Source organism: Streptomyces sp. MspMP-M5 (assembly GCF_000373585.1).
Classification (GTDB): Bacteria; Actinomycetota; Actinomycetes; order Streptomycetales; family Streptomycetaceae; genus Streptomyces.
The window spans coordinates 1-57,671 of the sequence record NZ_KB891912.1; the positions used below are offsets into that span (position 1 = coordinate 1).

Below are 57,671 nucleotides of genomic sequence, written 5' to 3' on the forward strand. Positions count from 1 at the left end.
GAAGCGCTGACGGCCCACGACCCGCACCGGACCACCCACACCAGCCCCCACCCACCAGCTCCCCACCCACCCACGGGAGGGGACGGGTCGGAGGGGCAGGGGGTGTGTCCGGACGTAAAGCGAAGCAGTCCGGACACACCCCCTGCCCCGCAGACCCGGCACCGCACCCAACAGCCCCGCGCAGCGGACAACGCCCGCCGCCAGGTGCCACGGCGGGGAACCCGGCAACGTGGGAAGCCAGCCAAGCGCAGCGGACTCGCGCCGCAGGCGCAAAAAGACGAACCCCCGCGGCGGGGAACCCAAAAACGTGGGAGGCAAGCCAAGCGCAGCGGAATCGCATTTCGCCGCGCCATCCCCCTACAGCTAACCTCCAGGGAGTCACCTTTCTTACGCAGGAGAAACTCCCATGGCCCACGCCGCACAGGTCCAGCGCATGTCCCGCTTGATGTTCAAGACGTTGCGCGACGACCCGGCCGACGCCGAGGTGCTCAGCCACAAGCTCCTGGTGCGGGCCGGCTTCGTGCGCCGCACCGCCGCCGGTGTCTGGTCCTGGCTGCCGCTCGGCAAGAAGGTCCTCGCCAACGTCGAGCGCATCGTGCGCGAGGAGATGGACGCCATCGGCGGCCAGGAGGTCCTGCTGCCGGCCCTGCTGCCGAAGGAGCCCTACGAGGCCACCGGCCGCTGGGAGGAGTACGGTGCCGAGCTCTTCCGCCTCAAGGACCGCAGGGGCGGCGACTACCTCCTCGGCCCCACCCACGAGGAGATCTTCACCCAGCTGGTGAAGGACCAGTGCACGTCCTACAAGGACCTGCCGGTGATCCTCTACCAGATCCAGACCAAGTACCGCGACGAGGCCCGCCCGCGCGCCGGCATCCTGCGCGGCCGCGAGTTCCAGATGAAGGACTCGTACTCCTTCGACACCGCCGACGAGGGCCTCGCCGCGTCCTACGCCCTGCACCGCGCCGCCTACCAGCGGATCTTCGAGCGGCTCGGCCTCGACTACCGCATCTGCGCCGCCATCGCCGGCGCCATGGGCGGCTCCAAGTCCGAGGAGTTCCTGGCCCCGGCCGCGGCCGGCGAGGACGTCTTCGCCGACTGCCCGCACTGCGACTTCGCCGCCAACACCGAGGCGATCACCTACGAGCTCAAGCCGGCCGACGCCGCCGGTGTGCCCGCGCTCGAGGAGATCCCGACCCCGGACACCCCCACCATCGAGACCCTCGCCGCGCACCTCGACGTCCCGGCGTCCGCCACCCTCAAGAACCTGCTGGTGAAGGTCGAGGGGGAGATCGTCGCGATCGGCGTCCCCGGCGACCGCGAGGTCGACATGGGCAAGGTCGAGGCGCACTTCGCGCCGGCCGCCGTCGAGCTGGTCACCGCCGAGGACTTCGTCGGCCGCGACGACCTCGTCCGCGGCTACGTCGGCCCGCAGGGCCTGCAGAAGGTGACGTACCTCGCCGACCCGCGGGTCGCCCCCGGCACCGCGTGGATCACCGGCGCCAACAAGGAGGGCGTGCACGCCAGGAACGTCGTCGCCGGCCGCGACTTCGAGGTCGACACCTACGTCGACGTCGTGGTCGTCCAGGAGGGCGACCCGTGCCCGCAGTGCGGCACCGGCCTCAAGCTGGACCGCGCCATCGAGATCGGCCACATCTTCCAGCTGGGCCGCAAGTACGCCGACGCCTTCCAGCTCGACGTGCTCGGCCAGAACGGCAAGCCGGTCCGCGTGACGATGGGCTCGTACGGCATCGGCGTCTCGCGCGCCGTGGCCGCGCTCGCCGAGCAGCACGCCGACGACAAGGGCCTGTGCTGGCCGCGCGAGGTGGCCCCGGCCGATGTGCACGTGGTCGCCGCCGGCAAGGCCAAGCAGACCGAACTCGCCCTGGAGATCGGCGAGCAGCTCGGCGCCGCCGGCCTGCGGGTGCTGGTCGACGACCGGCCCGGCGTCTCGCCCGGCGTGAAGTTCACCGACGCCGAGCTGATCGGTGTGCCGACCATCGTCGTCGCCGGCCGCCGCGCCGGTGAGGGCGTCGTGGAGGTCAAGGACCGCCGCACCGGCGAGCGCGAGGAGCTGACGGTCGCCGAGGCCGTCGCCCGGCTCGGCGCCTGACCGACGGCGACGGGCCGGCCGGGGCACCCGCCCCGCCGGCCCGCTCCGGCACGCCACCCGGCCCCGGCCGCCCGCGGCCCGCTACACGTACGCCGCGAACTCCAGCAGCGCCTCGCCCCGCCGCCGGTCGCCCGAGGCCGCCTCGCGCACCCCGGCGCGCACCGCCCGGTACAGCGTCCAGCCGCGCAGCCGCTCCCGGTCCACGTCCAGCGAGTCGGCCAGTTTCGCCACCCGCCGCCGGGCCGCCGGGGCCGCCCCCGAACCGGCCAGCAGATCCTCGAACCGGTCCAGCACCAGCCGCGCCAGGTCGTACGCCCGCTCGCCGACCAGCGGCGACGGTCCCACCGTCAGCCACGGCGCCCGCTCCCCGGCCAGCACTTTCCCCTGCCGGAACGCCCCGTGCAGCAGGTACTCCTCCGCCGCCCCGGCCGGCAGCGTCCGCCCCAGCTCCAGCGCCTCGTCCAGCAGCGGCCCGGCGCCCGCCGGCTCGCCGGCCGCCAAGAGCCGCTCCGCGTCCGCCGCGGTCCGCTCCGCCACCGTCGCGAACGGATGCCCCGCCGGCGGCGCCACCCACAGCCGCCGCACCGTGCCGGCCGCCTCCAGCAGCGCCCTGGCCTCCGGCAGCGACCGCAGCGACACCGACCCCTGCAGCCGCTCCAACAGCAGTGCGCCGCCCGCCTCGTCGGCCCGCAGCAGCCGCACCGCGCCCCAGCCGTCCCAGGTCCGCAGCGCCGCCGCCTCCTGCGCCGCGGCCCGCCCCGGCACCGGGAACTTCAGCACCGCCGGCGACCCGTCCGACTGCCGCACGAACGCCACCAGACTGCTGCGGCCGCCCGGGGCGTGCACCCGCTCCAGCGTCAACTCCCAGTCCGCCAGCCGCTGTTGGGCCAGTTCCGGCAGCGCCTCCAGCCAGGCCCGGACGGGACCCTCCGCAGCGCCGCCGAGTGCGGTCAGCAGCCGTTGCGGCGGTTCGATGGGTGCCGTTGCCATGCCTGAGCTGTCCTTGTCGTGGGGAGTTGCCGGGTGGGGGAGTGGCCGCCGGGCGGCCGGTCGTTCAGAGCGCGTCGGCGTCGGTGCCCGCGGTCCCCGACGCGGTGGGCGCCGCGGCCCGCTCCACGAGCCCAGGGAAGGCTACGCCGCTGCCCCGCCAGCGCACCGCCCGCACCGCGGCCTCGCGCAGCGCGGCCGCCGCCTCCGTGCGGTGCGCCCCGCCGGCGGCCCGTACGAGGTCCGCGTAGACGGCCGCCACCCGGTCCTCCAGCTCCGCGGCCAGCCGCACCGCGGCGTCCGCGTCCGGCACCGGGAACGGCAGCTCGTAGGCGGCGGCCGAAGCCTGTGGTGTGCCGCCGAGGTCCCGCACGGCGCGGCGCAGCGCGTCCCGCCGCGCCCGGTGCGCGTCGTAGGCGCCCTGCGCCTCGGTCCGGCGCCCGGCCCCGATCCGCCCGCCGACCACGCCGTACCCGTACACCGCGGCGTGCTCGGCCGCCAGCGCGGCCTGCGTCGCGGTCAACTCGTCCCCGCCGCGCGCTCCGTCGCGCCGCGCGTGTGTCGTCGTCATCGCCCGCTCCTGTTCTCTCGCACGGCGCCCGTTCATTCCGCCTGGGCCAGCAGGTACGCGTGGACCGCCCCGGCCGCCGCGACGGAGGCCAGCAGCCGGGCCAGTTCGGGCGGCGCGGACACCAGCGCCGCCGCGCGGGCGTCGGCCAGCGTCCGTTCCGCCTCGGCGAGCGCCGAACGGGCGCCGCGCTCGTCGGCCGGTACGCGGGGCGCGTCCGCCCCGTGCGCGGTACCGGCGGCGGGTGCGGACGCGGAGGCGGCAGTGGAAGGCCCGTCGGAGGCGAACGCCCCGGCGTGGCGGGCGACTTCGGCCCGCAGCGGCCGCAGCCGCGCGCCCAGTTCCGGATGGGCCGCGAGCGTCGCGTCGTACCGCGCGAGCAGCGCCGTGCTGTCCCGGGCCGCCTGCTTGCGCACCCGTTCGGCGGCCGCCGAACGCTCGGCCGCCCTCGGGTCGGGCCGGGCGCCGTCGGCGCATCCGGCGAGCAGTGCCGCGCCCCCCAGGGCGGTGCCGGCCAGCAGGGTCGTTCTGCGTGTGAGCGCCACTTTCGGCACGTTGCACTTCCCGGGGTCTTCCGTCGTGATCACCGCAGGCGAGCGTATCCGTGCCCACCCGCCGAATCGTCAGTACCCCGCCGGAACCGATAGGCTTTGACCCGACACGCGACCTAACCACAACAGCACACGCGGCCGAGGAGTCACCCGGATGAGCACCACCCAGAGCGAGAGGCTGCGCGGACTGCTTGAACCGCTCGTCGCCGCGCGAGACCTGGATCTGGAAGAGATCGAGGTGACACCGGCCGGCAGGAGCCGTGTGCTGAGGATCGTGGTCGACTCCGACGCGGGCGTCCAGCTCGACGAGTGCGCCGCGCTGAGCCGCGAGGCGTCCGAGGTTCTGGACGACACCGACGCGATGGGCGGCGCCCCGTACACCCTCGAGGTCACCTCGCCGGGCGCCGACCGGCCGCTGACCGAGCCGCGGCACTACCGCCGCGCCGTCGGCCGCCTGATCAAGGCCCGCCTCCACGAGGGCGGCGACCTGGTCGCCCGGATCGTCGCCACCGACGACACCGGCCTCGACCTGGAGGTACCGGGCGTCAAGGGCCGCAAGCCGACCGCCCGCCGGGTCGCGTTCGACGAGATCGCCAAGGCCCGCGTCGAGCTGGAGTTCAACCCCAGGCCCGCCCGCCCCGCCGGCGACGAGGCACCGCAGAGCAGCGACCACCTGCGGAACAGCGCAGACACCGAGAACGACGTAAACGACGAGAACAAGGAGGAGGCGTAGCCGTGGACATCGACATGAGTGCCCTGCGGGGTCTGGTGCGGGAGAAGGAGATCTCGTTCGACCTGCTGGTCGAGGCGATCGAGTCGGCCCTCCTCATCGCATACCACCGCACCGAGGGCAGCCGCCGCCGGGCGCGGGTGGAGCTGGACCGCAACACCGGCCATGTGACGGTGTGGGCGAAGGAGAACGCCGAGGATCTCGCCGACCTGGAGGAGGGTGCCGAGCCGCGCGAGTTCGACGACACCCCGTCCGGCTTCGGGCGCATCGCGGCGACCACCGCCAAGCAGGTCATCCTGCAGCGGCTGCGGGACGCCGAGGAGGAGATCACCTTCGGCGAGTACGCCGGACGGGAGGGCGATGTCGTCACCGGCGTCGTCCAGCAGGGCAAGGACCCCAAGAACGTCCTGGTCGACATCGGCCGGCTGGAGGCCATCCTGCCGGTGCAGGAGCAGGTCCCGGGCGAGGAGTACACCCACGGCACCCGGCTGCGCTCGTACGTCGTCCGGGTCGTCAAGGGCGTCCGCGGCCCCTCGGTCACCCTCTCGCGCACCCATCCCAATCTGGTGAAGAAGCTGTTCGCCATGGAGGTGCCGGAGATCGCCGACGGTTCGGTGGAGATCGCCGCCATCGCCCGCGAGGCCGGCCACCGCACGAAGATCGCGGTGCGGTCCGCGCGCTCGGGGCTGAACGCCAAGGGCGCCTGCATCGGCCCGATGGGCGGCCGGGTGCGGGCCGTGATGGCCGAGCTCAACGGCGAGAAGATCGACATCGTGGACTGGTCGGACGACCCGGCCGAGCTGGTGGCCAACGCGCTGTCCCCGGCCCGGGTCAGCAAGGTCGAGGTGGTGGACCTGTCGGCGCGCTCGGCGCGGGTGACGGTCCCCGACTACCAGCTGTCGCTGGCCATCGGCAAGGAAGGGCAGAACGCCCGGCTCGCGGCGCGGCTGACCGGCTGGCGGATCGACATCCGCCCGGACACCGAGCACGCGCCGGCGCAGGGCTGAGCCACCGGCGGACGGGGCCGCGGCGCACGAAAAGAAGTGGTGCCGCGGCGCCCCGCGGGGAATTCTTGAGGAGCGGACCGGGCTTTACCCCATCGGGGTGGAGTGGCCGCGGGGAGGTAGACTTAAGCAGTGTCTGGCCGGACGCATGCCCGCGCATGCCCTGAGCGCACATGTCTGGGTTGCCGGGAGCGAGCGGCCAAGGGCGATTTGCTGCGCATCGTGGTGATCGAGGGCGAGTGTGTCCCCGATCCTCGCGGTACGCTGCCCGGCCGGGGTGCTTATGTGCACCGGACACTGGTCTGCCTCGACCTGGCGGTTCGCCGCCGGGCGTTCCCCCGGGCCTACCGGGGCCGCGGCCCGTTCGAAACGGCGGAGTTGCGCCGGTTCGTCGAAGGGGGCGCGCGTTGAGCAGCCGTGATGGCAAGAACGCACAGCAAGAAACGCACAGCGCACGGAAAACCGTGCGGTCAGGTACCTCGCGAGTCGGAAGTAGGTCGAGATTGCGATGAGCACTCGATGAGTACGCGATGAGTACGCCCATGAAGTAGCGACGGTCCGGTGGACACCCGGACCTAGAAGGAGCGAAGTGGCTAAGGTCCGGGTTTACGAACTCGCCAAGGAGTTCGGTGTGGAGAGCAAGGTCGTCATGGCCAAGCTCCAAGAACTTGGTGAATTCGTCCGTTCGGCGTCCTCGACGATCGAGGCGCCGGTTGTTCGCAAGCTGACCGACGCTTTCCAGGCGGGCAGCGGCGGCGGCCGTTCCGCCGGCAAGCCCGCGGCGCCGCGCAAGTCGGCCCCCGCGAAGCCGTCGGCGCCCTCTCCGGCGCAGGCGGCGCGTCCGGCTGCCCCGAAGCCGGGCGCCCCCAAGCCGGGCCCCGCGGCCCCGGCCGCCCCGGAGGCACCCGCTGCCCCGGAGGCACCTGCTGCCCCGGAGGCCCCGGTCACCCCGGCGGCCCCCAAGCCTGCCGCCGGCCCCACCCCGGGTCCGCGGCCGACCCCGGCGCGCCCCGCGGCGCCCAAGCCCGCCCCGGCCGCGCCCGCGCAGCCGGAGTTCCAGGCCCCGCCGTCCGCGCCGGCACCCGCCGCGCAGTCGGGTCCCCGCCCCGGTGCCACGCCCGGTCCGCGCCCCGCCCGTCCGGCGCCCGGCCAGGGCCAGCGCGGCCAGGGCCAGCGTGCCGGCGGCCAGTCGCCGCGTCCCGGTGGTTCCCGTCCGGCCGGTCCCCGTCCGGGCAACAACCCCTTCACCTCCGGTGGCTCCACGGGCATGGCCCGTCCGCAGGCCCCGCGGCCCGGTGGCGCCCCGCGTCCCGGCCAGCCCGGTCCGCGCCCGCAGGGCGGCGGCCAGGGTGGTCCCCGTCCGCAGGGCCAGGGCGGCGCGCGTCCGACCCCCGGTTCCATGCCCCGTCCGCAGGGTGCGGCGCCCGGCGGTGCCGGTCCGCGTCCCGGCGGCGGTAACCGCCCGAACCCGGGCATGATGCCGCAGCGTCCGGCTGCCGGCCCGCGTCCGGGTCCCGGTGGCGGCGGCGGTCGTCCGGGCGGCGCCGGTCGTCCCGGTGGCGGCGGCGGTCGTCCCGGTGGTGGCGGCGGCTTCGCCGGCCGTCCCGGTGGCGGCGGTGGCGGTCGTCCGGGTGGCGGCGGCGGTTTCGCCGGTCGTCCCGGTGGCGGCGGTCCCGGTGGCGGTGGCGGCGGCTTCGGCGGTCGTCCCGGCTTCGGCGGTCGTCCGGGTGGTCCCGGTGGCCGTGGTGGCACGCAGGGTGCGTTCGGCCGTCCCGGCGGTCCGGCGCGTCGCGGCCGCAAGTCGAAGCGCCAGAGGCGTCAGGAGTACGAGGCCATGCAGGCCCCGTCGGTCGGCGGCATCATGCTGCCGCGCGGCAACGGCGCGACGGTTCGCCTGTCGCGCGGTGCCTCGCTGACCGACTTCGCGGAGAAGATCAACGCCAACCCGGCGTCGCTGGTCCAGGTCATGCTGAACCTCGGCGAGATGGTCACCGCGACCCAGTCGGTCTCCGACGAGACGCTGCAGCTGCTCGCCGACGAGATGAACTACGTCGTCGAGATCGTCAGCCCGGAGGAGGAGGACCGCGAGCTGCTCGAGTCCTTCGACATCGAGTTCGGCGAGAACGAGGGCGGCGAGGAGATGCTCGTCTCCCGTCCGCCGGTGGTGACCGTCATGGGTCACGTCGACCACGGTAAGACCCGACTGCTGGACGCGATCCGCAAGACCAACGTGGTCGCGGGCGAGGCCGGCGGTATCACGCAGCACATCGGTGCGTACCAGGTCACGACCCAGGTCAACGACGAAGACCGCGCGATCACCTTCATCGACACCCCCGGTCACGAGGCGTTCACCGCCATGCGTGCCCGCGGTGCCAAGTCGACCGACATCGCGATCCTCGTGGTGGCGGCCAACGACGGCGTCATGCCGCAGACGATCGAGGCGCTCAACCACGCCAAGGCGGCCGACGTGCCGATCGTGGTCGCGGTCAACAAGATCGACGTCGAGGGCGCCGACCCGACCAAGGTGCGCGGTCAGCTGACCGAGTACGGCCTGGTGGCCGAGGAGTACGGCGGCGACACCATGTTCGTCGACATCTCCGCCCGCCAGGGGACCAACATCGAGCAGCTGCTCGAGGCCGTCGTCCTCACCGCGGACGCCGCGCTCGACCTGCGCGCCAACGCGGAGCAGGACGCCCAGGGCATCGCGATCGAGGCCCACCTCGACCGCGGCCGCGGCGCCGTGGCGACCGTCCTGGTCCAGCGCGGTACCCTCCGCGTCGGCGAGACGATGGTCGTGGGCGACGCCTACGGCCGGGTCCGCGCGATGCTCGACGACAAGGGCAACAACGTCGAGGAAGCGGGTCCGTCGACCCCCGTCCTGGTCCTGGGTCTGACCAACGTCCCGGGCGCCGGCGACAACTTCCTCGTCGTCGACGAGGACCGTACGGCCCGCCAGATCGCCGAGAAGCGCGCGGCGCGCGAGCGCAACGCCGCGTTCGCCAAGCGCACCCGCCGGGTGTCCCTCGAGGACCTCGACAAGGTGCTCAAGGCGGGCGAGGTCCAGCAGCTCAACCTCATCATCAAGGGCGACGCGTCCGGTTCGGTCGAGGCCCTGGAGTCCTCGCTGCTCCAGCTCGACGTCGGCGAGGAGGTCGACATCCGGGTGCTGCACCGCGGCGTCGGTGCGGTCACGGAGTCCGACATCAACCTGGCGTCCGGCTCCGACGCGATCGTCATCGGCTTCAACGTGCGGGCCGAGGGCCGTGCCACGCAGATGGCCGAGCGCGAGGGCGTCGACGTCCGGTACTACTCGGTCATCTACCAGGCGATCGAGGAGATCGAGGCGGCCCTCAAGGGCATGCTCAAGCCGGAGTACGAGGAGGTCGAGCTCGGTACGGCGGAGATCCGCGAGGTCTTCAAGTCGTCCAAGCTGGGCAACATCGCGGGTGTCATCATCCGCTCCGGCGAGGTCCGGCGGAACACCAAGGCCCGCCTCATCCGCGACGGCAAGGTGGTCGCGGAGAACCTCAACATCGAGGGCCTGCGCCGCTTCAAGGACGACGTCACCGAGATCCGCGAAGGCTTCGAGGGCGGTATCAACCTCGGAAACTTCAACGACATCAAGGTCGACGACGTCATCGCGACGTACGAGATGCGGGAGAAGCCGCGCGGCTGATGTGTCGCAGCCCGCGCGTAGCGCGGTCCACCAGGGGTGGTGGCCGGGCGACGGGCGGGCGTTCCGGGGCCGGTCGGCGGAGAAATTTCCGTCGATCGGCCCCGGCCGTTGCGTGTACGGTTCGAATTGACACCCACGCCCCCGGCCGACGCCGGGCGGCGCCCCCAAGGCCCCACGGGTGGCTTGACCCGTCTTGCATGTACGTAGGGACACTGTCCTTCGACCTGCTTCTCGGCGACGTACGGTCGCTGAAGGAGAAGCGTTCCGTCGTCCGCCCGATCGTCGCCGAGCTGCACCGCAAGTACGCGGTGAGCGTCGCGGAGGTGGGGGACCAGGACCTGTACCGCAGGGCCCGTATCGGCCTGGCGGTGGTGTCCGGGAATGCCGGACACCTGACGGAGGTCATGGACCGCTGCGAGCGCCTGGTCGCCGCACGGCCCGAGGTGGAGCTGCTGTCCGTACGCCGGCGGCTGCACGGCGACGACGACTGACCCGGGCGACCGGGCAGGTCATCGCCGGTGGAAGCACAATTGTGGAAGATTCAGAAGGAGACGGACCAGTGGCCGACAATGCGCGGGCGAAGAAGCTGGCGGACCTCATCCGGGAAGTGGTCGCGCAGAAGCTGCAGCGCGGAATCAAGGACCCGCGGCTCGGCACGCATGTGACCATCACCGACACCCGGGTCACCGGCGACCTGCGGGAGGCGACGGTCTTCTACACGGTCTACGGAGACGACGAGGACCGTGCCAGCGCCGCCGCCGGGCTGGAGAGCGCCAAGGGCGTGCTCCGTTCCGCGGTCGGTGCGGCGGCCGGCACCAAGTTCACGCCGACGCTGAGCTTCGTCGCGGACGCCCTGCCGGAGAACGCCAAGACGATCGAGGACCTGCTCGACCGGGCCCGCGCCTCGGACGCCGAGGTACGCGCGGCCTCCTCGGGCGCCGCGTACGCCGGTGAAGCGGACCCGTACCGCAAGCCGGGCAGCGACGAGGACGACGAGGGCGCAGCGGCAGAATGAAGCGGCACCAGAGCAACAAGCCGGGCGGCCTGGTCATCGTCGACAAGCCGTCCGGCTTCACTTCGCACGACGTCGTGGCGAAGATGCGGGGGATGGCCCGGACCCGCCGGGTCGGGCACGCCGGGACCCTCGACCCCATGGCGACCGGGGTCCTGGTCCTCGGCCTGGAGCGGGCCACCAAGCTGCTGGGGCACCTCGCGCTGACGGAGAAGGAGTACGTCGGCACGATCCGGCTCGGCCAGACCACGGTCACCGACGACGCCGAGGGCGAGATCACCGCGTCCAAGGCGGCGCACGGCCTGGCCCGCGAGGACATCGACGCCGGGGTGGCCGGGCTGTCCGGCGCGATCATGCAGGTGCCGTCGAAGGTCAGCGCCATCAAGATCGACGGCAAGCGCTCCTACAAGCGGATCCGGGACGGCGAGGACGTGGAGATCCCGGCCCGGCCGGTGACCATCTCCTCGTTCGTGGTGCACTCCGTGCACGAGGCCGAGGCCGCGGACGGCACCCCGGTGACCGATGTGCTGGTCTCCGTCGTCTGCTCCTCCGGCACCTACATCCGCGCCCTCGCCCGCGACCTGGGCGCCGGGCTCGGCGTCGGCGGTCATCTGACGGCGCTCCGGCGCACCCGCGTCGGCCCGTACAAGCTCGACCGGGCGCGGACCCTGGAGCAGCTCCAGGCGGCGGTGGACGAGCCCGAGGGCGAGGGTCTGCCGGTCATGCCGCTCGGGGACGCCGCGGCCGCCGCGTTCACCCGCTGGGACGTCACCGAGGCGCAGTCCCGGCTGCTGCTCAACGGCGCGCGGATCCCGATGCCGCACTTCGAGGGCGACGGCCCGGTGGCGGCCTTCGGGCCGGACGGGACCTTCCTGGCGCTGGTGCAGAACGAGGGCGGGCGGGCCAAGAGCCTGGCGGTCTTCGCCTAGCACCCGGGACCTCTGAGGCGGTCGGGGGGAGGTGGTGGAACGCGTGCCGTGCGGACGGGCGCGGAGCGTTCGGCCCGCGCTCCACCATCCCCCTCGCTGAGACTCTGTCCAGCGCGTTCTCATGATTCACCCCACCGAGCAGGCGCTCGGAGTGAACCAGGGGCGCGGAAGGGGGCGCGTTCGTCGGGCACCCTGTCGCGAAGATCACTGTCTGTCTACCGTCGTCGCCGATGAGCACGCACGGTAACGGGCGGGGAGGTTCGCGGATGGTGGTGCTGGACGCCGACACGGAGGCGTACGGGCAGGTGCGCGGCACGGTGTGCGGGGAGGCGCACCGGGTGCTCGGCGAGGGCGGGGTGAATGATCAACTGTCCGCGGAGTGGCGGGAGTTGGTGGTGGCGGCGACCGCCGGGACGGAGCTGCGCGACGGGGCGGCCCGGCGGCTGAGCGGGGTGCTGCTGGGGGTGCCGGACGCCACGCCCTATCTGGGCGTGCTGCGGCTGCTGGCCGATCTGATCACCGTGCGGTCGGCCACGGCGGGTGGCTTCGCGGAGACCGGACCGGCGGCGTTCGGGCCGGTGTTCTGGCGGTGCCTGGCGCTGACCGCGGCGGACCGCCTGGAGCTGCTGCGCCGGCTGCTGCCGGCCGACGGGCCGCGCCCGGCCGCGCGGCGCACCCGGCCGCCGCGGGCCTTCGCCCCGCCGCCCCGGGTCCGGGTGCACACCGCCGACACCGGGCCGGGCGGTGACGCGGACGGCGGCGCGGACGAGGGATGGGTGGACGCCCGGCGGTGGGCCGACGACCCCGCGGGGCCGCCCGAAGGGGGCGCAGAAGCGTTCCGCCCCGGTGGTGCGGGCCTTCGTCCCGGGCGGTTCCTCGACCTCGTGGCGGAGCTGCTCAAGGCCGACCCCGAGCGGATCCAGCCGCTGCTGTGCGGCTGGTTCGACGACACCCGGCCGCTTCGCACGGCCCCCGCCGCGCCCCATGTGGTCACCGTCGCGGACGCCGCCCAGGCCCTGCTGCACACCCATCGCGCCCGCGCGCTGGACGCCCTCGTCGAGACGCTCACCGGGGTCGCCCACCCTCGGGCCGCGGAGCTGCTGGACGCGCTCGCCGAGGACGAGCCGGCGGCCCTGCGGCGGGCCGCGGCGCGCCGGGGGAGCGGTCCCCGGGCGGGTGGGCGGCAGCCGGCGCCGGAGCCCTCGGGCGCCGCGGCGGAAACCGGCCGGTGGCCGGCCGGACCCGCGGGGTGGCCGATGCAACAGCGGCCAGGCCCCCCTTCGCGCGTAGCCGCACTCCCGGCATGGCAGTCTTAGACCTGCGCCATGCCGACATGGCGCAGTGGACGGACAAGAGTTCGGGCGAGGAGCGGGCAGAGTGCAGCGCTGGCGTGGCTTGGAGGACATCCCCGAGGGCTGGGGACGCAGCGTCGTCACCATCGGCTCGTACGACGGAGTGCACCGCGGCCACCAACTGATCATCGGGCGGGCCGTGGCCCGCGCCCGCGAGCTGGGGGTGCCGGCCGTGGTCGTCACCTTCGACCCGCACCCCAGCGAGGTGGTCCGCCCCGGCACCCACCCGCCGCTGCTGGCGCCGCACCACCGGCGGGCCGAACTGATGGCCGGGCTGGGCGTGGACGCGGTGCTGGTGCTCCCGTTCACCAAGGAGTTCTCGCAGCTGGCGCCCGCCGACTTCGTGGTGAAGGTGCTGGTCGACAAGTTGCACGCGCAGGTCGTCGTCGAGGGCCCGAACTTCCGCTTCGGCCACAAGGCCAAGGGCACCGTCGAGACCCTCGCCGAGCTGGGCCGGACCTACGACTACACCGTCGAGGTCATCGACCTCTTCGAGCGCGGCACCGCGGGCGGCGGCGAGCCGTTCTCGTCCACGCTGGTCCGCCGGCTGGTCGCCGAGGGCGACGTGACGGGCGCCCGGGAGGTCCTGGGCCGGCCGCACCGGGTCGAGGGCGTGGTCGTCCGCGGCGCGCAGCGCGGCCGCGAACTGGGCTTCCCCACCGCCAACGTGGAGACCCTGCCGCACACCGCCATCCCGGCCGACGGGGTCTACGCCGGGCTGCTGCACGTCGAGGGCGAGGCGATGCCGGCGGCTATCTCGGTCGGCACCAACCCGCAGTTCGACGGCAAGGTGCGGACGGTCGAGGCGTACGCCATCGACCGGGTCGGGCTCGATCTGTACGGGCTGCACGTCGCCGTGGAGTTCCTCGCCTACATCCGGGGCCAGGAGAAGTTCGACACGCTCGACGCGCTGCTGGAGCGGATGGCGGTCGACGTGAAGCAGGCCCGCGGGCTGATCGCCGAGGCGGGGCAGGACTAGGGCGCACGCACCCGGCGTCACAACGAAGGGGCGGGGCCCGGCAGTCAACTGCCGGGCCCCGCCCCTTCGTTCATGTCCGCTCATGCCGGGCGCGTGCGGCGTCCGCTCACTGCGGTGGCGGCTGCTGCTGCGTCCAGCCGCCCTGCTCCGGCAACGGCGCGTCCGGAGCGGGCTGTTGCTGCCAGCCGGCCGGTGGCTGCCCGGTGGGCTGCTGGCCCCAGCCGCCCTGCTGCGGCGGGTAGCCGGCCGGCGGCTGGCCCTGCTGCGGCGCCTGCTGGGCGTACTGCTGCCCGTAGGGGTCCTGCTGGGCGTACGGATCCTGCTGGGCGTACGGGTCGCCGGCCATCTGCTGCTGGCCCATCTGCGCCTGTGCGTACATCCCCTGGGCCTGTTGCTGGCGCGCGAAGTCCTCGGCGACCAGCGCGGAGAGGTTGAAGTACGCCTCGCGGGTCTTCGGCCGCATCATGTCGAGGTCGACCTCGGCGCCGGCCGCGAGGTGCTCGTCGAAGGGGACGACCACGACGCCGCGGCAGCGGGTCTCGAAGTGCGACACGATGTCGTCGATCTTGATCATCTTGCCGGTCTCGCGGACCCCGGAGATGACCGTGATGCCGCGCTGGACCAGGTCGGCGTAGCCGTGCGCGGAGAGCCAGTCCAGGGTGGTGCTGGCGCTGCTGGCACCGTCCACGGACGGGGTCGAGATGATGATCAACTGGTCGGCGAGGTCGAGCACACCGCGCATCGCGCTGTAGAGCAGGCCCGTGCCCGAGTCGGTGAGGATGACCGGGTACTGCTTGCCGAGGATGTCGATCGCGCGCCGGTAGTCCTCATCGTTGAACGTCGTCGAGACGGCCGGGTCGACGTCGTTGGCGAGGATCTCCAGGCCCGAGGGGGCCTGCGAGGTGAACCGGCGGATGTCCATGTAGCTGTGCAGGTGCGGGATGGCCTGCACCAGGTCGCGGATGGTCGCCCCGGTCTCGCGGCGGACCCGGCGGCCGAGCGTGCCGGCGTCGGGGTTGGCGTCGATCGCCAGGATCTTGTCCTGCCGCTCGGAGGCGAGGGTGGCGCCCAGCGCGGTGGTCGTCGTGGTCTTGCCGACGCCGCCCTTGAGGCTGATCACCGCGATCCGGTAGCAGGACAGCACCGGCGTGCGGATCAGCTCCAGCTTGCGCTGGCGCTCCTCCAGCTCCTTCTTCGCGCCCAGCTTGAACTTGGACGGCTGGGCGTTGGCGCCCGGCTTGCGCTTCTTGGGCTGGTTGCGCAGCAGGCGGTCGGAGGTCAGCTCGACCGCGGCGCTGTAGCCGAGCGGCGCACCGGGGGTGGCCCGCTGCGGCTGCTGCTGGCCCGGCTGGGAGTACTGGGCGTAGTTGGCCGCCGCGTTGGGGTCGCCGAACTGCTGGGCCTGGGCGGGCGGTTGCTGCCCCTGCTGGGGGTGCTGCTGCTGCGGCTGCTGCTGCGGATACGCCTGGGGCTGGGCCTGCGGCTGCGCCTGCTGGGGCTGCGGCTGCGCCTGCTGCGGTGCCTGCTGGGGGTAGCCCTGCTGCGGGTAGCCGTAAGCGGGCTGTTGCGGCTGGGCGTTGGGCTGCGGCTGGGCCTGCTGCGGCGGCTGCTGACCGTGCTGCGGCTGCTGGGGGTAGCCGTACGCGGGCTGCGGATAGCCGTAGCCGCCCTGCTGCGGTGCCGGGGCGCCCTGCGGCGGGTAGCCGGCCTGCTGGGGCTGCTGCTGCCCCTGCTGCTGCGGCTGCTGGGGATACGCCTGTGGCTGCGGCTGTGCGTGCGGCTGTGCCGGGGGCTGAGCCTGCTGCGGGGCCTGCTGCGGCTGGGGCTGCGCCTGCTGGGGCTGCGGCTGCTGGCCGGGCTGCGGCTGTGCCATCCGCGGGTCGGCGGGCTGGAACTCCGGCGGCAGCGGCGGCAGTCCGCCCTGCGCCGGGGCACCCTGGCCGGGCACCCCCTGCTGCCGGCCGTCCGCACCGGCCCACGGCGCACCCTGCGCGGGAACGCCCTGCGGCGCCTGCTGCTGAGGTGCCTGTTGCTGCTGCTGCGGCATGCCCTGCGGGGCGACGCCCTGCTGCGGCACACCCTGGGCGGGCGGCTGGCCCTGGACGGGCGCGCCCTGCTGCTGCGGCTGGGGCTGCGCCTGCTGGCCCTGGCCCTGGGTGGGCTGCGCGACGGGCTGGGCGGCCGCTGCGGCGGCCGCCGCGGCCGCGGCGGCAGCGTCCGGCTCGGGAGCCGGCGCGGGCTGTGCCTCGGGCGCGGGGGCGCCGTCCGCGGGCGCGGCGGGCGCGGCCTCCGGCTGCGGAGCGGCGGACTGCGGCTCGGGCGCCGCGACGGGTGCCGCGTCGTCCTCGTCGTCGTCCCACAGGGAGGCCGAGGGGTCCGGCCCGGTGCCCGTACGGACGTTGCCGCCGTCGCCGGCGTCCGCGGCCGGGGCGGCGTCACCGGAGGCAGTGGGGGCCGTGGGAGCCGACGGGCCGTCAGTCGCGGCGGCCGGGGCGTCGTCGCCCGCGTCCTGCGGGCGCAGCGTCGGGAAACCGGGAGGCGCGGTCGGACCGGGCGCCCCCTGCTGCGGAACAACGGGGGCCGGGGCACCCTGGGCGGGCAGCGGCTGACCGGTCGGCGGCGGACCCGCGGCCGGGTCGCCGGCGGGCGGCGTCGCGGCGGGGGCCGCGGCACCGGCGCCGCCACTGGTGTCACTGCTGCTGTACCAGGCGGGAGCCGCAAAATCGATCTTGAACTCGCCGGTCAGGTCGAACTCGGCCTGGTCGTCGTCAGGTTCGTTCCCGTCCGGGCGGAAAGCCTCCTGGTCTCTCACTGTGCCTCCTGGTCTACTGCAACGCACCTGAACGGCAGGACCGGATACAGGCGGATCGATCGGATGTCACGGAAGTCGGAGCACACCTTTCGGGGTTGCGCCACCACTGCTTAAGTCTCCATCCCCGTATCGACTGCCGTCGTGCACCGCCGTGCGGCGTGCTCCTGCGGCTCTCCCCACAGCCTAATCAACAGTCGGCCCATAACGGCAGTCGATGTCATGTCGTCTTCGAGCCCGGTCGCACGGCTACGGGCGCACCCCGTGGATGCGCCCGTAGTCCGTGTCCCGGCAACTGACCGGTGAGAGCGGTCAGTCCATACGGCGCGGACCGCCCAGCAGGTTGGTCTCCGCCTCGGTCGGCTGGGTCATGACGAACTGGTGGCCGCCGTCACGGCGGCACCACAGCATGGCGTTGTCGCTCAGCGTCGGCAGCACCGCGCCGACGTTCTCCGGCAGCCGCATGATCCGCGTCACAACCTCCGCCTCCTCGGGCGAGAGCCGCTGCAGACCGACCAGGTCGGCCCGGCCGAGCATCTGCGGCGAGCGCGGGCCGAGGAACGGCAGCACCGTCAGCACAGTCTGCCAGGGGCTCGGCGCGAGCTGGTTGCGCGGGGGGCGCGCGCCCATGTCGCGGACGACCAGAACGGGGCTGGAAACCGACGGTCCCTGCGGCGCGATCTGGCGCACGTCGAAGACCGAGACGCACTGCTGACCGCCGCCGGCGGCCTGCGCCATCTGGCCCCAGGCCGGCGGCCGGGCGGTCTCCACCGCGACCCGGGCACCGGTGGCGACCGTGCGCAGCGCCAGGGTCTGCGCCATCCACATGCTGCCGACGAGCACGATCTCCATCGGCGCGGGACGCAGCAGGCTCAGCACGGCCGGCTGGTTCTGCGGGTCTATGCCGATGATGACGCCGTCGTCGCCGACCGGCAGGGTGAGCGCGGCGAGCGACTCGGCTGTCAGGACGTGTGGGTTGCGCCGCGGACCGCGCAGCCCGAAACCGGGGCGCGGCTTCGGCCCCGTCGGCCCGGAGTCCTCCTCGTCCGGGCGCGGCTGGTGCGAGAGCCGGCCGCCGGCGATGCCGTGGTTCGTCGGGGTGCGCCAGCCGTCGCTGCTGACGCTGACGCGGGACTGATATGCGGGAGTGCCCATCAGCGGGTACCTCCGAGGGGAAGCGTGGCCAGCAGGCCGGGCAGCTGCTCGCGGTCGAGCCGGACGAGTCCGACCTTCACGGAGCCGGAGCGGTGCTCCAACTCGTTCTGCGCGGCGGAGAGTTCGTTGTCGCTGCGGGTCGACAGCCGGATGTAGCCGGAGATGGCAGGCAGCCGGCCGCTGCCGTGCGTCGCGGTCAGCGCGAAGGTGCTGGCCATCGCCCGGGTGCTGCTCAGCAGCTGGGTGACGGCGGCCAACGGGGCGCCGCCACGGCCGAGTTGGGGCCACCGGCCGATCCAGTAGGTGGAGTGCCAGCGGTCGTCGCAGCGCATTGCGCGGGTGGTCTCCTGGGTGCGGCGGGCGGCCCGGCCGTCCCGGCCCAGCGCGCCGTTCGCGGCCCGCGGGCTGACGCACACCGCGGTGCCGACCGCGGCCACCACCTCGCGCTCGTCGAGCACCTTGGCGCGCACACCGAGCGAGGTGAGGCGGCTGACGAGCTGGTCGGCGGCGCGCAGCAGGGAGCGCTGGGCGCCGCCCATGCCGCCGCCGCGGGCCTCGATGGCCTCCGCGCACAGCTCCGGGTCCAGTTTCAGCGCGATCCAGGTCAGCTGGATCGCGGGGGTCTGCGACTGGGCCTGGAGCGGCGCGTAGGAGCGGGCCGCGACGGCCTGCTCGGGCAGGTGCGGCGCCGGGGCGGGCTGGGTGTACTGGACGAACTGCACCGACTCCAGGTGGATGTCCTCGACGTCCAGCGCGGTGTGCAGCATCTCCAGCGGGACCATGTGGCGGCCGCGCTCCGGCCGCAGCGGCTCGTCCCGGGCGTCCACCTGGACGATCGCGGTCAGGAACGTGCCGTCGCCGACGAAGCCGACGGTGCGCTGCTCGTTGTCGGTGTACTCGTAGGTGCGCAGCGCCGGGTCGCACTCGACCACGGGGGCGAAGGCCGGGTCCACGCCCTGGGTGGCGGAGAGGTTCTCGCCCGCGGTCTTGTTGCGGCGGTTCATCGCGCGCACGGTGATGATCCACTCGGGCAGCGGGATCCGGCGCCGCCGGCCGAGGGCGAAGACGACGAGGACGACCGCCACCACCGCGGCCACGCCCAGCGCCACCGGGTTCTGGGCCGCCAGGCCCACCAGCACCAGCGCCGCGGCGATTTCGACGAGGGCCAGTTGCTGGACGCGTACGCCGCCGATGGTGCCGGCCTGCTGGCGGAGCCGGGGCGACACCGGTCCGGCCGCGGCCCGACCGTCATTTCCCCCATTGCCGGGAGCTGTACCGTTTTGGCCCTCATTTCCCGCGTTCTGCGGTGCAGCGGAAGGCTGTTGCTGCTGTTGCCGCCCGTTGCGGCGTCGAGCCCTGGTGGCGCTGGACATCCCCCGGCCTGCTCCTCTACTGGTGGTGTGCCTTAGGCGTATCGGCTGCCGCTTCGCGGACTGGTGCGTTGGAAGGTGGCACCCGTACCGTACGGCTCGATCGATACACGGCATAGTAGAGGGCGCTACGGCGTGAGTGCCGGGGGCGGTCGATGTGGATCCGACAGGCGGGGAGAGAAAGCAACAATGGCATCACGTCGGGACGAGCTGAATGCGTATTCGTTCGCGCGAAAGCGTACGAATGCGGCATTTCTGAAGCCGCTGCCGAACGGCTCGATCGAAAGCGCCCCCAGGCCGCTGAAAGCGGTGGTGCCCAGTGTGGTGTTGGCGGTCCTGGTGACCGTGGGGTTCGGCGCCGTGGGCGTTTTCAAGCCGGTCGCGCCGGAGGGCTGGGACACCGTGGGGGCAAATGTCCTCGTCGGGGACGAAAGCACCACACGCTATGTCGTTCTGGAAAGCAAGGACGCAAACGGCCAGAAGCAGAAGCTGCTGCACCCCGTTCTGAATCTGGCCTCGGCCAAACTCCTCCTCGACCCGAAGAAGTTCAAGGTCGTCAAGGTCAAGGAATCGGAGCTGGACGGAAAGCTGGCGCACGGCCCGGCCGTCGGTATTCCGTATGCCCCGGACCGGCTGCCCGACGCGAAACAGGTCGACAAGCCCAAGACCTGGGCGGTGTGCGACCGCCCCGGCAGCGGCGAGAACAGCAAGAGCCAGCAGGCGGTCTTCGTCCTCGACGGCAAGGACAAGCTGGACATCCAGAACACCAAGAAGGGCAAGCTCGACCTCCACCAGGCCCTGTACGTCGAGGACCCCGACGGGGTGCCGTGGCTGGTGGACAGCAACGGCTACGCCTTCCAGATGATCGCCGACACGGCGCAGGCGCTGAAGGAGGCGCAGACCGGCCTGAAGCACGCCGACGTCGAGGCCGACCGGACCCTGCGGCGGATCATCTTCGGCTCCCAGGCGCAACCGCAGAAGGTCTCCGCCGAGTTCATGAACACGCTGGTCAAGAGCCCGTTCCCGATCACCATGCCGACCATGGCCAGTGCGGGTGCCCAGTACCCCTTCGACGACGTCCCGCCCGAGGCGCGCAAGGTCGGCTCGATCCTCCAGGACGGCAACGGCCAGAAGTACGTGGTCCAACCCCTTGGCGTCGCGCAGGTCAGCAACTTCGTGGCCAACCTCCTGGAGCAGGGCCCCAACGCGGCGGCCGTGAACGGCAACACCGGCAAGGCGCTGCAACCGATCAACGTCGCCACCGGAAGCATCCGCCACGTGGAGCTGGGTGCCGACAACCGTCCGTTGGTCTTCGCCGGCAAGATCCCGGAAACGGACCTGGACAACCCCTGGCCCAAGGAGCCCGTCACCGCGGCCAACGACTTCGCGCACGGCTCGCAGACCGGTGGCCTGGGCTCGCCCACGTCGAACGGCGTCTCCTGCAGCGTCTACAAGGGCACCACCACCAAGTTCCCGGGCGTCGAGAAGCTCGGCTACCCCAACGGGCTCCCGGACATGAGCACCTGGGTCGGCAAGGACTACCCGGCCAAGATCGCCCCGGGTGCCTCGACCTACGTCACCCCCGGCAGCGGCCTGCTGTACCAGCAGGTCGCCAACCCCAAGGCGAACTCCGGCAGCCTCTTCCTGGTCACCGACACCGGCCTGCGCTACTCGATCCCGCGGAACAACGACTCCGCCAGCAAGGCCGGCAACGACAAGCAGGAGCAGGACCAGGCACAGGTCCACCTCGGCTACGGCGAGGCGCACCCGCCGCTCATCCTGGAGGCGTGGTCCAAGCTGCTCTCCGCGGGGCCGCAGCTGGACGTCCCGAGCGCGAGCAAGCCGCAGGCGTCCTGACGGCCGGGGGGCGGGCTGGGGGTCGCTCTCAGCGGCTCTCAGACCGCGTGAGGGGCGGCCTGAGAGCCGCGTAAGGCCGCGCCGGGAACCCTTTCTGGGGCCCGGCGCGGCCTCTTCCGCTTTTCGTTTCCATCTTTCGCTGTCGGTGCGCGTGCGCCCCTGGGGCGGTCGTGCTGCTGCCGGTGGCCGCATGCCCCGCAGCACGCCCCCGCCGGCCGCCACATCTCCCCGGAACCTTCACTACCGCCCGACCGAAACGCCCCATCTGTCTGTTTCCGCCGAACGACGCTTCCCTGCCGCCCAGTTGACATTGTTGTGATCCCGTCACAACAGCCGTCCCCCTGTTGGGAACAGGCGTGTGGAGTAGGTAATGTGACAGGAGGCGTCAGCAGGAGATGCCAACCGTGCACCGCCTCTTCCGGCACCGCGCGGCCGACGTACAAGTCTCATGGGGGACGTTGACCATGGCTGGTCAGTTCACACTCACGCACGAGGAGATGGTCGCGTTCAGCGGCAAGATCGACTCGGTCAACCACGCGATCACGGGGGAGCTGCAGCGTCTGCAGACGGTCGTCGACTCCATCACCTCGGGCTGGAAGGGCCAGGCGGCCTCTTCGTACCACCAGCTGCAGTCGCAGGTGAACGAGGACGGCAAGCGGATCAACCAGCTGCTGGCCGAGATCAAGGAAGCGGTCGACCAGACCACGGGCAACTACCAGAGCTCCGAAGAGGAGCAGGCCCAGTCGATCTCGCACGTCACCGCCCAGGCATCCCCGTTCGGATGATGGGGCCGCGCCGCTGACCCGGCGCCCGTGCCCACCTCGCCGTGGCCCGGCAGATCGGTTCCGGTTCCGGTCGGTTCCGATTTCGTTCCGCCGTCACGGCACGTGATTCGACTAGGCAGCATCAACTCCTGAGGAGACCCCATGTCCGGCCAGATCCTGGTCAATTTCCACACGATCAGCCAGGCGAGCTCCGACGTGCGTCAGACCGCCAACAACATCCGCCAGCAGCTCGACGACCTCGAGGCCGGCGTCAAGAAGGTCGCCGCGAGCTGGGAAGGTGCCGCGCAGGAGGGCTACCAGGCCCGCCAGCGCGAGTGGGACCAGCGCGCCGCGCACCTGCAGCAGACGCTTGAGGCCATCGCCAAGGCGCTGGACACCGCTGCTCAGAACTACCAGAGCACCGAGAGCAAGAACGCCAGCATCTGGGGCTCCTGACCTCGCACCCGCGAGGATGTAAGGCACAGATGGCACACGGCTGAGCAGCCCCCGACGGCTCGCACAGTGGTCAATGAGGGCGAGCGCGCTGGAGGACCAGTGCGCTCGCCCTTCTGCCGTCCGATGATGCCTCGCGGATGCGATGGGGTGACTTCTTCACAACGCTTCCCCCCGTCGCCACCAATCCCTCACCCGCCGTTCCTCACTCCGACCGCCTCCTCGTCTCCTTTGTCCCTGTCGTCTCCTGTCTTCCTGCAACCCCTCGCCTTGCCCCATCCAACCGCTATGGAGAGCAGAAAACCCGTGGGATCTCGCGCCATTGGTCTACGAACCGGGCACCGCCGCCGCGCGACGGGCGCACTGGTCACAGCGGCGTGCCTCGTCGGCCTGTCGACTGCCGCCGCCGCGCCGGCGGTAGCGGACGGGAACACCCCGCTGCAGAGCGGTGAGTGCAAGTTCGGCACCGACGACATCAAAGAGACCCCCTGGTCCCTCCAGCGTCTGCTCACCAACCAGATGTGGGCGAGCGGCAAGGGCGAGGACATCAAGATCGCCGTCATCGACACCGGCGTGGACGCGGGCAACAAGCAGCTCCAGGACGCCATCGAGGGCCCCGGCAAGACGTACGTCGGCGGCAAGCCGACCCAGGACAAGGTCGGTCACGGCACCAAGGTCGCCGGCATCATCGCGGCCCGACCCAGCGCGACGTCCGGCTTCTTCGGCCTTGCCCCCAAGGCCAAGGTCATCCCGTTCCAGCAGACCAGCGACGAGAAGGCCGGCACCGCCGACACCCTCGCCAAAGCCATCAACGATGCGATCGCCGCCAAGGTCGACGTCATCAACATCTCGCAGGGCACCAACGCCAGCAGGGGCCAACTGGGGCCGCTGGAGCAGGCGGTGAAGAACGCGCAGCAGGCCGGCATCCTGATCGTCGCGGCGGCCGGCAACAGCGGCGCCAGCGGCGAGGAGAAGAACATCTACCCGGCCGCGTACAGCGAGAACTACGACAACGTGCTGGCCGTGGCCGCCTCGGACCGCAACAACGAACGCGCGTCGTTCTCCCAGCCCGGCAAGTTCGTCAACATCGCCGCCCCCGGCGTCGACATGGTCTCCACCGTCCCGCTCGGCGGCAACTGCGTCGACCAGGGCACCAGCTTCGCCGCCCCGTACGCCGCCGGAGCCGCCGCCCTCCTCGTGGCCAAGCACAAGGACGGCAAGGGCAAGTGGAGCCCGCGCGAGATCATTTGGCACCTGGAGCAGACCGCCGAGCGCGTCCGCCGCGACCGCGACGACAACATCGGTTGGGGCGTCATCGACCCGGTCGCCGCCCTCAAGGACGACACCCGACCGACCGCCGAACCCACACCGGACAAACCGTCCGATGTGGCCGCCGGCTCCAAGATCCTGCCGGTCGTCGCCACCCTCGGCGAAACCACCGAGGAACGACGGGCGCGCATCTCCATCTACATCGTCGGTGGCGGCCTGCTGGCCGTCGCCGCGGTCGTGGGCTCCTCGATCGCCCTGCGCGACTGGCGCCGCAAGACCGGATTGACATCACACGGGGAGGCCAAGAATGGCTAATGAGCAGTATCGGGTTGACCTGAGTGCGCTTGAGGACACCATCAGGAAGCTCAACGGCATCCTGAAGGATCTCGGAGGTGCCCACTCCGACGCCCAGTACAAGACCTCGCTTTCGCCGAACGCGCTGGGGACCGGTTCTGCGGGCGTCAATTTCGTTGAGGCGGAAAAGCTGCACAAGGCCCACACGGAAATGAAGAACGCCATCGAGGGGATCATCGGGCATCTCCACGCGGTAACGGACAAGTTCGGCACCAAAACGAAGAAGGTGCACGGCAACTACCAGAACCAGGAAGCCGACACCGCCGCGAACATGTCCGGTACCTGAGATGGAAGCCGGTATGGGAGAGCTTGAGGTCAGCATGGAGAGCAGTAGAGGGGGAACCAGATCGTGAGCAGCGGTGGTGCGGAGTACGACGACTACGAGTACATCCCGGCGACGATGTGCTACAACGCCAAGCACGAGACAAACTTCGCCGAGTTGGACATGGACACCATGAAGGAGATGGTGAAGGCATCCAGCCCGAGTGAGGTCCACAATGTGGCGCGGGGCTGGTCGGATGTGCACAACCAGCTGGTCGGCGGCAGCGGCGGAGGCGTCAAGGGTGCCTTCGACGCTGCGGTGAACGAAGTGCTTCAGAGCTGGCACGGTGACGCTGCCGAGAAGTTCAAGGCTGAAGCGCAGAAAATCAGCAAGAAAATCGCCGATGGTGCGTCCTACGCTGACTACACCTCCAAGGCGATGACGAACGCCGCGACCATCCTCGAACAGCTCAAGCCAGAGATCGAGTCGATGGAGAAGCCCAGCGGCGCCAACAGCGCCGTCAACTGGCTTGAGGACGGCGGCAGTCGCGACGAGTCCGGCCTGAAGGCTGACCTGGCGAACAAAAACTTGTCCACGCAGGATGCTCTCGACAGAAACTCGGGCAATCTTTCTGCGGGTAAAGAGCAACAGCTGCGCATGGCGGTGAAGATGGAGCAGCTGGGGGCTGCTTATGCATCGCAGGCTAAGGCCATGGGCACGTGGAAGGTCCAGAAGCATGTCAGCGACCATGAGGACTACCCGGGGCCTCCCGGAGGCGACCCGCCGCCCCCCATTCCCATGCCGATCTCGTCTGGGTCAACGGCACCCCGCCAGGTAGGTCGCCCGTCGATCTCAGGGATGGGCCAGGGGCCTGGTGGCTCTGCAGGCGGAATCAAGGCACCGAAGCTCGACATGCCTCGCACGCCCGGCATCAGTGGCGGCGTCGGTGCTCCTGCGCCCGGCACGGGTTCGCTCGGACCCAAGGTGAACACGGGACTTGAGAGCTTCAATCCTCCGAGCGGTGGCGCCGGTGGCGCCGGTGGTACCGGCATCGGCGGTGGCGCCGGCGGGCTCGGTGGTGGTGTGCATGGCGGAGGCGGCATCGGCGGTGGCGCCGGTGGCGGATCTCTGGGCGGCGGCCCCGGAATCGGCGGCGGTGCTGGCGGCCTGATCGGTGGCAGCGGCGGCAGCAAGGGCGCCGGTGCCGGCATCAAGGGCGGCGGCGCCGGTGCCGGTGGTACTGGTGCTGCTGGTCGCGGCGCCGGGCGCGCTGGCATGCCCGGCATGGCCGGTGCCGCGGGAGCCAAGGGCGGCGCGAAGGGCGCCGGTGGCGCCGGACGTGGTAACCCCCTGGCCCGTCAGAAGGGCGGAGTCGTCGGCGCGGGTAGCGGCGGCAAGGCCGGCGCTGCTGGACAGGGTGGCTCGGGCCTGCACCGTAGCCGCGGTGGTGCGGCAGCCGGTGCCGGCTCCGGAGGCCGTCGTCCTGCCGGTATGGCGGGAGCGCCCGGCGCGCACGGTGCCAAGGGCAAGGACAACAAGGGCCAGAACGGCGAGCGCCCTGACTACCTGGTGGAGGACGAGGAGACCTGGACGCCGGAGCGGAACATTGCTCCGAAGGTCATTGAGTAGGAAGCTGTCGTTGGCAATTCGGCAGTAACAAGACGGGGCCCGATGCGTAGCAGAGGGCCCCATCCTGTTGAGAGAGGTGTACAGCATGAGCTTCACGCGGACGCTGCGTGCGGTCGGCGGCGCGGTTGTGGCGGGAGCGTTGCTCTTCGGCACCGCGCCGGTTGCATCGGCAGACCAGATCAGAGACGCGCAGTGGCCTCTACAGGCATTCAAGGCTGATGAGATCTGGAAGGTTTCTACGGGCAAGGGGGTAACCGTTGCAGTAATCGACAACGGGGTTCAGTCTCAACACCCGGACCTGAAGGGCAATGTCCTTCCAGGCAAGAGCTTTGACGACGGTGGCTCTGCGGAACCGAAGGCAGGTGACACTCACGGCACCTCCATGGCCGCTAACATCGCCGGCCATGGGCATGGGCCCGGAGGCGAATCGGGCGTTAAGGGGCTAGCGCCGGACGCCAAGATCTTGCCGCTGCGGGACAACGGCCTGAAGACAGAAGGTCTCGCCTCGTCTATCCGCTATGCGGTAGATCATGGCGCTTCGATTATCAACATCTCGATGACAGGCTCGACTGGCGAAGGAGAGGCTGAAGCCGTCTCCTATGCCCTCAAGCACAACGTGCTGATTTTTGCGGGAGCTGGCAACGACGGTAAGGGTGGCCCCGACGCCATCCAGTACCCTGCGCGCTACCCCGGGGTCGTGGCCGTCGGCGGAGTTCAAAATACCGGGGAAATTTGGTCCGGGTCCAACTACGGCCCACAGGTGATGTTGACGGCACCTGCCGTTGGCATCGTGTCTGCTGGCGACAGTGGTACCTCCAAGTACCAAAAGGACACCGGAACATCGGATGCCACTGCCTTCGCGTCTGCTACTGCGGCGCTTCTTCGAGCGAAGTTCCCTGATCTGTCTGCTGGCCAGATCCTCAACCGCATGGTCAGGTCCGCTGGGCTGCCCAACTCGGCCAAGGGCATCTCTCTCCCTGACCAAAAGTACGGCTACGGCTACATTCAGCCGCTCGCGGCGCTGACGCGTGATATTCCCGCCGGCCCGAAAAACGGCCCGTTGAAGATGCCGCAGGACCAGGCGTCTTCCGCAGGGACAGGCGGTCAGGCAGCTTCTGCGGGAAGCAACGGAAGCGACACCGCAACGCAGCCCGCGAAGAAGGGGAGCTGGAGTCCGCTCTTCATCGCGATGCTGGTTGGGGCCGGGCTCTTCGTCGTCGTTGTCATCGTCGTCATCGTGATGGTGGTGCGAAAGAAGGGTCGGCGTAATGGCCCGCCGCCTGGCGGCTCCAGCGGCTTCGGTGGTCCGGGCGGCCCGGGGGGCTACGCGCCCTACCCGCAGGCTCCGCCGCAGCAGCCCGGTGCGCCCGGTTCCTACCCGCCGCCGCCCGGCCGGTAAGGCTCTGCCGTAGGGCGAATCAGCCGAAAAGTAGACGAATTTGATTGGGGTCCGCACCCTTCGGGATGCGGACCCCAATGCGTTTGCAGCGCCCCACCCCGTGTTCCAGAGGACGGTGCTCGCCGTGTCCGTCAGGACGCGTGCGCTACGGCGAAGTCGACGAATGCGGACCAGGCGCTAGAGGACGCAGTCAGTGCGCACCGTGTGGTGTCTTTCGAGTCGCGAACATGCACGGCAGCGGTGCCCGGTGCGACCTCGACACATTCGCCGCCCGAACCGGTGCTGTAACTGCTCTTGAACCAGGCCGACTCGGGTATGGCCTGCGCAGTCTCTTCGATGTTCATGCTTCTCCCAGCAACTTCTCGACAAAGGACAGCGATTCGCGCGGTGTGAGCGCCTGTGCCCTGAGGATTCCGTACTGTTCCTCGATCTCCCGGACTACTTTCCGCGCCGTGTGCAGACGGCTGTTCTTGTACCCCTCCACGTAGGCGATCCTCCGCCCATCGTGTGTTTCGATCAAGGTGAAGGGCCCGTCCAGTCCTGCGTGCTCTTCCCGCTCGGTCGGCATCACCTGGATCTCGACGTTGCGGCGGTGACCGTGCAGCAGGATCTGTTCCAACTGGCCGCGCATAACGGGTCGTCCACCGAGAGGGCGGCGCAGCACCGCCTCTTCGATGACGAAACTGATGGTGGGCAGCGGCCTCCGGGTAAAGATCTCCTGGCGTTCCAGTCGTGCCGCCGTCCGCTGTTCGACCGTTTCCTCGTCCAGCAGGGGCCTCCACATGGTGAACCCAGCCCGTGCGTACTCCGGAGTCTGAAGAAGTCCCGGTACCGCCTTCGTCGCGAACACGTGCAACTCGACTGCCTTGGCCTCCAATCTGGCCGCATCCCGGAAGAACGCCGGATAGCGGGCCCGCGCCACCTCCTCCTTCATTTCGATGAGGACGCCGTGTGCGCCCAGGACCCCGTCCGCCTGGTCGATGAACTCCGGTGGCGGGATGCGCCGCCCCTGTTCGTACGAGGCGATGGTGGAGGGGGAGTAGCCCGTTCTCGCGCCGAGTTCGGTGCGTTCCATGCCGGCCCACTCTCGCAGGCGCTTGAGCTGGCGTCCGAACACCTTCAGGATGCCCGACTCAGGCTCGTACTCCGCCTGCTCATCGTCGTCGGTCCGCTGGCCGTCGTCGTCCATGTCTGTTGCCTTCCCGGGCCTGGCACCCGTTGCGTACCCACGCCTTCCGGGTGCGTACAACGCACCGTGGTCAGCGCATCACTCCTCGTCAAAGGTATGTCGGCGACGGGAGGGTTGGGGCCATGAACAGCACAGTCCGCTCTTCCGGGGTACTTTCCCGGATCGACGAAACCCAGTCCGGAATCGGTGAGTTCGCGATGCGTTTCACCTCCACGCGGCGCGGCGCCCGGCTGGCCCGGCGGCTGACCTCGCACCGTCTCGACGAGTGGGGGTATGCCTATGACACCGAGATCAACGAGTCCGTCAGCGCCATCGTCGGTGAACTCGCCGCCAACGCCGTACGGCACGGCCACGTCCCCGGACGGGATTTCGCCCTCCGCCTGACGGTTTCCGTGGCGGCGGCCGAAACCAGGGCCCTCCGCTTCCGTGCCGAGGTGTCCGATACGCGGAGCGAGAGGCTGCCGATGGTCCCTCCGGGCGGTGGAGCCGGTGCGGGTGCGGACGGGTGCGACGGGCTCGCGGAGAGCGGGCGCGGGCTGCTGATCGTCGCGTGCCTTGCGGACCGCTGGGGCGTCGTGCCACGGCAGGGCGGCCCGGGGAAGACCGTCTGGGCGGAGTACGTCCGGGTGGCAGGTGCGGCGGGGCACTGAGGCTGCCGTGGAGGACGGACGGGGCGGGGCGGTCGGCGGGGTACCGGCGGAAGGCAGGGGGCGGACGGAAGTCGGGAGGAGAAGCAGCGGCGACAGGGCGGCGGCCGCTGTGCCCGTCGAGGTGATGGCGACATCACGGCCCTGTGCGGCGAGCCCAGGGGGCCGGCCGTGGCCCGGTCGGATCGCGTTCGGCCGCCCGGTGGTGTGGGTGATCAAACTTCCCCGATCATCGGGGAGTTGGAGAGCGGGCGGGTGGCGTGGTCGGTGTGTGCGTCGGCGTGGAGGGGGGCGTGCTGCCTTCGGGTGGGCGGCGGTGACGGGGGGGAAGGCGGACCCATCGTCATGCATCGTGCTGAGCGCAGCGGTGACCAGTCGTTCGGGGGCAGTGGGTTGCGGAGGCGTATGCGAGAAAGGTTCTCCTGGGAGGGAGCGCGCTGTCGCTGATACCCATACATGCATTCGCCGCTCACTTACCCCCAAATTACCCATGAGTACCCCCTGAAGATCCCATATGGGATTCGGCGCCGTAGTCTGAGCCGAAGTCCCGATCTTGCTGCCGTCGCTGCCGTCGGCCTTGCCGTGACGCAGCAGCCGGGTCTCCGGTCCGTCAAAAAAGGGGGAGTATGTCCTACCAGCCCACCGAGCCGCCGAACGTGCCACAACAGCCTTATCCTGGTGGCTTTCCACCGCCTCAGCAGCAGCCGCAAGGGCCGCCGCCGAATGGATATGCGCCGCCTCAAGGGCCGTTTCAAGCGCAGCTCCAAGGACCGCCTCCCGGAGGATTCGCTCCCCCGCCGTTCATGCCCCCGGCCTCGCCCCGGCCGCCACAGCGCAAAACGGGAAAGACCGTCGGACTTGTCGTGCTGGGGGTGTGCGTCGTCCTGGCGCTGGGTATCGGTGCGCTGTTTCTGATCGGCCCAAAGAAGACTCCCGTCAAGGGCCTTGAGGGAACCAATCCGGTGTACGCGTCACTCACCGAGGCCCTCAAGAACAAGGACGAGAACGCGTATCTGGCCTCCTTCCAGGGGGACGAGCTCAAGGCGCAGCAGCGCAAGGTGTTCCGCAACCTGGTGAAGATACCGTTCACCGTCGCCCGCTACGAGAAGACCTCCTGGGCGGCCGGCGCCGCGGACACGGTGCAAGGCGTCAGCTTTGTCCACCAGATCAAGAATGTCGACGTAGCACCGGTATACGAGGAGTACCGGTTCACGTTCGGGTCGAATGCGGCGGGCCACCGGGTGATCACCGATGTCCAGGGGTCGCCCCATCCCTTCCCGGAGACCAGTTCCACGTTCTACCCGGCACCGTGGGACGTCTACGACGACATGACGGTGTGGAAGGGGGGCCGGGTCGTGGTGATCTCCGACAAGTCGCACGCCGCGGACACCCAGCGCTTCGCCCCGTACATCTCCCAGGCGGCTGATGACGATGTGACCGCTTGGGGCCGCAGTGGTGCGGACAAATCCGCGCTGTCCGCGGGTGCCCTGGTGGTGCTGGAGCCGAAGCGCGAGGTGTACTCGCAGTTCTACCGCAAGGGTGCGAAGAACGACTCGTTGGAAGCGGGCGTCAATCTCAGCCTGTCCAAGTTCGGTGCCAAGTACGACGACACGCTCCAGTTCGGTGGATCGCGCATCGTCATGGACTCTTCGCTGAGTCGGTTCACCGAACCTGACTGGAAGAGCGGCGTCAGGGAGATCGGCCGGCATGAGATCGCCCATGCCATGGTGGCTCCTTACAACAGCGCACGCGGTGACCTGCCCATCGAGGTCGACAGCTGGATCTCCGAGGGATTCGCCGGATACATGGAGTCGCGCGACAATCCCGCGGCGGCGAAGGCCGACACCGAACGGACCCTGAAGGGCTCCAAACTCGTCTTCGGCGAAACACCGGAATCGGACGCAAAAGCCTTCTATGCGAAGGACGCGAACGAGCGGCACCGGAACTACGTGCTGGCACGTCTTGCGATCCGGTACATGGCCGAGAAGTACGGTGAGAAGACGACCTTCGAGTTCGTCACTTCGATGTACCGGAAGCCGAACTACCACACTGAGCGTGGGTACTACGCGCAGCACATGAACACTGACCGGCGCACCTTGATGGAAGACTGGCGTGCCTTCGTCCGCAAGACCGTCCCCGGCGTCGGCGGGGAGGGCTGACGGCAGGGCCGACGTCGTCCCGTCACATGCCCCTCTGACCGAAGCCGTCGGCCGGAGGGGCGCAGCGTGAGTCGTGCCGGGGTGCCGTTCCGTCGTGAAAGCTGCAGGGAACGAGAAGGCTGCAGAAGGAAGGCGACGGGGCCGCTGCAGGACCGGGAAGGTCGGGGTGCAGCGGCCCTGGGGTGAGGCCGGCCGGGGCGGGGGTGGCCGGGCGGGAGGGGGCGGTGCTCAGCCGAAGACGTCCTGGACGCTGCCCTTTACGCCGTCCTTGACGGCGTCGGTGGCGCCCTGGTGGCGGGTGGCGGCGCCGCCGGTGTGCTGGTCCACCTGCTTCTGGGCGTGGTCCAGGCCGCGGTTGGTGAGGTCGTCCCTGGCGTGGTCGATGTACGTCTTGGGATCGGTCAGGTCGTCGGCGCCTTTCTTGACGCCGTCGACGTATTCCTCGGCCTTCTTCTTTCCGATGTCGGCGGTCTCGCCGAGGTTGATGCCGTCGCGCTCACCGAAGTGGGTTTCGATGCCCTGCTGCGCGACGTTCTGCGCCATTTCCTTGCCGGCCTCTTTGGCCTTTTCCTTGGCCGCGTCGACGACCTTTTCCTTGACGGTGTCCTTGACCGTTTCCTTGATCTGCTGCTTGGCGTAGTCCGTGACGACCTTGCGGGCTTCCTTCGAAACCGCCTTCTTCGCCAGCTTCTTGATGGCGTCCATGGTGGCGTGCTCCATGGCCTTGGTCGCCGCCTGCATCACCTCGCGCTTGATCTTTTCGAGGATCTCGCGGACGATCAGACGGGTCGCCTGGGTGGCGCCGGCCGCGGCGAGTTCGGACGTACCGAAAGTGAAAGGCGCGGCGGCCTGGGCCGCGATGATCTCGGCGGCCAGCATGACGAGTTGGGCGATGACCGCGACCTTGCCGGCGAGTACCGCGACGGCTGCGGCGTCGAAGGCCAGCGCGATGGCCTCGGCTGCCGCTACGGCGTCCCGGAAGTAGTTGTCGCCACTGCCACCGCTACCGTCGTATGCGCCCCACTCCTTCTGGAAACTCTCCACGGCTCCACCGGAGTTGGCGGAGACCACCGCGTTGGCCGCCGAAGCGCCTTGCCCGTGCGCCTCGTTCACCGATTCGGCGAAATTGCGCCAGACCTGGGCGCACTCGTGGAGCTTGTCCTCGTCGGCGTTCGGCCAGTTGTAGCCGAGGAGGTCCAGGACCCAGGTGACCTCGCTCGGCAGCGTCAGTGACACAGTGCTCGTCCCCCGTGCGGTGTAGGCGAATGCGGGTGATGGGGTGAAAGGGAGGTGCCGGATGACCGGAAGGAAAGGCGGCCGGCGGGGTGTGCGTCAGATGGCCGGGCGGCCGACGGCGCTGATGGTGTGGACGCCCTGCTCGTCGGACTCGGAGTACGAACGCGCCATTTCCTGGAGCTTGTCGCCGATGCCTTGCAGGCGTTCGCCCAGGGAATCCATCGACGTGAACATCCCGTCCCGGATGGGGGTGTAGATCGTGTCGAAGATGTCGCCGAAATCGCAGTCCTTCCAAGGGTCACCGATGCCCTTGAGGTCGTCCTGGAGTTTCTTCGACGCCTTGGAGAAGTCGTTGCCGACGTGGACGAATGCATTTCCCTGCGTCCGGAGTACGTCCGGATCGACATCGAATTCCTTGCCCGCCACCATTTCCCCTGTATTCCCCCTGAGATGCGCGTGCGCACCGCACCATGATCATTACGTGTCGTTAACGCCTGCCGGTTCCACAGTAGGCGATCTGCGCGCAATCATGTCAAGGCAAGTGGCGTGATCGCCAACTGGCGATGGACCCGGGTCAACAATCCTGAGATTGTAGAGAATTGGCCTGCCGGGAATGGGGTGAACCGGTGGAATTCGGGTGACGGATGGGTGGGGGGTTGGTGTGTGCGGAGTGCCGGGTGCGGCTGCGGCCTGATGGTGGTTCGCGCCCGCCTCAGTTCCGGTTCGGTTCCGGCTTGCGTCCGGTTCGCGGCCAGAACGCACTGAGGGGGCACCGTGGTTGTCACGGTGCCCCCTCAGTGGTCGATCGACCGGCCGGCGAGGATGGTTGGTACCGCCCTGGCGAAGGGCGGTACCGAAGGGCGGTACTTACCCGAAGGGCGTGTCGATCTTGGACCGGTCGACGCGGTAGGGCTTGGGCTCGTCCGAGAGGCCCGTGTCGTGCAGGATCTCCTGCTTGACGGCTTCCTTGTTGGTGTCGCTCATCAGTCCCTCCTTCGCCGCGCCCCAGGCCGACTGGCCCGCCGCCTTGCCGAAGCCCTTGCCGCTGCGGTCTTCGGCGAACGTCACGGGGTCGTCCTCATCGATGCCGAGGCCGGACTTGACCCCCGACTCGACCCCTTCCCTGATCTTGCCCGTGACGAACGAGTCGGCACTCTTGACACCCTGACGCAGCCCGGCGTCGATGAGCCGCTCCTCGGCGCCGGCGAGCGACCGGTTCTGGAAGATGTCCTTGCCCACCTTGCCCAGGCCCTCGCCGCCTTTGCCGAACTCACGCACCCCCTCAACGGCCTTCTCGACCTTCTTGATCCCGCTGAGGGCGTTCTTGGCGGTCCTGATGTTCTTGACCGCCTTGACCGCGGAGCCCAGTTCCTTGAGGGCCTTCAGCAGCTCCTCCAGCTTCGTGGCGAGCTCTTCGGACACCTTGGCGACGCGGGCGACGAAGACCGCGATCTCCGCCTCGGTGATCAGCGCGTCCGCGATGAGACCGATGCCGGCGGTGAGGACGGCGATCACGGCCTCGGCGGCGAGGGAGGCGATCAGCGCCTCGATGGCCTCGCTGATGATCTCGATGATCATGCCCTCGGCCTGTGCGCATTCCTGCGCGGCCGAGTTGATGATCTTCGCGGTCTGGGACATGCCCTCGGCGGTGGAGTCGAGTGCCTCGACCACCTCGCCCATGTGGCCGCTGAAGGCGCCGGACGCCTGCCCCTCCCACTGCCGGGAAAGGGGGTTGGCGTTGGTCCTCAGCTCCTCGGCCACCAACTGCACGGCCTTGGCCTGGTTCTGCCATGCGTCGGCCGCGGCGTTCAGCTGGGCAAGGTCTCCGGTGACCTTCTCCAGCACCTTCAACATGCCGGACTTCTCAAGAGCGAACTCGACGGCCTCGTCCAGCATGCCGCCGATCCCGCCCCGGGAGGGATGGGCCGCCTCGGGGAGCGGAGCCATCGGCGCGGGGTTGGGCTTCCGGATCCAGCCGTACGCGTCCCCGGCCGGTACCAGGCCCGTCGTCACGCCCGGGTAGCCGCCGCCGGAGACGCCCGGGTATCCGCCACCCGGTCCGGCCGGTGCGGGGAGAGTGGACCACGATTCGCGCCCACCGGCCTCTCCGCTACCTGCGCCCGCGCCGCCTTCGCCTGCGCCCGCGCCGCCTTCACCGCCGCCCGCGCCGCCTTCACCGCCCTTGTCTTCGGAGCCCCCGAAGAGCTTGTTCCCCGCCCACTCGCCGCCCTTTTCGCCGAGTTTCTGGGCCGCGGACTTGCCGCCCTCCTGGAGGATGCCCCGCCAGCCGCCCGGCGAGTCTCCGTCCGCTCCGGCATCGCCGCCGCCTGCGTCACCGCCGGAGCCGCCGTTGCCCGAGCCGCCGCCCGACCCGCCGCCGTCGTCGCCCTGCCGGTCGGAACGGTTGTGGTTCGGGTTCGGCTGGTCCTGATCGGGCTGCCGGTTCTGGTGCTGACTCGGCGTCTGGGGGTTGTCCCCGTCGGGATGACTGGGACGGGTGCTACCGGTGGAGCCCGAAGATCCGGTGGACCCGGAGGACCCCGTGGACCCACTCGATGAAGGGCTGGGGTGGTTGGACGACCCGTCGTGCGACGACCCGCTGTGCGACGACCCGGACGACCCGGACGAGCGGTGCGGAGTCGAGTGCGAGTGGCTTCGGCTCACCGTGCGCCCCCGAAGGACGAGCTGACCGCCTGGTCGTGCTCGGAGTAGTTCTGCGCCGTGAAGTGAAGCCCTTCGGCGGTGTTCGTCAGCGCGTTCACGAGGTCGGCGACGTTCTGCTTGCTCGCCTCGGCGTGCTCCTTGTACGCCTCCGCCAGGTTCTGCGCGTTCGGCAGGTGACCGAAGGCGGTGGACGAGATCTGGATGCCGGCTACCGCGTTCTGGATCGTCCTGAGCTGTTCCACCTGCTCACGGACCGTTGACGCATAACTTCCGATTGCCTCGGGCTCAACCCGAAACCCGGAGTCCCCCATGTCAGGTACCCTTCATAAGCGATTGTGAGCCTCACATCGTACTAAGGACTCGTCAAGGCGGGACCCCAGGGTGCGAGACCGGCCACACGCTCTGCGTACACTGCCCCTCCCACGGGCGGTTGAGCAGCCGTACGGGGGAGGACCGGTGGGATACGGCCGTAACAACTGGCGCCAAGTGGCCGGCTTCGCGGCCGACTTCATCCCCGGCGGCGGGGCCGTGCTCGGTGCGGTCGACCTGGTGCGCGGCGTCAGTGACAGCGTCGGGCTGAGCCGGCTGAACTACACCAAGGACGGTCACCCCTTGGTCGAACTTCCCTGGCAGCCGCCCGGCCCGCCGCCGAACCCGCAGCGGGCCGAGGCCGTCGGAGCGCAGGCGTGGAACGTGTTGTTCGCCGACGAGACCCGCTACAGCGCGCGGTCGCTGCTGGACCAGGTGGCGGGCCTCCTGGTGCCGCTCCCGCCGACCGAGCTGGACATGGTGGTCCGCCGCTGGGGCCGGCAGGGCCTGGAGCGATGGGACGAGCTCACCCACGTCGAGGACGAGCACGGCGAACCTGCCTACGACTGGCGCCGACAGGCCGAGCTGTTCGGCTGGCTGCTGCGCACGGTGAGCCCGTACGCGGCGATGCTGGTCGGCACCTGGATGGTGTGCAGCCAGCCCGAGTACGACCCCGACTGCGCCTGCGCGGACCACGGCTGGGTACTGCCCGAGGGGCCGTTCGCGAAGGTCGACGGCGCCTACTTCACCCAGAACTGGCAGCGGGTCTCCGGCTCGTCCGACGCGATGTCCTGGCAGGACATGGACCAGGGGCGGTTCGGCACCTGCTGGTTTCTCACCAGCGTCCAAGGGGTGATCCAGGCCAATCCCCAGCACGCACCCCGCCATCTCCGACTTGAGGCCAACGGGACGGTGACCTGCACCCTCTACGAGCAGGGGCGGCCGGTCGACATCACGACGGTGCCCGATCTGCCCTACGGCCACAGCATGTTGTGGGGCGCCAAGGGACACACGGACGACGCCCGTTACGCGGAGACCTGGCCCGGCTACTACGAGAAGGCCGTCGCGAAGCTCCGCGGCGGCTACGAACACGTCATCGGCGGCTTCGTGAACGACGCGTTCAGCCTCCTCACCGGCCGGGAGCCACAGCCGCTCGACTACCACTCGCCCTGGCTGTGTCACGAGATCGCCGACCGGCGGGCGCGCGGCCAGGCCATCGCCGTCGGCACCTGGGGCAAGGGGAACGACCGTGAGAGGCTGGCAGGCGGACGGCTGGCGGCCAGCCACGCCTACTTCGTGAAGGACGTCGACGTGGCCGGCGGCCGGATCTGCCTCGGCAACCCCTGGGGCGACGGTGCCACACGCAAGATGTGGGAGTGCTGGCTCTCCCTCGACGAGGTCCGGAACTACCTCAACAAGTGCTGGGCGATCGAGACCTGGTGACGCCGGAGCGGAGGGACCCTTCGGACTCCCGTAGCATTCCCGCTCATGGATGCAGCGGCGAGCAAGCAGGCTGAGCAGCCCACTTCCGGAGACGCGGGGGAGGGGGACGGCCAGGTCGAGGGTGGCCAGGCCGAGGGGGGTCGCATGGCGCTGACGCCGAGGCAGGCGCGCCGGGTGCGGGTCGTGCTGGCCTCGGTGATGATGGCCGCGATGGCGGTGCTGCTCGTGGTGCGGCTGGCGACCCGCCACTCGGTCCTGGTGGTCGGGGTGTACGGGGCGGCGCTCATACTCTGCGGGATCGTCATCGAACTCGCCCGCAACGGGCGTACGCGGCTGGGCACTTGGCTGCTCGGCGTGGGACTCGCGGCCGCGATTGCCACTGATTGGCTGCTGTTGCCCTGAGTAGCTCGGGCCGGGCGGTTACGGAATGGGGTCCAGGGTCGTATTGACTCAGCCTGGCTACCCCTCAATTCACCCGAAAACGGAGCCGGTTGGGGTGGTGCCCGTGGAGCGGGTGCAAGGGGAAGCCACCTCGGCTGTGAGCCGGACGGCGGTCGCGTCGAGGGAAAGGGTGAACGAGTGACCCACGCGATTTCCGGAAGTGTCGACCTCCCGCGCGTGCACGGTGTCTCCCGCCTCCGTCGTCTCCGATTCCCAACCGTTGGCGGAAAATTCCGCCGCCACCCGCGACAGCGCTCCGGGAAGCTCACCGGCCGGTACGAGATCGATGTGCCACACGTGCTTCGCGGAACACGGAGTGCGCAGGCCCTCGGCCCAGCAGTCCGCGCAGGTGATCACGGCAACGGGGTCCTGGCCCCCCACGCGTCCGCGCAAGGCTATGGCGTCGAGCAGCCTGCTGGAGTGCAGGTACAGGGCCTTCTTGACGGCCTCGTCCGGATCGGCGGGGGCCGATACCGACGGTGCGCTCCGCATGGCGCGGTAGTCCGCAATCTCCTGGTCCGTGCCCCAGTCGACCGTGTTCAGGATCTCGCGGAAGAGCTCGGCGTGGAGATCCCAGTCTTCACCCTCCTGCGAGCTGAGTTCAAATATCAGCATCTCTGCCGTGCCGGGCAGGGGGATATATGCCTGCATCTGCGACTGGGTAACCGGAAGCTCGCGGCCCGACGCCGACCATTCCGCGCTGATGATGTACGAGGACGTTCCGACGCGGATGAGGGCGGGCCCGCAGTTCAACTCCACGGGTTCCCAGTCGTCGTCCGGATACTTCCGTTCGAGGGTCTCGCGTGTCTTGCGCAGAGCCTCGGACTCGTCCGCACCGTCGTGCACCACCTGGCTGACGACCATGGTCGACAGGCTCGGCCGCCCCTCGACTTCGAGCGGGCAGAGGCCGGCGTAGATGACATCGGCCTCCACCATGGGTTCCAACTGCGCCGAAAGACCCAGCGCGAAGCGGTACTGATGATCCTGCGGATGATTCGGCAGGAGGTCCGTGACCAACTCGTACAGCTGCGTGGCTGCCGCTTCGTCATCCACGGCATCGACGGGGAGTTCGCGGACGAACGGCGGCATGATCCAGCCGATACGCAGTTTGGTTGATTTCTGCTGAGAGGGAGGCATCGTCGTAGTCATGGTGTCGCTGGTCTCATTCGGCATGTTCTGTTCCCTGCGCTGCGCCGGACGTCCTATTCTTCTTCACCGCCGGAGAGCTGCTTCGCGGCGCCATGGATGAACGACCCCGCCTTGATGGGCAATTGGATGCCGGCCTCCACGGCGCTCGGCACCTTTCCCTCCGGGAATTTGCCCTTCAGGAGCATGTTGATGCCCTTCTGGCTGAGGGGGGACCGAATCCCTTCGTAGATTTTTTCGCCGAGTTTCTCGCCCCGGACCAGCCCTTTCGCTCCGGCGGCTACCTTTCCCAGCGTGCTGGCGCCCTCTGCCAGACCCACAGCTGTTTTGGCGCCCCCGAGTGCCGACTTCCCGACGCCGCCGACTCCGGGAATGACCCCGAGTGCATCGAGCCCGATCTTCCATCCCGGTGTGCCGTTTCCGCGGGCATTGCCGATCCAGTGACCTGCCATGGCTCCGGCGGCGCAGACGGCGGAGGCGCCCGCGAGTACGCCGCCCGCCACCGTCCCCACGACCGGGACGAACTCGCAGGCGAGCGCGGCCGCGGCCAGTCCCGAGGAGATGGTCGACAACAGATCGGCGTGGTCCACCAGCCAGTCCGTGAATGCCCGGAAGCCGGACTTCAGGCCGTCGATGGCCCTGTTCCACCAGTGGATGTCCGGTGGGTGGTTCTCCGACGCCTTGAGGATCGCGCGTTCGGCCTCGCCGGCCCGGTCTTTCCACTGGGCGTGGATGCGTTCGGCTTCGCGTATGAGATGTTCCAGTTTGTCCTTGGACCTGTCGGCCGCGTCCTTGGCATCGGAACAATTATTGACGAGCTGCTTGAACCCGGGGTCATTGCCGTCCACCGTGGCCAGGTTGAGCGAGTTGTACTGCTTGGCCAGACTGTTGTAGTGGTCCTGGTCGGACTTCAGCTGCTTGCGGGCCGACGCGGCCTCGGCCTCGATCGTTCCGGCCTTGTCCTGGAACCCTTGCAGATGGGTGTGCCAGCCTCGTAGGGCCTTGGCGCAGTCGTGCATGGATTCACTGCCCTGGCGCAGGTACTTGGGCAGTTCGCCGAGTTTCTTCGCGAAGGCATGCGCCGCATCGCCTTCCCATGCGCCGTCGTTCTTGCCGATCGACTTGAGCATATGGTCGAGCTCATCCAGCTCGTCGCCCACGGACTTCACATCCGACGCGAGTGCCTGGATCTGGTCCAGGTCTCCCTTCGCCGGATTGAAGCCGACGCCGGGCCAGGCCGAGTCGTCCTCGATGAACATGCTGCGCCAAGACATGTGTCTCCCCCTGTGGTTGAACTGTTCTCTGCTGCCGGGCAGATCGGTGCCGGACTGCGTTGATGGTTACTTCTTGCCCATCATCTTGGCGTTTTCCTCTTCGCCTGCCTGGTAGGCGTCCAGCGTCATTTTGAGCTTCTCGTGAATTTCCTTTGACGCCTTCGTGATGCGCTTGATGCCGTCGCCCCACTGATCCTGGAACTCGTCACAGGCATCGTCGAGGCCGTCGGTGCCCAGAGTCTTCGGGCCCACCTTTTCGAGGCGGCGCTGTGCGTCCCGCATGCGATCGCCCGCCTCCGAGAGCTTGGTGAGCATCTCCTGGATACGCCCGACATCGATTTTGAAGTCCGTCGCCATAATGCGATTCCCCCTTCGCCCGGCTGTTTCGTCACAGTGAACCTGTCCGCAGCCGTACGGAATCTCGTTCCGCGCCGGTGGGGCAGGGTGCACCGACCGGCACGGCAACCGCGGTTCGGCGCATCTGGCCACCCTAACGCAGCCTTGTGGACGGGCCGGAATCCGGATTTGGCGCAAAACGCTGAGTGTGGGTCGTGAGTGCCCGTGCCCTTGCCTCTAAGCGCCGTACAGCACGGCCTGCGCGTAGATGAGGTTCACATCCGGAACTCCGGCGTCCGCGCGGTATCGGCCGTTTTGGAAGTCGAGGGCGGCCTTTCTCGGTCCGCTGCCGGCCCGCATGCGCCAGCGGGCGCGGTGGGGCTTGCTCCACAGTGAACGGCTCGGGTGCAGGTCGCCGTTGAGGAGGTAGACCAACGCCATTATGACCCAGAACGGCGAGCCTGCCCAATATGCCACCCAACCGCGGATATTCCCTTTATAGGCGACTGCGCTGCATTGCCGGGCCGCGTCCTCGATGCGCCATGCCTGGCGAATTCCCAGTGGGGAGCGCCCGTGAGTGATCCGACCGATGAACCGGCCGGATCCGTCATGTACCGCATACACGGTCTGGGAGGGAGTGGAATCGGCCTGGGGGGCGACGGTACACAGGGTATGGGCGGGCTCTGCCGCTGCCGTGAGGGCGAAGGCCGGCTCTGGGTTGTCGCTTCCGCTGTAGCGGTGAACTCGGGCCAGGGGGGACGCGGCATCGAACCGCCCCATTCCCGGTTGAAGAGCTCCCCATGCCTCAGAGCCGGGCAGTGCCATGAATTGCTTTGCGGACTCGTCCTGCGAAAAGCAGAACTTTATCTCGGTCATTCGGGATGCTCCCCTTGGTTGGTCTCTCGCCGGTGGACGGGCGAGTCAGGTTGCCACGGCGGTGTTGCCGGGGCCGGGGGTGGGCTCCGGGGCGGGTGCTGGAGCGGGTGCCGGGGCGAGGAACTGGCGTGCTGTCACGCGGTGCTCGGTGGCGACGAGGAGGATGCCCTCGGGGGACAGGTGGGCGGCGCGGAGCGGGGAGTCGGCGACCAAGGTGGTCGTCACGTCCCCGTTCTGCCGGGCGTACACCCGCAGGGTGTCGGCGTCGAGGTCGAACCCGTAGGGGGAAGAGGCCCGTTCGTCCTCCGAGGGGTGTCGTACGCGCCCGGGGTCGGCGTCGACGTAGCCGGGGCGGAGCAGGTCGTGGAGGAGGGTGGGGCCGTCGGGGACGGTCAGTACGGCCACCGGGCGGGCGCCGTCGGACGCCGTCGGTGCCGTTCCGTCGGCCGCCGCGGGCTCGTCCGTCCCGGCGGCCGGTGCCGTGAGCGCGCCGGCCGTCATCGCGACCACGCCCGTAAGCGGCACGCTCCACAGGGTGCGCCACGGCAGCTCCAGGCCCAGCCCGTGCAGCGCCTCCGCGTACGGGAGCAGGCCGTCCTCGACGAACGCGGTCTCCAGGAGCGCGGCCCGCAGGGCGGCCGACGTCCCGGGACGGGCGAGCAGGGGAGCGGTGCGCAGGTACGTACGGGCTGGGGCGCCCAGCCGGTCGAGCGGTACGGCCGCCACGGCGGTGTGCAGCGCGACCGGGTCGGCGTGGGTGAACAGGCCCGGGTCGGTGAGGAGTTGGGGGAGCAGACCGGCGTCGAGGGTGTGCGCGGCGATCCGGTCGCGGACGTAGGGGTCGGCCCGGGACCAGTCCTGGCCGGGCACCGCCTCCAGCAGCGCCATGGCGATCCGGGTCTGGGCGCCCCGGGGGTCGGGTGTACCGGAGCGGATCTCGGCGGCGAGGGCCGGGTGCGCCAGGCGGATCAGGGTGCGGGCGGCCTTCCCGGAGGCTTCCGGCAATTCCGGGTCCGCGGTGTCGGTCCCGTCCACGGGCAGCTCCACCGGCTCCACGAACGGGGCGGCGAGTGGCGTCCCTTCGGCGACGACCTGGCTCATGTCGCGCCCCGCGACGGCGTCCGCCAGCGGCCGCCACAGTTGGACCGGCAGTCCGTCGCCCTCGGCGAACGCCAGTGGCGCCAGCAGCTGCCGGAGCGTCCGCGGATCGGCGCCCAGGCGGCGGGCGTGCAGATCGAGGGCCTCGCCGGGGGTGGCGGGCAGCTGCGTCTCGTCGGTGGGGTCGAACCCGTCGGGGTGGGCGCAGAGCGACCGTACGGCCAGGTGGACGGTGAGCCGGCTGCCGTCCGCGCGCCGGGCCAGCGCCTCGGCGAGCGCCCGGCGCGCCTCCGGGGCGGTGGTGAACGGAAGGCGCGGGGCGCCGGCCTCCGGTGTGAGCGCGGTCTCGGCGTGCAGGGCCAGGCCCTCGGGGTCGGCCCACTCGGGCGCGTCGAGGTCGATCAACTGCGCCTGGCCGTGCGGCAGCGCCTCGGCCAGCTCGGATGCGAACTCGCGCGGGACGTCGGTGAGGAGGTGGACCGCGGGCGCCGCGGCGAGCGGGGCGAGGACCTCGCGCACCAGGCGCGCCGGCTCGCCGGCGGCGCGCACCGGGCCGGCCAGGTCCAGGTCCGGGACGACGACCGTCAGGGGCTCCTCGCGGGCCGCGAGTTCGGCGAAGACGTCCGCAGTGCGCCCGGTGGCCGGGCCGAGGTGGTCGGCGAGCAGCTCCCGTACCTGTGCGGCCGTCCGGCCTCGGGGGTCGGGCACGGCCGGCGCCGGGAGGTCCGGGGGGACCGTCGCCGGATCCAGGTCGTCGAGCGGGAGCTGCTTGCGGTGGTCCGGGTCGCACAGCATCAGGAAGCCCGCGACCAGGCGCGAACGCCCGCTGCCGGGGCTGCCGGTGACGATGATGACGCGCGGGGCGCCGGGCCACCGCATGCGCCAGGCGGCGAGCGCGCGGAGGGCGGCGGTGCGGCCGCCGACGTACGGGTGCGGTGCGTAGCGGGCCGCCGCGGTGGCCGCGTCGCCTGAGGCGCTCATGACTTCCTCGTCCCCCATCGATCCCGCCCTCCACTCACGTGGATCCGTGCATGTACCGGCTAGATCCTAGATCCGGTCCCGGAAGGCGGGACGGCCGAGGGGCGGCTGTTCCGGAATGGGCGGAAGAGGCGTGCGGGCGTGGTGTGCCGGGTGCGGGATTTCGTGAATTCCGGGCGGGAACGCGGCCTTCACGAGCATTTTGCGATCTTTGGCGCGCGAGACTGGCGGGCGGGGCGCCGCGAAATGAGGTCGGAAACACCGGAAAACGTCGGTCAGTATCGGAAAACGCAGAAGATCCGCTTTCGCAGGCCGGAACGGGCCGACGAAAGCGGATCATTCGGACGGAAAACGAGTGCCGGTGGGAATCTCAGCGGTGGCCGCGGGCGCCGCCGCGGCGCGGGCCGGTGACGAGGTCGAGGCTGGGGCCGTCGCGTTCGGCGCGCTCGCGGTCCTCCTCCTCTTCCTGCTTCTTCTGCCACTCGGCGAACTTGGCGCGGGACTCCTCGCGTTCGGCGGGCGTCTGGTTCTCGGCGTCGTGCCGGATCTTGTCCAGGCGGTCGCCCAGTGCGTCCATGTAGCCGGGCGTCTCGATGGCCTCCTTCATGCCCAGCCGGCCGGCGAGCACTTCCTGGGCCATCTCCTGGAGCTTGCCGCCCACACTGGGGTTCTCCGCGAGTACCTTCAGCGCCTTGCGCAGGCGGTGGGCCTGCTCCTGGTCGTGGGCGACGTCCATCAGGTCCTCGTCCTGGATCTGCCGCTCATTGCTCATGACTGCCCCCTCGTACGTGGTGGCACAGCAACCGCGCGTGCTGCACCGGCGTCCCGAGTGTAATGACGGGTGTGAACGGGTCGTCAAGGCGAGGTTGTCGGTATTGCCGCAAATTGCTCCGGCGTCCGTTACCCGCCTCACGGAGAAGCCGCTCTGCGCGGGGCTTCGGCCCTAATGCGGGTGTGCTAGACCTGAGGTGATGGTCAGCAAGTCGCTGTCATTCAATTCGGGGAGAAATGATGTCCGATGAAGTCCGGCTCAGTACCGAGGCGCTGCACAAGCTCGGTACGACCTTCGAGATTCGTGCGGAAGAACTGAGCCGGCAGCTGGGCGCATTCAGACGGCGCGCGGACGCCGACGCGCTCAGGGACGGTTTCGGCAGCGACGAGGCGTCCCGGTCCCATCGCGAGCTGTTCGAGGAGGCCGAGCGCGCCCTGGCGCAGCTGCAGCAGCGGCTGGCCGAGGTCGGCGGCGGCATCAAGGAGACCGTCGCCAACGCCCAGGCGGCGGAGGACGAACTCGTCGAGATGATGCGGAGCGCCAGGTGACCGACGTACGACGCAACCCCCATGCGCTGCACGAGGCGGCGGCCGGCTGGCGGGACATGGGCAGGCACCTGGACGGCCTGGTCCGCGACCTCGACCGGCACGTCGGCAACGCCGCGTCGGCCGACTGGCACGGGCCGGCGGGCGAGGCGTTCGCCGCCGAGTGGCACCAGCTGAAGCGGTCCGTCGACGAGACCCTGCCGGTCTTCGAACTCGCCGCGGCCGACCTGGAGAACGCGGCCGACACCCACCACACCGCCGGTGCCGCCGGCGACCACGACTCCGGCTCCGGGGATTCCTCGCAGAACGGCTCGCAGAACGCCTCGCAGTCGTCCGGCCCGCAGATGACCTACGGCTTCATGGCGCTCGGCCAGCTCGCCAACGGCCTCGGCGGCGCCTTCGGCAAGCGCGGCCGGGGCGGCGGAGGCGGCCAGAGCCAGGTCCCGCAGCTGCGGCACCAGTGGGAGTCGTCCACGGCCGCGCACGGGCCCGACCCGTTCGGCACGCCCCGGGACGGCGCGGCCGTGACACCCGGCGGCGCGGGCATCGCCAAGGGCGTGCGGACGAACCCGGCCGAGGCGCAGCGCGCGGCGGACGAGCAGGAGGCCGGGGAGGCCGCGCGGCGCAAGGCGGCGGAGCAGAGGGCGACCCCGGACAAGGCACCGGACAAGGCACCGGACAAGACACCGGCGAAGGGCTCCGGTCAGGCGTCCGGCAAGGGGCCCGGCGAGGGTTCCGACAAGGGTGCGGCCGAGGCCGCCGCGGCGACCGCGCAGCCCGGCCCTGACGTCTCCCAGCACGGCGCCTTCGGCTGACCGGAGCACGGCGAGGGGCCCGCAACGGCCCGTAGACGAACGGTGGGGCGCCCCTCCCGAAGAGGGGCGCCCCACCGTCGTTGTACCGGGTGCCGATTACTGGCCGCTGCCGCGGCCCTCGGGCAGGTAGCCGGTCTGGACCAGCTGTGCACCGCGCTTGCGCGTGATGAACATGGCACGTCCCGGCGTCAGCGACTGACCCTTGACGTTGCCCATCAGCGGCCCCTCGCCCGGGTCGGCCGAGAGGATCAGACCCTGCGCACCGAGTTCCTTGGTGCGCTGCATCACCGGCTCGAACGACGACCGGCCGGCCCCCGAGGAGCTGCGCGCGATGATCAGGCGCAGACCCACGTCACGGGCGAACGGCAGGTACTCGACCAGCGGCATCAGCGGGTTGCCGCTGCTGGTCGCCACCAGGTCGTAGTCGTCGACGATCACGAACGCGTCCGGCAGGTCGTACCAGCTGCGGTTGCGCAGCTGCTCCGGGGTGACGTCCGGTCCGGGCATCCGCCGGCCCAGCGAGCCGGCCAGTCCGCTGATGACCTCCTGGAGCTGCGGGCCCGATGCGCAGTACTTGTACATATGGCTGTCGGGCAGCTCGCCGAGCATGGCACGGCGGTAGTCGCCGACCACCAGGAGCGCCTTGTCCGACGCGTACCGCTCGGAGATCTGCTTCGCGATGAAGCGCAGCAGCGAGGACTTGCCGGACTCGCTCTCTCCGTAGATGACCACCAGCGGGTCGTTCTCGAAGTCGATGAACGCCGGCGACAGCGTCGTCTCGTCGACACCGATCGCGATGCCGTGCTCCGGGTAGTCGCCGCCCCGGGGCAGATCGCTGGCGTGCAGCAGCGTCGGCAGCATCCGCACCTTGGGGGCGGGCTCGCCCTGCCAGTGCTCGTTGACGGTCTGCACCAGGTTGGCGACGCCGTCGCTGAGGGTCTCCGGGTCCTGCATCCCGTCCAGGCGCGGCAGTGCCGCCAGGAAGTCGAGCTTCTCCGGGGAGAGGCCGCGGCCCGGCTTGCCCATCGGGACGTTCTCCGCGCGCTTGCGGTCGAACTCCGACTCCATCGGGTCGCCCAGGCGCAGCTCCACGCGGTTGAGGAGCTGGTCGCGCAGTGCGGGCCGCACCTCGGTGTAGCGGGAGGCCCCGATGATCAGGTGGACACCGAAACCGAGACCGCGGCCGGCGATGTCCAGGATCACCGGGTCGAGCTGCTCGTAGTCGGTCTTGAAGGTGCCCCAGCCGTCGATGATCAGGAAGACGTCGCCCCACTTCTGGTCGGGGAAGGCGCCCGAGGCCCGCCGCTGGCGGTAGGTCCCGATCGAGTCGATGTTGTTGGCGCGGAAGAACTCCTCGCGCTCGTTGAGGATGCCGACGACCTCGGCGACCGTACGGCGGACCTTCTCCGCGTCCAGACGCGAGGCGACACCGCCGACGTGCGCCAGGCCCTCCATGGACAGCATGCCGCCGCCACCGAAGTCCAGGCAGTAGAACTGCACCTCGGCCGGGGTGTGGGTGAGCGAGAACGCCGCGATCGTGGAACGGATCAGCGTCGACTTGCCGGACTGCGGACCACCGACGACCAGGCCGTGACCGGCACCGGCGGAGAAGTCCAGGTACATGACGTCGCGCCGCTGCTCGAACGGCTTGTCCACCAGCGCGACCGGCACCACGAGCTTGCCCAGCGCGGTGTACTCCGGCGCGTGCACGCCCCGTTCGGGGGTGACGGCCAGGGCCGGCAGCAGCTGGTTGACCGTGGGCGGCTCCTCCAGCGGCGGCAGCCACACCTGGTGCGCCGGCGGGCCCTGGCCCTGCATCCGCTGGACCATGACGTCCAGGACGGTGTCGGCCAGCGCGTCGTCGATCTCCGGCTCGGTCGGCTCGACGACCGGCTCCTCGACGATCTGCTCGATGACCGGGGCCGCGGTGAACGGCACCGGCATCCGCATCGACCCGCCGCCGCTGCCACCGCGACCGCCGCCGCCCGGACCGCGGTACGTACCGGAGACGTAGGCGGCCTTGAACTGGACCATCGTCTCGGTGTCGTACTTCAGGATGCCGGAACCGGGGACGTTCGGCAGGTGGTAGGCGTCCGGTACACCGATCGCGGTCCGCGACTCGGCCGCGGAGAAGGTGCGCAGGCCCAGGCGGTAGGACAGGAAGGTGTCCAGACCGCGCAGCTTGCCCTCTTCCAGACGCTGCGAGGCGAGCAGCATGTGCACACCCATGGAACGGCCGATACGGCCGATCTGGATGAACATCTCGATGAAGTCGGGCTTGGCGGCGAGGAGTTCGGAGAACTCGTCGATGATCATCACCAGTGACGGCAGCGGGTCCAGCGGGGCACCCGCGGCACGCGCCTTCTCGTAGTCGGTGATGTTGGCGTAGTTGCCCGCCGAACGCAGCAGCTCCTGACGGCGCTGGAGCTCACCGGTGATCGAGTCGCGCATGCGGTCGATCAGCGTGACGTCCTCACCGAGGTTGGTGATGACCGCCGCGACGTGCGGCATCTCGGACATACCGGTGAAGGTGGCGCCACCCTTGAAGTCCGCGAGGATGAAGTTCAGCGTCTCCGAGGAGTGCGTCACCGCGAGCGCGAGCACCAGGGTGCGCAGCACCTCGGACTTACCGGAACCGGTCGCACCGACACACAGGCCGTGCGGGCCCATGCCCTGCTGCGAGGCTTCCTTGATGTCCAGCATGACCGGCTGGCCGTCGCGGTCGACACCGATCGGCACCCGCAGCCGCTCCGAGAGCGTCCGGGGCCGCCAGGTGCGCGACACGTCCAGCGCGCCGGCGTCGCCGATGTTGAGCAGGTCGGTGAAGTCCAGGGCGGACAGCAGCGGTTCCTCGCCGTCGGCGCCCGAACCGGCCCGCAGCGGGGCCAGCTGGCGGGCCAGCGCCTCCGCCTCGGGGATCGACAGGGTGTCGCAGACGCCGTTGTAGACCGCGCCGCTCGCCGACTCCAGCACCAGCTTGCCCGGCCACACCTGGACGGCCAGACCGCCGCGGATCTCGTCCAGGTCGCCCGGCACGATCTCCAGGATGGTGACGCCCTGCAGACCCTCGGCCCCGGCGATCACCGAGTCCATCGGGACCTCGCCGCCGTCGAGCACGACGACGACGTGCGGGGTGTCGGTGACCGGCGCGCCCTGCGGGTTGAACCGCCCGCGCCCGTCCAGCTCGTCGGCCAGCAGCTCCTCGATCTCACCGAGGTCGCCGACGACCAGCCGGCGGGTGCCGGCGCCGTCGGTGGTCTTGTCCTGGACCTGCGGCAGCCACTTCGTCCACTCCCACTCGGCCTGCGCACCCGGCGCGGCGACCACCGCCACCACCAGGTCCTCCGGCGAGTGCAGGGTGCACAGCTGGGCGACGATGGCGCGCGAGGCGCCGTAGACGGTGTCCGGGTCGCCGGAGACCGTCAGGTGGTAGAAGGCGCGCAGCGACACCGCCAGCGGGAGGTTCTCCAGATGGCCGTGCTTGTCGAGGAATTCCTTCATCGCGTGCGCGGTCAGCGGCTCCAGCTCGTCGACCGGAGCGGTCTCCGGCGCCCGCAGCGGCGTGGCCAGCTGCTGGGGCCCCAGCCCCAGGCGCACCTGCGCGAAGTCCGGGTCGCTCGCCCGGCGCTCCCAGACCCGTTTGCCCTCGGCCACCACGGACCACAGCTGACTGGGGTCCGGATGGGTGAACAGCTGCGCGTCCCGCTGCCTGCGCGCGGTACGCCGCACCTCTTTCCGCTTCTGCGCAAGGTACTTGAGGTAGTCCTGGCGCTCCTGGACCATTTGTCCGGAAGGCCCCTGCCGGGCCTTGACGATCTGCATGATCGCCATCGCCAGCGTGGAGGCGACCATGAATCCGCCCATGATCTTCATGAACGGCTGGTTCCCCATGAAGAGGAAGCCCGCCGAGGACGCCATGCCCATCATGGGCATGAAGGTCATCAGCAGGTTCTCCGGTTCTCCCTCGCGGGGAAGCTCCGGAGGTGCCTCAAGTACCACCTCCTCCGAGGGGACTTCAGGTGGCAGCGCGCGGGGCGGGCGCTTGACGATGACAACGCTCACCGAGGCATCAGTCCTTCATGCATCTCGCAGTCTCGGACCGCCCCCGTTGGATTCGACGGTCCCCCGAGCCAAGTCCTTGGCCCGACGCAGGCGTTGATCCTACTGTTAGGCGTCAAGTCAAGGGGCGGGTGGGGCAGGCACCCGATCGGACGGTACGCTGACGCCCCGCGAGCGCGCCACGGCCCCGTACGGACGGCCATATATATAGGGCGCGCGACGCGACAAAACGCCCAACGGATAGGGGGAACCGCCAGGTGAGCACGAGCACTGGCACCGGCTTCTGCCGGGTCACCGTCGCCGCGCCGGACGCACGGATCGACGTGGCACTGCCGGAGGACGTGGCACTCGTCGATATCTATCCGGAGATCCTTCGGCTCTCCGGGCAGTCCCAGACCGAGGGCGCCCCGACCGGATACCACCTCGTACGCCGCGACGGCACGGTCCTCGACGCGGGGCAGTCGCTGGCCCAGCAGCAGATCCTCGACGGCGACCTGCTGCTGCTGAAGCCGTTCGCCGAGTCGCTGCCGCTGCCGGTCTTCGACGACGTCTCGGACGCCATCGCCTCCGCGGTCAAGCAGAACCGCAGCCGCTGGAGCGACGACCTGATGCGCGTCGTCGGCCTCAGCGCCGGCGTGCTGCTGCTGGTGATGATGGCGTTCGCCCTGTGGTTCTCCAACCCCGACAACCGCGACATGCACCGGCTCCCCGGCATCATCGCCGGCGTGGTGGGCGTCGTCCTGGTGGCCCTGTCCGGCGTCCGCGCCCGGGTCTACGACGACCACGCCTCCTCGATCGCGCTGGGCCTGGCGTCGCTGCCGCACCTGCTCATCGCCGGCTCCGGCATCTTCCCCGTCGACCCCGGCGCCGGCCCCGGCCGGCTGCACCTGCTCGTCGGCTGCGTGACGGTGCTGCTCGCGTCCGTGCTCCTGGTGGTGCTGCTGCCGCGCGGTGACGCCCCCTTCGTCGCGGCCGCCTTCCTTTCCGCCATCGGCACCCTCGCGGTCTTCGCCGCGATCCTCACCGACGCCGCCCCCATCGAGGTCGGCGCGGTCACCGCCGTGGTCTCCATCGCCCTGGTCGCCTGGCTGCCCGGCCTCTCCGCCCGGTTCGCCCGCCTCCCGATCGGCTACCGCTCGCCCGACCAGATCGCCAAGGGCGCCCTGGAGTCCGGCTCCTCCGAGACCGAGTCGGTCGACTTCGTCAAGATCGGCAACCAGGCCAAGCGCGGCCACGAGCTCCTGCTCGGCCTGGTCGCCGGCTGCTCCGCCCTGGTCGTCGGCTCCGCCGGCGTCGTCCTCGGCTTCTCCGACAACGTCTGGGCCCAGGTCCTGGCCATGGCCGCCGGCATCACGATCATGCTGCGCGCCCGGCTCTTCGACTACACCGCCCAGGTCGCCTGCCTGACCATCGCCGGCATCCTCACCATCGTGCTGCTCATCCTGGGCATCGCGCTGCACCCGCCGCTGGACATCTTCATGACCCTGGAGCGCTTCCAGGACTCCGGCCCGCTGAACGTCCGCACCGTCTGGTTCTCCAGCAGCATCGCGGTCGGTGCCGCGATCCTCGTCGGCGTCGGCCTGATCGTCCCGAAGAAGGGCGTCACCCCCTTCTGGGGCCGGATCTTCGACATCTTCGACGGCGTGGTCCTGCTCTCCCTGGTGCCGCTGTGCCTGGCGGTGCTCGACGTGTACAGCACGGTGCGCGGCCTCACCAGCTAGCCCGCCCCGTATCCAGGCGCCCGCGCGACGGCCCCCCGACCACCCGGTCGGGGGGCCGTTCGCAGCTGATACGCTGTCCGACGGTCCAACCGAGTCATCCAAGATTCCCTGTGACGTAAACCAGGGACGCTCGCGGACCGGAACCCGAAGGAGTACGCGTGTCGCTCGATGCCGCCACGAAGAAGCAGATCATGGCCGAGTTCGCCACCAAGGAGGGTGACACCGGCTCCCCCGAGGTCCAGGTCGCGATGCTCTCGCGCCGCATCTCGGACCTGACCGAGCACCTCAAGACCCACAAGCACGACCACCACTCCCGCCGTGGTCTGCTGCTGCTCGTCGGCCAGCGCCGCCGCCTGCTGCAGTACCTGGCGAAGAAGGACATCACGCGCTTCCGCGCGCTGGTCGAGCGCCTGGGCATCCGCCGCGGCGCGGCGGGCGCCAAGTAAGACGCGCTGAAGGGAGCGGTTCCCACCGGGGGCCGCTCCCTTTGCCGTACGCACCGGACAGCCGTCCCGCCGCGCGGTGGACGGAAGCTTTGTAGTCTGGTGCCATATCGCAAAAGCGAACGCGGCAGGAGCGCCTCCTGGCCGCCGGTCCTCGGTAGTGGCCCCCGGGCGGCGCATGGGCACCCCATGCGGCACCACTCCGGGTGCTTCGATCGAAGACCGGCCCGCACCGGCGCTCCGCCGAAGACGGTCCCCTGCCACACGGGCAGCGGACGCAGACGAGGAGATATTCCTGGTGGAGAACGAGACCCACTACGCCGAAGCCGTGATCGACAACGGTTCCTTCGGCACCCGCACCATCCGCTTCGAGACGGGCCGCCTGGCCAAGCAGGCCGCCGGCTCCGCCGTGGCGTACCTGGACGACGACACCATGGTGCTGTCGGCCACCACCGCCTCCAAGCAGCCGAAGGACCAGCTGGACTTCTTCCCGCTGACCGTCGACGTCGAGGAGCGGATGTACGCAGCCGGGAAGATCCCCGGCTCCTTCTTCCGCCGTGAGGGCCGCCCCAGCGAGGACGCCATCCTCACCTGCCGCCTCATCGACCGTCCGCTGCGCCCGTCCTTCAAGAAGGGCCTGCGCAACGAGATCCAGATCGTCGAGACGGTCATGGCGCTCAACCCCGACCACCTCTACGACGTGGTCGCCATCAACGCCGCCTCCTGCTCCACGCAGCTGGCCGGCCTGCCCTTCTCCGGCCCGGTCGGCGGCACCCGCGTCGCCCTGATCAAGGGCCAGTGGGTGGCCTTCCCCACCCACACCGAGCTGGAGGACGCGGTCTTCGACATGGTCGTGGCCGGCCGGGTGCTGCCCGACGGCGACGTCGCGATCATGATGGTCGAGGCCGAGGCCACCGAGAAGACCATCCAGCTGGTCAAGGACGGCGCCGAGGCCCCCACCGAGGAGGTCGTCGCCGCCGGCCTGGAGGCCGCCAAGCCCTTCATCAAGGTCCTGTGCAAGGCCCAGTCGGACCTCGCCGCCAAGGCCGCCAAGCCGACCGGCGAGTTCCCGATCTTCCTCGACTACCAGGACGACGTCCTGGAGGCGCTGACCAAGGCCGTCAAGGACGAGCTGTCGCGGGCGCTGACCATCGCCGGCAAGCAGGAGCGCGAGACCGAGCTCGACCGCGTCAAGGCGCTCGCCGCCGAGAAGCTCCTGCCGGAGTTCGAGGGCCGCGAGAAGGAGATCTCCGCCGCGTACCGCTCCCTGACCAAGACCCTGGTCCGCGAGCGCGTCATCAAGGAGAAGAAGCGCATCGACGGCCGCGGCGTCACGGACATCCGTACGCTCGCCGCCGAGGTCGAGGCGATCCCGCGGGTGCACGGCTCCGCGCTGTTCGAGCGTGGCGAGACCCAGATCCTGGGCGTCACCACCCTCAACATGCTCCGCATGGAGCAGCAGCTGGACACCCTCTCGCCGGTGACCCGCAAGCGCTACATGCACAACTACAACTTCCCGCCGTTCTCCGTCGGCGAGACCGGCCGCGTGGGCTCCCCCAAGCGCCGCGAGATCGGCCACGGCGCCCTCGCCGAGCGCGCCATCGCGCCGGTGCTGCCGACCCGCGAGGAGTTCCCCTACGCGATCCGCCAGGTCTCCGAGGCGCTGGGCTCCAACGGCTCGACGTCCATGGGCTCGGTCTGCGCCTCGACCATGTCGCTGCTGAACGCCGGTGTGCCGCTCAAGGCCCCGGTCGCCGGTATCGCCATGGGCCTGATCTCCCAGGAGATCGACGGCCAGACCCACTACGTCGCCCTCACCGACATCCTCGGTGCGGAGGACGCCTTCGGCGACATGGACTTCAAGGTCGCCGGCACCAAGCAGTTCGTCACCGCGCTCCAGCTCGACACCAAGCTCGACGGCATCCCCGCCTCGGTCCTGGCCGCCGCGCTGAAGCAGGCCCGCGACGCCCGCCTGCACATCCTCGACGTGATGAACGAGGCCATCGACGTCCCGGACGAGATGTCCCCGAACGCGCCGCGGATCATCACCGTCAAGATCCCGGTGGACAAGATCGGCGAGGTCATCGGCCCCAAGGGCAAGATGATCAACCAGATCCAGGAGGACACCGGCGCCGACATCACGATCGAGGACGACGGCACCATCTACATCGGTGCCGCCGACGGCCCGGCCGCCGAGGCCGCCCGCGCCACGATCAACGGCATCGCCAACCCGACCATGCCGGAGGTCGGCGAGCGCTACCTGGGCACGGTCGTCAAGACCACCACCTTCGGTGCGTTCGTCTCCCTGCTCCCGGGCAAGGACGGTCTGCTGCACATCTCGCAGATCCGCAAGCTGGCCGGCGGCAAGCGCGTCGAGAACGTCGAGGACGTGCTCGGCGTGGGCGCCAAGGTCCAGGTCGAGATCGCCGAGATCGACCAGCGCGGCAAGCTCTCCCTGATCCCCGTGATCGAGGGCGAGGACGGCGCTGGGTCCGACAGCGGCTCCGCCGCGGGCGAGAAGAAGGACGACGCCGACAAGTGACGTCCCGTACGCACCGGACGACGGCCCGCACCTCCACGGAGGGGCGGGCCGTCGCCCGTACCCAAACGCTCCTGAAGGGCGCCGCCGGCGCCGGCACGGTCCGCCGCACCACCCTCCCCGGCGGGCTGCGCGTGGTCACCGAGACGCTGCCCACCGTCCGCTCCGTCACCTTCGGCATCTGGGCGCACGTCGGCTCCCGTGACGAGACCCCGGCCCTGAACGGCGCCACCCACTATCTGGAGCACCTGCTCTTCAAGGGCACCCAGAAGCGCTCCGCCCTGGACATCTCCGCCGCGATCGACGCGGTCGGCGGCGAGATGAACGCCTTCACGGCGAAGGAATACACCTGCTACTACGCGCGGGTGCTCGACACCGACCTGCCGCTCGCCATCGACGTGGTGTGCGACATGCTCACCGGCTCCGTCATCGGGACCGAGGACGTCGACGCCGAGCGCGGGGTGATCCTCGAAGAGATCGCGATGACCGAGGACGACCCGGGCGACTGTGTGCACGACCTGTTCGCGCACACCATGCTCGGCGACACCCCGCTGGGCCGCCCCGTCCTGGGCACCGTCGACACCGTCAACGCGCTCTCCGCCGACCGCATCCGCCGCTTCTACAAGAAGCACTACGACCCCACCCACCTGGTCGTCACCGCCGCCGGCAACGTCGACCACGCCAAGGTCGTCCGCCTGGTCCGCCGCGCCTTCGAGCAGGCCGGCGCGCTGCACCGCCAGGACGCCACCCCGGTCGCCCCGCGCTCCGGCAACCGCACCCTGCGCACCGCCGGCCGGGTCGACCTGCTCGGCCGCAAGACGGAGCAGGCCCATGTCGTCCTCGGCATGCCCGGCATGCCCCGCACCGACGACCGGCGCTGGGCGATGGGCGTGCTGAACACCGCCCTGGGCGGCGGGATGAGCTCCCGCCTCTTCCAGGAGGTCCGCGAGAAGCGTGGGCTGGCGTACAGCGTGTACTCCTTCACCTCGGGCTTCGCCGACTGCGGCCTGTTCGGCGTCTACGCCGGCTGCCGTCCCAACCAGGTGCACGACGTCCTGAAGATCTGCCGCGACGAACTCGACACGGTGGCGGCCGAGGGCCTCACCGACGACGAGATCCGCCGCGCGATCGGCCAGCTGCGGGGCTCCACGGTCCTCGGCCTGGAGGACACCGGCGCCCTGATGCACCGGCTCGGCAAGAGCGAGCTGTGCTGGGGCGAGCACATGTCGGTGGACGAGATGCTGGCCCGCATATCGGCGGTGACCCCGGACGAGGTCCGTGCGGTGGCCCGTGATGTCCTGGGCGCACGCCCCTCGCTGTCCGTCATCGGCCCCCTGAAGGACCGGCAGGCGGCCCGCCTGGACGACGCCGTCGCCTAGGCGGCGGTACCGGCGGGCCGTCCCACCACGAAGAGAGAGCGGAAAACGATGAGCAAGCTGCGCGTGGCCGTCCTGGGAGCCAAGGGGCGTATCGGCTCCGAGGCCGTCCGGGCCGTCGAGGCCGCCGACGACATGGAGCTGGTCGCGGCCCTCGGCCGCGGCGACTCCCTGGAGACGCTGGTCGAGGCCGGCGCCCAGGTCGCGGTGGAACTGACCACCCCCGACGCGGTGATGGACAACCTCGACTTCTGCCTGCGGCACGGCATCCACGGTGTGGTCGGCACGACCGGCTGGACCGACGACCGCCTCGCGCAGCTGCGCAGCTGGCTCGACGCCGCCCCCGGCGCGGGTGTGCTGATCGCCCCGAACTTCTCCATCGGCGCGGTGCTCACCATGCGGTTCGCACAGGCCGCGGCCCGCTTCTTCGAGTCCACGGAGATCGTCGAGCTGCACCACCCCGACAAGGCGGACGCCCCCTCGGGCACCGCCGCCCGCACCGCCCGCCTGATCGCCGAGGCCCGCGCACAGGCCGGCTGCCCGCCGCAGCCGGACGCCACCACGACCGCGCTGGACGGCGCCCGCGGCGCGGACGTCGACGGCGTCCCGGTCCACTCGGTCCGGCTGCGCGGTCTCCTGGCCCACCAGGAGGTGCTGCTCGGCGGCGAGGGCGAGACCCTCACCATCCGGCACGACTCCCTCCACCACAGCAGCTTCATGCCGGGCATCCTGCTCGGTGTGCGGCGCGTGGTGGACACTCCGGGCCTGACGGTGGGCCTGGAGAACTTCCTCGATCTGGGCTGATCGGGGATCACGACCATGGGTGGAAAGATCACTTACGTCTTCCTGTCCACCGCGCTGGTGCTGGTTTTCGGCGTGGTGGCGATGGAGGGCGTACTGCTCCTGATGACCGGCGAGCCGGCCGCGATGGGCATGGGCGCCGTGGCCTTCGTCCTGCCGTGCCTGGGCGGCTGGTTCCTGTGGGCCAACACCCGCTTCGCGCGCGACGCGAACCGGCTGGCCCGCGAGCTGGCGGCGGAGGGCGGCCTGCCGCGCGACGACCTCGCACGCACCCCCGGCGGCCGGATCGACCGGGACGTGGCCGACGAGGTCTTCGCCCGGCGGCGGGCCGAGACGGAGGAGGCGCCCGGCGACTGGCGCACGTGGTTCCGGCTCGCCGTCGCCTACCGGGACGCCCGGGACACCCCGCGGGCCCGCGAGGCCATGCAGCGCGCCATCGACCTGCACGCCGGCCGGCCGGCGCCGACGAGACCCGGTGCCGACACCCCGGACCTCGCCCCGCACGGCCCGGGCACTCGTACGGATGACCGGGGCACCCACGCGGAATAGCTGCCCACCCCACCCCGTTGTGGCCCGTAGGGGGCGCTCCCGTCCCCTACGGGAAGCCCCCTACGAGATCCGTTCCCCTGCCCCCCGGGGCCGGTGCTCCGCCGCCCACGCCTCCAGCAGGTCGGCGGCCCGCTCGAACATCTCCGGGCGGCCCAGGAAGTCCGCGTTGCGGTCTGTCAGCAGGGTCCGCAGCGGCTCACCCTGTGTCCGCTCGACGCGCAGCGCCTGGCCCTGCACCGTCCGCGGCAGCCCCAGCCAGCGCACCGGCTGCTGCACCGTGCGGACCGCGCCGACCGCGGACCACGGCAGGGTCGTGGTCCGCAGCAGGTTCACCTGCCGCAGCCCCTGGGCGCTCACCCGGATCCCCACCCGCACCAGCCGCAGCGCCAGCGCGATCACCAGCACCCCGACCGCCGCGCAGACCGCCGCCCCGGCCGGCGATCCGGCCAGCGCGATGATCAGCGCCGAGAGCAGGACGAACGAGGCGAGCAGCAGAAACACCGCCGCCGCCGCCACCCGCCACGGTCCGGGGCGGTAGGGACGGCGCCACTGGTCGGGGCTGTCGTACGACGGGGAGGCAGGGGCCGCGCGGCCGTCGGCCTGGGCGCGGTCGGCCGTCAGGAAGGGCAGGGGCACGGCTGGGTCCTCACTCGCGGCTGGCCGGCACGGCGTGGAACGCCATGCCGGCGGAAGCTGTGAGCGGTGAGGCTATCGGGACCGGCGGAGCGGAACCACCCGGGCGGGACACCCGTGGCCCGCTCCGCCGCCGGCTCAGTGGTGCGCGGCCTCGGACTGGTGCACCCCGGTCGACGCGGAGGTGTCCTGCTGGAGGGCCGGCAGGCCGAAGAGCAGGGCGCCCGTCAGGCCGCCCACCACGGTGAGGGTGATCAGGGACTGGCCGAAGAGCTGCGCCCGCGAGGCACGCTGGCGCGGTGGGGGAGTGACATTGCTGCGGAACCGGTCTGCCTCGGCAACGAAGGCGAACGGGACGGGCTCTCGCCGGCGGAACATGAGGGGGCTCTCCTAGGAACCTCGT

At 70.5% G+C, this 57,671-nt stretch carries 50 protein-coding genes; 29 read left to right on the plus strand and 21 right to left on the minus strand.

Annotated elements, in window-relative coordinates; translation table 11 throughout:
• The first annotated feature begins 406 nt into the window (after positions 1-406).
• On the plus strand, positions 407-2,110 hold the full coding sequence (locus B073_RS0127475) for a proline--tRNA ligase (protein ID WP_018541303.1): 1,704 nt from the start codon (positions 407-409) through the stop codon (positions 2,108-2,110).
• Between the two features lie 81 nt (positions 2,111-2,191).
• On the opposite strand, the gene B073_RS0127480 is transcribed toward B073_RS0127475, so the two are convergent.
• From B073_RS0127480 to B073_RS0127490, 3 genes are all read right to left on the minus strand, one after another.
• A complete protein-coding gene (locus tag B073_RS0127480; protein WP_018541304.1) occupies positions 2,192-3,100 on the minus strand; it encodes an aminoglycoside phosphotransferase family protein in 909 nt (302 codons plus the stop codon).
• A gap of 64 nt (positions 3,101-3,164) precedes the next feature.
• On the minus strand, positions 3,165-3,668 hold the full coding sequence (locus tag B073_RS0127485; RefSeq protein WP_018541305.1) for a DUF4439 domain-containing protein: 504 nt from the start codon (positions 3,666-3,668) through the stop codon (positions 3,165-3,167).
• Positions 3,669-3,700: 32 nt separating this feature from the next.
• Positions 3,701-4,210 carry a hypothetical protein gene (locus B073_RS0127490; protein WP_018541306.1) on the minus strand — a complete coding sequence of 170 codons (510 nt, stop codon included), beginning with the start codon at positions 4,208-4,210 and terminating at the stop codon, positions 3,701-3,703.
• 160 nt (positions 4,211-4,370) lie between these two features.
• On the opposite strand from B073_RS0127490, the gene rimP reads away from it, so the two are divergent.
• The 9 genes from rimP to B073_RS0127535 all read left to right on the plus strand — a co-directional run bounded on the left by rimP (position 4,371) and on the right by B073_RS0127535 (position 13,898).
• A complete protein-coding gene (rimP, locus tag B073_RS0127495) occupies positions 4,371-4,949 on the plus strand; it encodes a ribosome maturation factor RimP (protein ID WP_018541307.1) in 579 nt (192 codons plus the stop codon).
• Positions 4,950-4,951: 2 nt separating this feature from the next.
• The gene (gene nusA / locus B073_RS0127500; RefSeq protein ID WP_018541308.1) at positions 4,952-5,953 is read left to right on the plus strand and encodes a transcription termination factor NusA; all 1,002 of its coding nucleotides are present in this window, start codon (positions 4,952-4,954) and stop codon (positions 5,951-5,953) included.
• A 129-nt stretch (positions 5,954-6,082) separates the two neighbouring features.
• A complete protein-coding gene (locus tag B073_RS44490) occupies positions 6,083-6,361 on the plus strand; it encodes a YlxR family protein (protein WP_078508206.1) in 279 nt (92 codons plus the stop codon).
• Between the two features lie 178 nt (positions 6,362-6,539).
• Positions 6,540-9,626: a translation initiation factor IF-2 gene (gene infB, locus B073_RS44495; protein WP_078508207.1), complete on the plus strand. Its 3,087-nt coding sequence runs from the start codon at positions 6,540-6,542 to the stop codon at positions 9,624-9,626.
• Positions 9,627-9,823: 197 nt separating this feature from the next.
• Positions 9,824-10,117: a DUF503 domain-containing protein gene (locus tag B073_RS0127515; protein WP_018541310.1), complete on the plus strand. Its 294-nt coding sequence runs from the start codon at positions 9,824-9,826 to the stop codon at positions 10,115-10,117.
• Positions 10,118-10,185: 68 nt separating this feature from the next.
• On the plus strand, positions 10,186-10,641 hold the full coding sequence (gene rbfA, locus B073_RS0127520) for a 30S ribosome-binding factor RbfA (RefSeq protein ID WP_018541311.1): 456 nt from the start codon (positions 10,186-10,188) through the stop codon (positions 10,639-10,641).
• Positions 10,638-11,567, plus strand: a complete 930-nt coding sequence (gene truB, locus B073_RS0127525) for a tRNA pseudouridine(55) synthase TruB (protein ID WP_018541312.1) — start codon at positions 10,638-10,640, stop codon at positions 11,565-11,567. Before rbfA ends, truB begins: the two co-directional genes overlap by 4 nt.
• 230 nt (positions 11,568-11,797) lie before the next feature.
• The gene (locus tag B073_RS49395; RefSeq protein ID WP_158690231.1) at positions 11,798-12,883 is read left to right on the plus strand and encodes a hypothetical protein; all 1,086 of its coding nucleotides are present in this window, start codon (positions 11,798-11,800) and stop codon (positions 12,881-12,883) included.
• A gap of 61 nt (positions 12,884-12,944) precedes the next feature.
• Entirely contained in the window at positions 12,945-13,898 is a 954-nt protein-coding gene (locus tag B073_RS0127535) for a bifunctional riboflavin kinase/FAD synthetase (RefSeq protein WP_026247782.1), read from the plus strand.
• A gap of 106 nt (positions 13,899-14,004) precedes the next feature.
• Here the strand turns inward: B073_RS0127535 and B073_RS0127540 are convergent, their stop codons facing one another.
• The 3 genes from B073_RS0127540 to eccE form a co-directional block, all read right to left on the minus strand.
• Positions 14,005-16,710, minus strand: coding sequence for an SCO5717 family growth-regulating ATPase (locus tag B073_RS0127540; protein ID WP_018541314.1), 2,706 nt, complete (start codon positions 16,708-16,710; stop codon positions 14,005-14,007).
• A 309-nt stretch (positions 16,711-17,019) separates the two neighbouring features.
• Positions 17,020-17,862, minus strand: coding sequence for a hypothetical protein (locus B073_RS0127545; RefSeq protein WP_018541315.1), 843 nt, complete (start codon positions 17,860-17,862; stop codon positions 17,020-17,022).
• Complete coding sequence (gene eccE, locus B073_RS0127550) at positions 17,862-19,088, minus strand: type VII secretion protein EccE (RefSeq protein ID WP_018541316.1); 1,227 nt, start codon at positions 19,086-19,088, stop codon at positions 17,862-17,864. The genes B073_RS0127545 and eccE overlap by 1 nt, the downstream gene beginning before the upstream one ends.
• Before the next feature lie 333 nt (positions 19,089-19,421).
• Between eccE and B073_RS0127555 the strand changes: the two genes are divergently transcribed.
• From B073_RS0127555 to B073_RS44500, 7 genes are all read left to right on the plus strand, one after another.
• A complete protein-coding gene (locus B073_RS0127555; protein WP_026247783.1) occupies positions 19,422-21,089 on the plus strand; it encodes a type VII secretion protein EccB in 1,668 nt (555 codons plus the stop codon).
• Between the two features lie 464 nt (positions 21,090-21,553).
• On the plus strand, positions 21,554-21,874 hold the full coding sequence (locus B073_RS0127560; RefSeq protein WP_026247784.1) for a WXG100 family type VII secretion target: 321 nt from the start codon (positions 21,554-21,556) through the stop codon (positions 21,872-21,874).
• A 141-nt stretch (positions 21,875-22,015) separates the two neighbouring features.
• Positions 22,016-22,309: a WXG100 family type VII secretion target gene (locus B073_RS0127565; protein WP_018541319.1), complete on the plus strand. Its 294-nt coding sequence runs from the start codon at positions 22,016-22,018 to the stop codon at positions 22,307-22,309.
• A gap of 303 nt (positions 22,310-22,612) precedes the next feature.
• Entirely contained in the window at positions 22,613-23,890 is a 1,278-nt protein-coding gene (mycP, locus tag B073_RS0127570; protein WP_018541320.1) for a type VII secretion-associated serine protease mycosin, read from the plus strand.
• A complete protein-coding gene (locus B073_RS0127575; protein ID WP_018541321.1) occupies positions 23,883-24,215 on the plus strand; it encodes a hypothetical protein in 333 nt (110 codons plus the stop codon). Before mycP ends, B073_RS0127575 begins: the two co-directional genes overlap by 8 nt.
• A gap of 63 nt (positions 24,216-24,278) precedes the next feature.
• Positions 24,279-25,820: a hypothetical protein gene (locus tag B073_RS48850; protein ID WP_158690232.1), complete on the plus strand. Its 1,542-nt coding sequence runs from the start codon at positions 24,279-24,281 to the stop codon at positions 25,818-25,820.
• Between the two features lie 85 nt (positions 25,821-25,905).
• The gene (locus B073_RS44500) at positions 25,906-27,219 is read left to right on the plus strand and encodes a S8 family serine peptidase (RefSeq protein ID WP_078508210.1); all 1,314 of its coding nucleotides are present in this window, start codon (positions 25,906-25,908) and stop codon (positions 27,217-27,219) included.
• Between the two features lie 131 nt (positions 27,220-27,350).
• Here B073_RS44500 and B073_RS44505 read toward each other — a convergent pair whose 3' ends face one another.
• Entirely contained in the window at positions 27,351-27,563 is a 213-nt protein-coding gene (locus B073_RS44505) for a DUF397 domain-containing protein (protein ID WP_078508208.1), read from the minus strand.
• Positions 27,560-28,408 (minus strand): helix-turn-helix domain-containing protein, encoded by an 849-nt coding sequence (locus tag B073_RS0127595; protein WP_018541324.1) that lies wholly within the window; start codon positions 28,406-28,408, stop codon positions 27,560-27,562. The genes B073_RS44505 and B073_RS0127595 overlap by 4 nt, the downstream gene beginning before the upstream one ends.
• A 122-nt stretch (positions 28,409-28,530) precedes the next feature.
• Here B073_RS0127595 and B073_RS0127600 point away from each other — a divergent pair, with 122 nt between their 5' ends.
• A complete protein-coding gene (locus B073_RS0127600; protein WP_018541325.1) occupies positions 28,531-29,058 on the plus strand; it encodes an ATP-binding protein in 528 nt (175 codons plus the stop codon).
• 623 nt (positions 29,059-29,681) lie between these two features.
• Positions 29,682-31,214, plus strand: a complete 1,533-nt coding sequence (locus tag B073_RS0127605; protein WP_158690233.1) for a hypothetical protein — start codon at positions 29,682-29,684, stop codon at positions 31,212-31,214.
• 228 nt (positions 31,215-31,442) lie between these two features.
• Here the strand turns inward: B073_RS0127605 and B073_RS0127610 are convergent, their stop codons facing one another.
• From B073_RS0127610 to B073_RS0127625, 4 genes are all read right to left on the minus strand, one after another.
• Positions 31,443-32,450 (minus strand): hypothetical protein, encoded by a 1,008-nt coding sequence (locus tag B073_RS0127610; RefSeq protein ID WP_018541327.1) that lies wholly within the window; start codon positions 32,448-32,450, stop codon positions 31,443-31,445.
• Positions 32,451-32,546: 96 nt separating this feature from the next.
• Positions 32,547-32,879, minus strand: a complete 333-nt coding sequence (locus tag B073_RS0127615) for a WXG100 family type VII secretion target (RefSeq protein WP_018541328.1) — start codon at positions 32,877-32,879, stop codon at positions 32,547-32,549.
• A gap of 438 nt (positions 32,880-33,317) precedes the next feature.
• Positions 33,318-34,463: a WXG100 family type VII secretion target gene (locus B073_RS0127620; RefSeq protein WP_018541329.1), complete on the minus strand. Its 1,146-nt coding sequence runs from the start codon at positions 34,461-34,463 to the stop codon at positions 33,318-33,320.
• Positions 34,464-35,110: 647 nt separating this feature from the next.
• Complete coding sequence (locus B073_RS0127625; RefSeq protein WP_078508209.1) at positions 35,111-35,425, minus strand: WXG100 family type VII secretion target; 315 nt, start codon at positions 35,423-35,425, stop codon at positions 35,111-35,113.
• Between the two features lie 145 nt (positions 35,426-35,570).
• On the opposite strand from B073_RS0127625, the gene B073_RS0127630 reads away from it, so the two are divergent.
• Both B073_RS0127630 and B073_RS0127635 read left to right on the plus strand, forming a co-directional pair.
• Positions 35,571-36,866, plus strand: coding sequence for a C2 family cysteine protease (locus B073_RS0127630; protein WP_106731974.1), 1,296 nt, complete (start codon positions 35,571-35,573; stop codon positions 36,864-36,866).
• A gap of 45 nt (positions 36,867-36,911) precedes the next feature.
• Positions 36,912-37,268, plus strand: a complete 357-nt coding sequence (locus tag B073_RS0127635) for a hypothetical protein (protein ID WP_018541332.1) — start codon at positions 36,912-36,914, stop codon at positions 37,266-37,268.
• 69 nt (positions 37,269-37,337) lie between these two features.
• Here the strand turns inward: B073_RS0127635 and B073_RS0127640 are convergent, their stop codons facing one another.
• The 6 genes from B073_RS0127640 to B073_RS0127665 form a co-directional block, all read right to left on the minus strand.
• Positions 37,338-38,480 (minus strand): hypothetical protein, encoded by a 1,143-nt coding sequence (locus B073_RS0127640; protein ID WP_018541333.1) that lies wholly within the window; start codon positions 38,478-38,480, stop codon positions 37,338-37,340.
• Positions 38,481-38,509: 29 nt separating this feature from the next.
• Positions 38,510-39,712 (minus strand): WXG100 family type VII secretion target, encoded by a 1,203-nt coding sequence (locus B073_RS0127645; RefSeq protein ID WP_018541334.1) that lies wholly within the window; start codon positions 39,710-39,712, stop codon positions 38,510-38,512.
• 81 nt (positions 39,713-39,793) lie between these two features.
• The gene (locus B073_RS0127650; protein WP_018541335.1) at positions 39,794-40,084 is read right to left on the minus strand and encodes a WXG100 family type VII secretion target; all 291 of its coding nucleotides are present in this window, start codon (positions 40,082-40,084) and stop codon (positions 39,794-39,796) included.
• Between the two features lie 216 nt (positions 40,085-40,300).
• A complete protein-coding gene (locus B073_RS46700; RefSeq protein ID WP_158690234.1) occupies positions 40,301-40,939 on the minus strand; it encodes a hypothetical protein in 639 nt (212 codons plus the stop codon).
• A 45-nt stretch (positions 40,940-40,984) separates the two neighbouring features.
• A complete protein-coding gene (locus tag B073_RS0127660; protein ID WP_234025178.1) occupies positions 40,985-43,018 on the minus strand; it encodes an ATP-binding protein in 2,034 nt (677 codons plus the stop codon).
• Between the two features lie 367 nt (positions 43,019-43,385).
• Positions 43,386-43,787: a hypothetical protein gene (locus B073_RS0127665; RefSeq protein ID WP_018541338.1), complete on the minus strand. Its 402-nt coding sequence runs from the start codon at positions 43,785-43,787 to the stop codon at positions 43,386-43,388.
• Between the two features lie 239 nt (positions 43,788-44,026).
• Between B073_RS0127665 and B073_RS0127670 the strand changes: the two genes are divergently transcribed.
• Together B073_RS0127670 and B073_RS0127675 are read left to right on the plus strand one after the other, a co-directional pair.
• A complete protein-coding gene (locus B073_RS0127670) occupies positions 44,027-44,335 on the plus strand; it encodes a hypothetical protein (RefSeq protein ID WP_037812948.1) in 309 nt (102 codons plus the stop codon).
• Positions 44,332-45,147, plus strand: coding sequence for a WXG100 family type VII secretion target (locus B073_RS0127675; RefSeq protein ID WP_026247786.1), 816 nt, complete (start codon positions 44,332-44,334; stop codon positions 45,145-45,147). The genes B073_RS0127670 and B073_RS0127675 overlap by 4 nt, the downstream gene beginning before the upstream one ends.
• A gap of 96 nt (positions 45,148-45,243) precedes the next feature.
• Here B073_RS0127675 and B073_RS0127680 read toward each other — a convergent pair whose 3' ends face one another.
• Complete coding sequence (locus B073_RS0127680; protein WP_026247787.1) at positions 45,244-49,209, minus strand: type VII secretion protein EccC; 3,966 nt, start codon at positions 49,207-49,209, stop codon at positions 45,244-45,246.
• 254 nt (positions 49,210-49,463) lie between these two features.
• On the opposite strand from B073_RS0127680, the gene eccD reads away from it, so the two are divergent.
• The 6 genes from eccD to B073_RS0127710 all read left to right on the plus strand — a co-directional run bounded on the left by eccD (position 49,464) and on the right by B073_RS0127710 (position 56,635).
• Positions 49,464-50,927 (plus strand): type VII secretion integral membrane protein EccD, encoded by a 1,464-nt coding sequence (eccD, locus tag B073_RS0127685; protein ID WP_018541341.1) that lies wholly within the window; start codon positions 49,464-49,466, stop codon positions 50,925-50,927.
• 158 nt (positions 50,928-51,085) lie between these two features.
• On the plus strand, positions 51,086-51,373 hold the full coding sequence (rpsO, locus tag B073_RS0127690) for a 30S ribosomal protein S15 (RefSeq protein WP_006602744.1): 288 nt from the start codon (positions 51,086-51,088) through the stop codon (positions 51,371-51,373).
• A gap of 295 nt (positions 51,374-51,668) precedes the next feature.
• The gene (locus B073_RS0127695; RefSeq protein WP_018541342.1) at positions 51,669-53,912 is read left to right on the plus strand and encodes a polyribonucleotide nucleotidyltransferase; all 2,244 of its coding nucleotides are present in this window, start codon (positions 51,669-51,671) and stop codon (positions 53,910-53,912) included.
• The gene (locus tag B073_RS0127700; RefSeq protein ID WP_018541343.1) at positions 53,909-55,288 is read left to right on the plus strand and encodes a M16 family metallopeptidase; all 1,380 of its coding nucleotides are present in this window, start codon (positions 53,909-53,911) and stop codon (positions 55,286-55,288) included. The genes B073_RS0127695 and B073_RS0127700 overlap by 4 nt, the downstream gene beginning before the upstream one ends.
• A gap of 48 nt (positions 55,289-55,336) precedes the next feature.
• Positions 55,337-56,089, plus strand: coding sequence for a 4-hydroxy-tetrahydrodipicolinate reductase (gene dapB / locus B073_RS0127705; protein WP_018541344.1), 753 nt, complete (start codon positions 55,337-55,339; stop codon positions 56,087-56,089).
• 15 nt (positions 56,090-56,104) lie between these two features.
• A complete protein-coding gene (locus tag B073_RS0127710) occupies positions 56,105-56,635 on the plus strand; it encodes a hypothetical protein (protein WP_018541345.1) in 531 nt (176 codons plus the stop codon).
• A 60-nt stretch (positions 56,636-56,695) separates the two neighbouring features.
• On the opposite strand, the gene B073_RS0127715 is transcribed toward B073_RS0127710, so the two are convergent.
• Both B073_RS0127715 and B073_RS0127720 read right to left on the minus strand, forming a co-directional pair.
• The gene (locus B073_RS0127715) at positions 56,696-57,271 is read right to left on the minus strand and encodes a PH domain-containing protein (RefSeq protein ID WP_018541346.1); all 576 of its coding nucleotides are present in this window, start codon (positions 57,269-57,271) and stop codon (positions 56,696-56,698) included.
• Between the two features lie 135 nt (positions 57,272-57,406).
• Entirely contained in the window at positions 57,407-57,646 is a 240-nt protein-coding gene (locus B073_RS0127720) for a hypothetical protein (RefSeq protein WP_018541347.1), read from the minus strand.
• Positions 57,647-57,671 lie beyond the last annotated feature (25 nt).

Excerpts from the sequence above, each read along its gene's own strand:
- B073_RS0127475 (WP_018541303.1), top strand. The coding sequence starts at position 407 with ATGGCCCACGCCGCACAGGTCCAGCGCATGTCCCGCTTGATGTTCAAG.
- B073_RS0127480 (WP_018541304.1), bottom strand. The coding sequence starts at position 3,100 with ATGGCAACGGCACCCATCGAACCGCCGCAACGGCTGCTGACCGCACTC.
- B073_RS0127485 (WP_018541305.1), bottom strand. The coding sequence starts at position 3,668 with ATGACGACGACACACGCGCGGCGCGACGGAGCGCGCGGCGGGGACGAG.
- rimP (WP_018541307.1), top strand. The coding sequence starts at position 4,371 with ATGAGCACCACCCAGAGCGAGAGGCTGCGCGGACTGCTTGAACCGCTC.
- B073_RS0127515 (WP_018541310.1), top strand. The coding sequence starts at position 9,824 with ATGTACGTAGGGACACTGTCCTTCGACCTGCTTCTCGGCGACGTACGG.
- truB (WP_018541312.1), top strand. The coding sequence starts at position 10,638 with ATGAAGCGGCACCAGAGCAACAAGCCGGGCGGCCTGGTCATCGTCGAC.
- B073_RS49395 (WP_158690231.1), top strand. The coding sequence starts at position 11,798 with ATGAGCACGCACGGTAACGGGCGGGGAGGTTCGCGGATGGTGGTGCTG.
- B073_RS0127545 (WP_018541315.1), bottom strand. The coding sequence starts at position 17,862 with ATGGGCACTCCCGCATATCAGTCCCGCGTCAGCGTCAGCAGCGACGGC.
- B073_RS0127555 (WP_026247783.1), top strand. The coding sequence starts at position 19,422 with ATGGCATCACGTCGGGACGAGCTGAATGCGTATTCGTTCGCGCGAAAG.
- B073_RS0127560 (WP_026247784.1), top strand. The coding sequence starts at position 21,554 with ATGGCTGGTCAGTTCACACTCACGCACGAGGAGATGGTCGCGTTCAGC.
- B073_RS0127565 (WP_018541319.1), top strand. The coding sequence starts at position 22,016 with ATGTCCGGCCAGATCCTGGTCAATTTCCACACGATCAGCCAGGCGAGC.
- B073_RS0127575 (WP_018541321.1), top strand. The coding sequence starts at position 23,883 with ATGGCTAATGAGCAGTATCGGGTTGACCTGAGTGCGCTTGAGGACACC.
- B073_RS44500 (WP_078508210.1), top strand. The coding sequence starts at position 25,906 with ATGAGCTTCACGCGGACGCTGCGTGCGGTCGGCGGCGCGGTTGTGGCG.
- B073_RS44505 (WP_078508208.1), bottom strand. The coding sequence starts at position 27,563 with ATGAACATCGAAGAGACTGCGCAGGCCATACCCGAGTCGGCCTGGTTC.
- B073_RS0127595 (WP_018541324.1), bottom strand. The coding sequence starts at position 28,408 with ATGGACGACGACGGCCAGCGGACCGACGACGATGAGCAGGCGGAGTAC.
- B073_RS0127600 (WP_018541325.1), top strand. The coding sequence starts at position 28,531 with ATGAACAGCACAGTCCGCTCTTCCGGGGTACTTTCCCGGATCGACGAA.
- B073_RS0127605 (WP_158690233.1), top strand. The coding sequence starts at position 29,682 with ATGTCCTACCAGCCCACCGAGCCGCCGAACGTGCCACAACAGCCTTAT.
- B073_RS0127615 (WP_018541328.1), bottom strand. The coding sequence starts at position 32,879 with ATGGTGGCGGGCAAGGAATTCGATGTCGATCCGGACGTACTCCGGACG.
- B073_RS0127625 (WP_078508209.1), bottom strand. The coding sequence starts at position 35,425 with ATGGGGGACTCCGGGTTTCGGGTTGAGCCCGAGGCAATCGGAAGTTAT.
- B073_RS0127635 (WP_018541332.1), top strand. The coding sequence starts at position 36,912 with ATGGATGCAGCGGCGAGCAAGCAGGCTGAGCAGCCCACTTCCGGAGAC.
- B073_RS0127640 (WP_018541333.1), bottom strand. The coding sequence starts at position 38,480 with ATGCCGAATGAGACCAGCGACACCATGACTACGACGATGCCTCCCTCT.
- B073_RS0127645 (WP_018541334.1), bottom strand. The coding sequence starts at position 39,712 with ATGTTCATCGAGGACGACTCGGCCTGGCCCGGCGTCGGCTTCAATCCG.
- B073_RS0127650 (WP_018541335.1), bottom strand. The coding sequence starts at position 40,084 with ATGGCGACGGACTTCAAAATCGATGTCGGGCGTATCCAGGAGATGCTC.
- B073_RS46700 (WP_158690234.1), bottom strand. The coding sequence starts at position 40,939 with ATGACCGAGATAAAGTTCTGCTTTTCGCAGGACGAGTCCGCAAAGCAA.
- B073_RS0127660 (WP_234025178.1), bottom strand. The coding sequence starts at position 43,018 with ATGAGCGCCTCAGGCGACGCGGCCACCGCGGCGGCCCGCTACGCACCG.
- B073_RS0127665 (WP_018541338.1), bottom strand. The coding sequence starts at position 43,787 with ATGAGCAATGAGCGGCAGATCCAGGACGAGGACCTGATGGACGTCGCC.
- B073_RS0127670 (WP_037812948.1), top strand. The coding sequence starts at position 44,027 with ATGTCCGATGAAGTCCGGCTCAGTACCGAGGCGCTGCACAAGCTCGGT.
- dapB (WP_018541344.1), top strand. The coding sequence starts at position 55,337 with ATGAGCAAGCTGCGCGTGGCCGTCCTGGGAGCCAAGGGGCGTATCGGC.
- B073_RS0127710 (WP_018541345.1), top strand. The coding sequence starts at position 56,105 with ATGGGTGGAAAGATCACTTACGTCTTCCTGTCCACCGCGCTGGTGCTG.
- B073_RS0127720 (WP_018541347.1), bottom strand. The coding sequence starts at position 57,646 with ATGTTCCGCCGGCGAGAGCCCGTCCCGTTCGCCTTCGTTGCCGAGGCA.